Origin of the sequence: Halosegnis sp. (assembly GCF_042216475.1) — an archaeon.
GTDB lineage: Archaea > Halobacteriota > Halobacteria > Halobacteriales > Haloarculaceae > Halosegnis.
This window is the reverse complement of sequence record NZ_JBDGTV010000007.1, coordinates 1-52,595: the sequence shown is the minus strand read 5'-3', so window position 1 is coordinate 52,595 and position 52,595 is coordinate 1. Positions and strand designations below refer to the sequence as shown.

Below are 52,595 nucleotides of genomic sequence, written 5' to 3'. Positions count from 1 at the left end.
TGTCGTCGCCGTCCTGTTACTCCCCTACCTGCTCATCACGAGTGGGGTGACTGCCTACTACGACGCGGGGGCAATCACGCCACTTGCAGCCGGGCTGTTCGCGCTCGTGGGCGTCATCGTCTTCGCGGCAGGCCGCGAGGAGCGGACCGACCCGTCGCTGGCAGCGGGCGCTGGCCTCGTGTTCGGACTCTTTGCTGTCCTTGTCTGTGGCGTCTGGGCCGCCACCGTCCCCGCATCTGTCCCGCTCCAACTTGGCACCGCCGACACCATCTCGGCGACGCTGCTGGAGTTCCACCGCTTCATGCTCGTTGGTGCGGCGGCGCTTGTCGCCGTCGCCGGCGGCTGGTACGCAAAGACGCTACGGCTGGTGTAGCCGTGGGACGACGAGCGTATAGGTTGGCGGCAATTCCTCACGGTAGTGACACACGACACCCACCAGCCGTGGGAGGGCCGCACCGGCGAATTCTCGCCAACATACTACGCTTATAAGGGTGCGAACGGGACCAGTGAAACGCTCCGTGACTTGCTGGTCGCGCGGGTAGGTCGGGACGCGTCCGTCCTTGAGGTGGGCTGTAACGTGGGTCGCCACTTGGCGTACCTCCACGACGCCGGATTCACCGACCTCACGGGCGTTGACATCAATCCCGCGGCCGTCACGAAACTCCAGGAGACACACCCAAGCCTGGCGGCAGCCGGCCAGTTCCGGGTCGGCGATATTGCGGCCGTGGCTGGGCAGCTCCCCGCCGGAGCGTTCGATGTGGTTTACTCAGTCGAATCTCTCCAGCACGTCCCTGATGACGGTCGTGTGTTCGACGATGTTGCGCGGGCGGCCGGTGACCTGCTCGTGACCGTCGAGAACGAACGGGCTGCGCCTGCCAAGTCGACCGTCGAATCACCGGACGGCGATCTATCCATCTATCACCGTGACTGGCACGAGATATTCACGAGCCGCGGGCTAGGAGCAGTTGCCGTCGCAGATGAGGGCCGCGATATGCTACGCGCGTTCGCACCCGAGACAAGCCGTCGGCTCACAGGCTAAGAGCGGACGCCCGGCGTTGCCCGACCGTTCCAGCACGGGGAGTCCCGGTTGCCTCCTCCACCCCGCGACCCCACGGGCGACAGGTGTCCGCGGGTCCGCTGCTCACTTCCGTGCCTGACGGATTGCCCGCGGTCAACCGCGCCACAACCCCCCTGCAGGGGTCGGTACGCGGACCGCTGCCCTCGTGGGACGAGGTTTCGACGTTGGCTCCCGGGGCCCGTACTGGGCGGGCCAGACGCGACCGGGATTCGGTCCCCGCTAAAGACCATAGCGCGGGTTGCGAGCGGGGCCTAACCGCCCGACCTAGTCCACCTACCACTACCCTGGGTCGACTCAAGAGGCTTTCGGGTCCCTGCCGAACCGGAACGGACATGCCCCCGGCTCCACTGACGCTGGTATGGCCGCCTCAATCGCCGAAGCCCGCATCGAGCGGCTCCATGAGGCTGCCCGCGAGGCCGCCCGCGACGGCGAATACGACAGCGCACGCTCATACGTGCGCCGGGCTCGCCGTATCGCGGAGCGACACCGTCTGCGGCTTCCGACGCGATTCAAGCGATTCACCTGTGACGACTGCGATGTGTACCTGCTGCCCGGGCGAAACGCTCGTGTCCGAGTACGGAGCGGTCACGTGGTCGTGACCTGCGACTGCGGCACGCAGGCCCGGTATCCCTATGAGTGACAGGAGAGGGGGAGCGAGCGGTAAGGTTCAAACCGGGCGGCGCCGAACGGCTCTCTATGACCGAGAATCTCCGTGAACGCGCCCATGACGTCGATGCGACGCTTCGTGTCGGGAAAGCCGGTATCGAGGCCGTGACGGATGAACTGCAGGCACAGCTTGATGAGCGCGAGTTGGTGAAGGTGAAGTTCCTCCGGTCGGCGCGGGGCGGGACAACGACCGAAACGCTGGCTAATCAGTTGGCCAAGGCGGTTGACGCCGAGGTCATCGAGACGCGAGGCCACACGGCGGTGTTCCACTGATGGCCCTTCCGCTGCAGACCGGCGCGCCTGGCGCCGTTGCCCAATTCCTCCGCAGCCTTGGGCTTCCAGCTTCGCTCGCAGACCCCATCGCCGCGGCGGTCGTGTTCATCGTCGTCCTTGTGGTCGTCTATGTCGGCGGCCGGGCGCTGGTGCGGCCGCTGGCCAACCGCACGCTTGACCGACGCGACCTCGACGAGCATGCAAAACGGCCGCTCCGGCGTGTCATCGCCATCGCGGTCGGCTTCATCGCCGTCTCTGTCGCCTTCGGGCTTGCCGGGTTCGGCAACTTCCTTCAGTCGCTGGCGACCGTCGCTGCCGCCGCCACCCTCGCCATCGGCTTTGCGATGCAGGACGTGCTGAAGAACTTCGTGGCGGGCGTGTTCATCTACACTGACAAGCCGTTCCGTATCGGTGACTGGATTGAGTGGGACGGAAATGTCGGCATCGTCGAGGACATTTCGCTGCGCGTCTCTCGGGTCCGCACGTTCGATAACGAACTGCTCACGGTGCCGAACTCCCAGCTGACCGACGGTGTTATCAAGAACCCTGTCGCGAAGGATAAACTCCGGCTGAAATTCGTCTTCGGCATCGACTATGACGACGATATCGACGAAGCGAGCGAGATTATTGTCGAGGAGGCCGAGCGGCACGACGGCATCCTCGACGATCCGGCACCATCTGTCCGGCTGACGGAACTGGCCGACTCTTACGTCGGGCTCCAGTCGCGCATCTGGATTGCACAGCCTTCTCGGGCAGACTGGGTGAAGACACGCGCCGAGTACGTGAAGAACGTGAAACAGCGGTTTGACGACGCAGGTATCTCCATCCCGTTCCCGCAGCGCACGCTGTCGGGGCGGGCGGCAGCCGCCGACGCGGTCCAGACTCGCGAAATCGTCGAGAGCGAGGCGACTGCCGACGACTAGCGTTCCGGCAGGTTCAAGCCTGGCGGCGTCCCCGCCGAACCCATGGGTCTCCGCGTCAGCCACTACTTCGAGTGGGAGCGGTTCATCACCGGCGGTCAGGCCCAATCTGTGCGCAATCAGCGGACCGCGATGGACGACCACGATATCGCGTACACTACCCACCCAGACCGCTCGGCAGATATCCTCCACCTCAATAACATGGGTCCCCGCTCAGTCTACCACGCGCGACGGGCAGGCGACGCCCCCGTCGTCGTCCATACCCACCAGACAGCAGCCGACTTCGAGAACAGTTTCGCTTTCTCAAACGCGCTCGCGCGACCGATGCGCCCGTATCTTGAGTATGCTTATTCGCTTGCAGACCTTCTTATTTGTCCGTCTGAGCACAACCGCGATGTCGTCGAGGCGTACACGGACGTCCCAACGCGGGTCATCTCCAACGGCTTTGACCCGGCGAAGCTATCCGGCCACGACGACCCGGCTCTACGCACTCGGTACCTCGACCGCTACAATCTCGAACCACCGGTCGTATTCACCGTCGGACACGTCCTCGAGCGGAAGGGACTCTCGACGTTCGTCGAGACGGCACGCCGGATGCCCGAGACGGAGTTCGTCTGGTTCGGCTATCTCAATCCGACGGGTGGGCCGCTGGGCGAACTGCTTCAGAGCAGCGAGGCGGCACAGACCGTCGAGTCGGCGCCGGACAACTGCACATTCACTGGCTACATCGAGGATATCGCAGGGGCATACGCGGCCGGCGATGTGTTCTACTTCCCGAGCCACAATGAGAACGAGGGGATGGCGCTGCTGGAGGCGATGTCCTGTGGCCGCCCGCCGGTAGTCCGCTCTATCCCTACCTACGAGTGGCTCGTGGACGGTGAGACCTGCCGAAAGGCAGACTCGCCGGCTGGATTTGAATCGGCACTGCGGGCGTTGCTCAACGACGAGGCGGACCGCAAGCGGATCGGCGACAATGCGAGGAGGAAGAGCCAAGAGTTCACTCTTGAGCGGGTGGGCAACCAGCTGGTGGATGTCTACCGAGCGCTGGCGGAGGGAACCTCCGCCGAAGCCGTTGCGGACGCAAGCACAACCCATTAGACGGCCACCGGCGAACCCCGGGCAATGCTACCGGCCGTCGCCGCTTTCACCGACACTTACCTCCCGACAGTCAATGGGGTCACCTACACTGTCCAGTCGTGGCGCGACCGCTGGGAGGCGCGGGGCGGCCAGATGCACGTCGTGTACCCGGCGAGCAGCCACGAGCCGGCCGATGCCGAGCATCCGGTCAGGAGCCTCACGTTCCCCTTCTACCGCGAGTTTAACGCCGCTCTTCCCCAGATTCCAAGCGGACTAGACGGCGTCGAGGTGGTCCATGCTCACACGCCGTTCACGCTGGGGCTTGCCGCTCGCCGGCTCGCGGGACGCCAGAATCTCCCGCTGGTCGCCTCTTATCATACGCCGACTGCCGAATATGCTGATTACCTTGCTGGCGGTGTAATCTCACGAGCCATCGAGCGGGTCGCGGGCCGCTACGAGCAGTGGTTTCTGAACCGCGTCGATGCCGTCGTCGTTCCCTCGGAGCCGACTCGAGAACATCTCCGCGAACTGGGCGTCACTGCACCGGTTGAGATTGTCCCTAACGGCGTCGACACCGAGCGATTCCAGCCTGTCGGCCCGGATGAGCGGGCCGCCTTCCGCGAGCGTCACGACCTCCCGAAGGGGCCGCTCGTCGGCTACACAGGCCGGCATGGCTACGAGAAGGAACTCGACGCCATCCTAGAGGTGGCACCAGAAATCAACGCGACAGTCGTGTTCGCAGGAGATGGGCCGGCTCGCAGCGGACTTGAGGCCCGGGCCGAGAGAATCGACGCGGACGTGCGTTTCCTCGGCTTCCTCGATCGGGCGGAATTGCCTGCCTTTTACGCGACCCTCGACGCCTTCCTGTTCCCGAGTCCTGTCGAGACACAAGGACTCGTTGCGCTGGAGGCAAACGCCTGCGGCACGCCCGTCGTTGGCGTAAACGCCGGCGCGCTCGCGGACACGGTAGTCGACGGGGAAACCGGCTACCATTACGAGCGAGGAGATACCGACGGCTTTCGAGCGGGTATCGAACAGGCGCTCGCCGACGGCGACCGCCTCAGAGAACGGTGTCTCGCCCGCCGCGACGAGGTCGCAATGGAGCGGGCGGTCGACGCGCTAGCGGATGTCTACGAGCGCGTCCGGTAGCCTACTCGAGCGCCTCGGTGATGCGCTCGAGTTCGCGACGGATATCGTGGAGTTCGTCCCGCACCTTCCGCACCTCGCGAACTAGCTCCTCATCGGCCTTTGATCCAGACTCCTCGGGAGCGCCTGGGCCGGCACCGGCGCCCGGTCCACCCATGCCACCGCCGGGGCCGCCTCCACCCATCATTCCGCCCATCATCTGTGCGAACGGGTTACCACCCATGCCGCCGCCCGGGCCACCGCCGCCCATCATCTCTTCCATCTTCTCTTCGCGGGAGAGCCCCTCGCCCTCGCCGCCCTCGCCCTCGCGCTCTTCGGCGCGCTGCTGGCGAATCTCCTCGACGCGCTCGCGGAACGATTTCTCCTCGTCGCCGCTTTCCTCACCGGTCGCCTCGGTCTCCTCGTCGTCTGCCATACATCCGGCTTTGGCCCGCCGGGGAAAAGCGTGCTGGATGGCCGCTAGTCGACGCGCCGCAGCAGGACGGCGACGATAGCCAGCATCGCTAGCAGGACCGCGAGATTGAACCCTGCGGCGAATACCGGCTGAAATTCCCGAGCGACCCAGATATCGATGACCCGGCGCGTACTCGTGTAGAAGCCGACAGCGGCGACGAGCGCAAACAGTGCCGCGACGGCGAGACCGGCCGTCTCCAGCATCCGCTGGAAGTCGCGATCGGCGACGGATTCGGAGGAGTTCTCGGTTTCATCGGCGGTTGCGTCGGTGCTCACGCCGCCCACCTCCGTGCGAGCAGCCCAACGAGGCCCACTGCCACCACGGCGAGGGCAACACCAAGACCGGACTGTCCGCCTGACTCTGTCGGCGTCACCGAGGGCTCTTCTGGGCGGTCGTCTGCCACCTCTGTCTCGGTACCGGCTGCGAACTCGCCAGAGTCGAGATCAACCTCCGTCGTGTTCGGTCCCGTCTGTCTGCGTGGGTTCAGGTCCGCAACCTCTCGGGTTGAGCCAACGATGACGCCGTCCTTCCAAAGCACGGCGTCGAGATAATAGGTGTAGTTGTCAGGCACGGTTAGTTCGGCGGAGGGCGTGACGCTCCGCCCTGGCCGTATCTCGCCCACATCGACGCGAGTGCTGTCGGCGACGATGTTAGAGTCGGCCTGTCTCGCGACGAGCTGGACCTCAAGCCCGTCGACAGCCTTGTCACCGCCGTTTGTGAGATACGCTGTGACAGTCATCCGCGCACGGCCGTCGGAGACGGACTCGACGCCGTACTGGATGGCTGGAATCCCGCTGGCACCGGCGAATTGCGTGAACTCGACGGCCGACTCCGCGTAGGTGGGCACGAGGTTGCTGGTACCCCGAACCTCGCTGCGGGCCGTGTCGATACGCCGGCCGTCCTCGTAGAGGAACGTGTATAACCGGTAGTCGCCACTCCGCTCAACCGTGAGTGTCGTGTTCGATTCGACCTCGCGATCACCTTGCAGGGTGCCGAGCGAGCGGGTCGTACGGTCGGCGATAAGCCCGGTCTCGGCGTCAACCATCCGGTAGACAATGGTGACATTTGAGACGGAGCCGCCCCGATGTTCAAGCAGCGTTGTCACTGACAGGGTGACCGTCTCGCCGCCGACCTGCTCTGCGGCAAAGGCGGTGTCTCGGATGGCTGTGTGACTTGGCCGGACCTGGTTGTCGTCGGGGGCAGCGGCGATATTGGGCGCGAACGCGGCAGCGGCCGCGAGCGCGAGGACGACGGCACCGGCAGCGCCGGCGAGGAGGGCTTCGCGTCGCATACGAGCGGCTGGTGAGTGCACCAGTAAGTGTCTTCTGTGTGATTAGTCGAACGCTCCTAGCGACGACTGCCGCTGGCGGTCGTCGGTCTCCGATAGCAGTTCGTGACCGACGAGGTCACGCAGATCGACCGCATAGTAGGTGCTCCCTCGCTCAAGCAGCAGTACCCGCCCCTTGACTCCGACGACGGTCCCCGTCGCCATTGTTTCGGCCACCGGTCGATTGGACAGTGAGAGCCCGTAGGAGAGGTCGAACCGCGCGAGCGGGTCATAATCGGTGAGCAGTCGCTCCCAGGCCGATTTGTCCACCGGTCGGCCAAGCCCGTTGAGCTTCGTTTCGACCCGCACTCGCTGGGATAGATCCGTACTTAGCCGCTCCTCAGCGTCACGGGCGGCGTCACCGTCGGGGACAGTGAGGACGTGGGCGCCGCGGTCGGCTCCCTGCTCGCGGAGCCGAGTTTCCAGCCGATCGCGGCGAGTGATGCCCACCTTGAACGTCGCAGGCGCGAACGCCGCAAAGTAGACGGCGTGCTCACCGGTCCGCTCGCGAAGCTGTGACTCATCGAACCCCTGTTTGTGGGCGCGACAGTGAGGAGCCTGTGCCGACGTGCAGGGGACATGATGGTCGTTCTGGACTGTTCCGGCACAGCGTCGCTCGCCAAGCGCGTAGGTGAGTTCGACCCCTGGCTCAAGCGGATGCCGCTCAATAGGGCCGCCGTCCGCGAGTAGCAGCACCGGATTGGGCGACGGGCGATAGCCGACGACCTGCACGATTCTGGCTACGCACCGCTGGAGTTTAGTCTGCCGATTCCAGGGCCGAACGGTTTTGCGAGCGGAGTGTCAATTAGTGGCATGCTCGACGGCTCGCTCACCGTCACGGTTGGCGACGGGGTTGTCTTCAAGCTGACCGTGACGAACGCGGGGCCGGAGCCAGTGTCCATCACGTTCCGGGACGCGCTGCGCGCCGACTTCGCCGTCTACGCCGCCAAGGGTACAGAGGTGTGGCGCCATTCCGACGGCCGGCTGACCGCACAGGCACTTGCGGAGGCGACGTTCGCACCCGGCGAGACAGCGATATTTGCTGAGAGATGGCCGGCGCCTGAACCAGGCGACTACACCGCCGTTGGCGAATTGCGACTAACCGGCGACGACCGGGTTCGCGCCGAAACACCTTTTTCAGTGTAAGCTCCGGTCAGGCGTACTCAGGAGCGTGCTCAGGGAGGAGTTCGCGGGTCGCCCGGCGGACGGCGTCGTCGCTGGACTCGTCCGGCTCCCAGCCCAGCGCGGACAGTTTCTCGACAGAGAGGCGCATCCGTGGGACATCGCCAGTCCACCCGCGTTCACCGCCGGTGAACGAATAGGTCGGGTCCAGTCCCATCTCGTCGGCGACGATGTCGGCGATAGTCGTGACACTCGTCGTTGTGCGGGTGCCGAGATTGTACGTGTTGACCGGCTCTTCGCCATATTCAACGACGTGACACATTGCGTCCACGCAGTCGTCGATGTGCATGTACGACTTCTCTTGACGACCGTCTCCGAGTATCTCCAATTCTGCCGGGTCGGTTGCCAGTTTCTCAATAAAGTCAGGCACGACGGCACCTAACTGGAGACGGGGGCCGACGATGTTGGCGAAGCGGAAAATCCACGCGGTGAACCCGTGGCTGTGGGCGTAGACGGAGCAGAGCCCCTCTTCGCCGAGCTTCGAGGCACCATAAATAGAGATTGGCTCCAGCGGCGCGTAGTCCTCGGGGGTCGGCCGGGGCGCCTCCCCGTAGACAACGGACGAGGAGGTGAAGGCCACCTTGTCGACACCGACCTCGTCCATCCGGTCAACGACGTTTTCGGTGAGGGTATTATTCACCCGGTACTGATCGATATGATCGCGACCGGCATCCTTGTCGGCCGCGAGATGAAAGACAGCGTCAACGTCGGGCGTGATAGCCTCGGCGACTACTTCCGGGTCAGCGAGATCACCCTCGACGAGCGTCGCGGCGTCGGGTACCCATGCCCGGTGGCCGTTCCGCAGGTCGTCAGCGACAATCACCTCGTTGTCGGTGACGAGTCGTTCGGCGAGGTGCGAGCCGACGAATCCTGCACCCCCGGTGACGACGAGCCGCTTGTCGGTCAGTTCCATACGTCTGGTGGCGGACGGGGCGACGTAGGCGTTCCGAAAGCAGGAAACCCACGCTCCTCGGAGGGAATGTATGGAGGGACGCGAGCCGGTCGTCGTCTGTCGGCTGAGCCACCGGCCAGGTCGGGACGATCGGATGACGACCCATGTCGGGCTGACCGCCCGCGCGCTCGGCGCGAACCGGGTGGTCCTCCCTGACAACGCCACCGGTCCCGCCGAAACCATTGAGCAAGTTACCGACCGGTTCGGCGGCCCGTTCGCCGTGGAGCAATACGACTCACCGACGGCATTCGTTCGCGACTGGTCGGGGACTATTGCCCACCTGACGATGTATGGCCTCCCCGTGCAGGACGTTGAAGCGGACCTTCGGGCGGCGAGTGCGGAGTCGCCGCTGCTCATTGTCGTGGGTGGCGAGAAGGTGCCGTTCGAGGTGTACGAGCGGGCCGACTACAATATCGCGGTGACGAACCAGCCTCACTCGGAGGTGGCAGGACTGGCAGTGCTGCTCGACCGGCTCTTCGAGGGGGCGGAACTCGACCGTGAGTGGACGGACGCCGACCGGACAGTCATCCCCAAGGAGACGGGGAAGAAGGTGGTCGACCCAGACGAGCAGCCATAGGAGTGAGTGGCCTCCCGGAGGCTTTAAACGGCTTCCTCGCCGCGTATTCAGTAATGGCGTACGAGGAACTCCTGGAGGACCCCGTGATTCAGAAGTACCTCCACGAACTCGTCGGTCCGACAGGGATGCCGGTGGCGGCGGCCCCCCCGGACGGCGAGGTGACCGACGAGGAGCTAGCCGAGGAGCTCGGGCTTGAGCTGAATGACGTCCGCCGGGCGCTGTTCATCCTCTATGAGAACGATCTAGCGTCCTACCGGCGGCTCCGTGACGAGGACTCCGGCTGGCTCACCTATCTGTGGACCTTCCAGTATGACAACATCCCCGAGAAGCTGGAGGAGGAGATGCACCGGCTGCTGGACGCGCTGGAGGAGCGGCGGGAGTATGAACAGGACAACGAGTTTTATCTCTGCGAGCAGGACTCTATCCGCTTCGAGTTCGGCGAGGCGATGGAGTTCGGTTTCGAGTGTCCCAACTGCGGTGGCCAGCTCGTTGACATGGACAACGATCGGCTGGTCAACGCTATCGACGAGCGCATCGCCGAGTTGCGCGCGGAGCTGCACCGCGAGCCGGAGCAGGAACCCGAGGCCGAGGCCTGATGGTCGTCCTCGCGACGAAGTTGTACGTCGAGGGCGACGCCGCTAATCGGGCGCTGGACTCGCTGGACTCGCTGGTCGCCAACGCGCTTGAGGGGCTTGCTGCCGAGTGGACGACGGGTCTCCGCGACGACGACTTCCCGTCGGTAACCATCACCGGCGAGGATGCCGCGGTAGCACGCAACCTGCTCGCGGAGGAGTGGGGCGTCGTTACGCCTCACCGGGAGGTCGGCGAGACGTACGTCGGGACGCTTGAGTCGTGGGACGCTGACGGATTCGTGCTTGACGCCGGCGAGCCGGTGCGGATCCCCACAGCCGAGCTGGGTCTCGGACCGGGCGGGCCTTCGCAGATTCGTACGCGCTACGGGCTTGTTCAGCACACCCCCCTGCGGTTTGTCGCGGGCGAGACCGCCCAGCTAGCCGAGGCTGAGCGTGATCGGCTGTACGGGTGGACGCGGGCTGACACCGGCCGCGTGAATGTCAACTCCGCCACCCGGGCGGAGGTACGCGCAACGGTCAACCGGGCGGGCCACGCCGACGATATCGTCACGGTCGAGCGGCTGGGGCTGCTCGAGCAGAGCATCGTCTGTCGCGAGACGACCGACCCGCCGGGGCTGCTATCGGATATCGGACCACATCTCCCGGCAGAGATGCTCTGTGTCATCCCATGAACCGACGGCTAGCGTTCGGCCTCCTCGGGTTGGCCGTCCTGCTGGCGACGGCCGGCTGCTCGACGATACTCGGGCCAGGAGAGGCAGATCCCGCCGACCTTGCGGCCGACGCCTCCTACGATTGGAATGTCTCCGCGGACGCGTACCTCGAGGTAAATAAGGGGAACGTCACCGCCGTCTACCGGGTCGCCAACCGGACGACAGGCACCCGCGAGGCCGAGAACCCGACCATCGAGATATACACTCGCGACACGCTCGGAACCGAGCAGCCGGAGACCGTCCGGGCCGTCAAGTTCCGCTACCCGAACGGGACGCTCGTCGAATTCACCGAGACCAACGACGGAGCCGTTGCGACAGTTCAATACCCGAACGGGACGAGTCGGCAGGCGCCTGATCTGATGACCGTCGATCGGACCCGAAGCCGAACCGTGGTGGCGCTGCCGGCCAACCAGACCGGTCGGCTGGGTGTCACGGTCCCAAAGAATGGCAAGAGCGTGACGACGCCTGCCTACGTTGAAGGAAGCTACGAGGTCGTGCTGCCCGAACGCGCGGAGGTCGGGGTGCCGCTGCTCGCGAAGGTCCGGCCGAGCGCTGACCGCCGTGCAGAGGTCGACGACCGCGTCCACGTCTACTGGAATCAAGTGACTGCGCCAACGCTGTCGGTTCGCTACTACCTCGACCGCGACCTACTGTTGTTCGGCGGGCTGGCGGCCGGAGCGACCGCAATTGGGCTGGCAGGGGCAGGCTACTATCTGCTCCAGCTGCGGGAGACGCGCCGCAAGCGCGAAGAGGTTGGGCTCGATGTCGACATAGAGGACGACGACTCTCGGCGGCCGCCGCCGGGGATGGGCTGAACTGAAGTCCCCTGGCCGCGTAGCCGGAGGCATGCGCGTCGCGATACTCACCGTCGGCGACGAACTTCTCGTCGGCGACACGGTGAACACCAACGCTGCGTGGCTCGGCGAGCGGCTCACCGCGCGCGGCGCCGATGTTGAGCGGGCCACGACAGTCCCCGACCGCGTGGATGACATCGCCGAGGTCGTCGACGCGTACGCGGATCGCTACGATGCGCTGGTTGTCACGGGCGGGCTCGGGCCGACCCACGACGACGTGACGATGGCGGGGGTTGCGGCGGCATTCGACCGCGAGCTTCGGACCGACGAGCAGGCGCTGGCATGGCTTACTGACGAGGGAGACTACAGCCGCGACGATCTCGTCACCGGCACGGCCGACCTGCCGGCCGGGAGCGAGCCACTCCACAACGAGGTCGGTGTCGCCCCTGGCTGTGTGCTTGGCAACGTCTACGTCCTACCGGGGGTACCCGCGGAGATGAAGGCGATGTTCGAGTCGGTGGCTGCCCGCTTCACTGGGACGGTCAGGCACGTCGAGCGAGTCGCTGTCGACGAGCCGGAGAGTGCGCTCATTGAGCGGTTCGATGAACTGCGCGAGCGGTTCGGCGTGAAGGTTGGGTCGTACCCGGGCGAGGTCGTCAGCGTGAAGCTGGAGAGTGAGGATCCCGACGCGGTCGCGGCCGCCGCCTCGTGGCTTCGCGAGCACGCCGAGACGACCGTCAGTTCATAAGACGGTAGTACCAGCCGACGACGAGCGCCACACTCGCGAGCGCGACCAACCAGCCGGCCGCGTCGATTGCGGCCGCGTTCACGCCTTCCTGCAGCGGAACCAACATACCCCCGTCTGCGACCGCTGCTCTCTTAACCGGTTCGGAGTCGTACACAGGTTTTTGATGATCCTCCGACAAAATAGCGTATGCTACAGACAACACGGCGGCAGACACTGGGCATACTCGGGACGGCCGGCACGGCCGCGCTCGCCGGCTGTTCTGGGTCGGGTGGCGACAATCCAGCTCTCGTGGTCGAGGTAGGGCCCGCCGATGAACGTCGGTTCGCGCCCGCAGAGACGACCATCGCGGTCGGTGCAACAGTCCGCTGGGTGTGGCAGTCTAGCGGCCATACGGTCACCGTTGACTCGCAGCCGGACGGTGCGAGCTGGCAGGCGACCGGGACGACGACCCACGAAGAGGGGCACACGATAGAACACACCTTCGAGACGGTGGGGACGTACGACTATTACTGTCAGCCACACCGCGGCTCGGGCATGGTCGGGACACTCAACGTCGGGGAATCATCGGGCGCGGCCGGCGGTTCGACGCCAACCGAGGGAGGCGCCTACTGACAGCCCGCTCCCGAACCGTTATGCCCGCGTAGGCGAATCCCGAAGTATGGAGTTCGACCTCCCGAGCGAGCACCGGATGGTGCGCGACACGGTACGGGAGTTCTGCGAGACAGAAGTGGCCCCCATCGCTCAAGAGATCGAAGACGAGCACCGCTTCCCGCGAGAGGTGTTCGACCAGCTGGGCGAACTCGACTTGATGGGGGTACCCGCCCCCGAGGAGTACGGCGGTGCCGGTGGCGACTACCTGATGTATGCGCTTGTCGCCGAGGAACTCGGTCGGGTCTCTGGGGCTGTTGGACTGTCGTACGTCGCCCACACGTCGCTGGGGTTGATGCCAATTGTGGCATTCGGAACCGACGAGCAGAAGCGGAGGTGGGCGGCGCCGCTGGCCCGCGGCGAGGCCGTCGGCGCGTGGGCGCTCACAGAGCCGTCCTCGGGGTCGGACGCCAGCGACATGGACACCACTGCCCGCAAGGAGGGCGACGAGTACGTCATCTCGGGGACGAAGCAATTCATTACGAACGCCAACATCGCCGGCTCCGTGCTCGTGAAAGCAGTCACGGAGCCGGGAGCCGGCTACGATGGCATCTCGACGTTTATTCTCGACCCCGAGGACGATGGCTTCGAGGTGACAGAAGTGTGGGACAAGATGGGACTGAACGCCTCCCCCACGTGCGAACTTCGGCTCGAGAACGTGCGTGTTCCGGAGGAGCGGCTTCTCGGTGAAGAAGGCGACGGCTGGACACAGACCAAAAAGACGCTCGATGGCGGCCGCATCTCAATCGCAGCACTGTCGACGGGACTTGCGCAGGGTGCCTTCGAGGCAGCCCGTGAGTACGCGACGGAGCGCGAGCAGTTCGGCAAGCCCATCAGTAAGTTCGACGCCGTTCGCGATATGGTCGTCGCGATGAATCGCAAGATAGAGCGAGCGCGGCTGCTCACGCACAAGGCCGCCTGTCGGTACGATGAAGGGGCGGACGTCACCCGATTGTCGTCGCTGGCGAAGCTGGACGCCTCCGAGGCGGCCCGCGAAGTGGCCGAGGATGCCGTACAGGTCCACGGCGGCTACGGCTACACGACCGACTTCGCCCCACAGCGGTTTTACCGCGACGCCAAGCTGATGGAGATTGGCGAGGGGACGAGCGAAATTCAGCATCTCGTGCTCGGACGGGAACTCGGGCTTTGACTTCCTCCCACGGCTGAGACCGAGAAGTTTCGCCGCAAGCTACTGTAACATCAAGCGGCGCAGCTCACTTCCTGCTTGCTAGCAACTTCCGAATCCCGGCGACGAGGACTCGGTCTGCAGCGTGGGCCACTGCGAGGCTGCCGAGGACGAACGCGGCACCGAACGCGAGCGCCTCCACCGAAAACGCGCCCGGGTCGCCGGACCTCGCTACTCGCCGCACCACGAGCAGCGCGTTGTCGAGCCGTTCGAAGAACACCGACCGGGCGAACAGCGCAACGTAGCCGCCGGCGGCAAGTAGAAGCAGGTAGACGCCGAACCGCACGCGGGCGGGTACAAACGACTCGAGGTACTTCTGTCGCGCGGCCTTCAGCGTGAACGCCTGTCGCGTCCGCGTCTGGCGGTATGTCTCGACGGTCAGGACAGCGAGACCGACGGCGACGAGCGTCCAGAATAGGATGCCACCAGCCATCGCAGCGTCGACGCCGACGACAGTTGTCAGTGTCTCTCGGAAGGCGGCGTTGCCGCGTCGCACCACGAGCGCGAGCAGCCCGTAGAGGACGATCGCCCGGACGGTCCCGAACCGTGGCGTCCACGCGGCGTGACGGCGAGCCATATCACCGGTCAACTCCGGGCTATCGTGAACCTTGCGGCCAAGCAAAACCGCAGGGAACTAAACGACACGCTCCCCGGTAAATAGTATGGGCACGCCGCTGGACACGCGGGAGGCGCAGGCGGTCGAGGTGATCGACCGGCTCTATGAGGTGTATCCAGACCCGACCATCTCGCTGGATTTTTCAACGCGACTTGAGCTGCTAATGGCCGTGGTATTGTCGGCCCAGTGCACTGATGAGCGGGTAAATGGCGTCACCGAAGACCTATTCGCAGAGTACGAATCGGCCGCCGATTACGCGGCTGCGAGCGAGGAGGAACTCGCAGAGGCAATCTACGGTGTCACCTTCCACAACAGCAAGGCGGGCTACCTGAAGGGGATCGGCGAGCAGCTGGTCGACGAGCACGACGGCGAGGTGCCGGACACGATGTCGGCGCTGACGGCCCTGCCAGGTGTCGGCCGGAAGACAGCAAACGTGGTCCTCCAGCACGGCCATGACCTGACGGAAGGTATCGTCGTCGACACGCACGTCCAGCGCATTTCGCGGCGGCTCGGGCTCACCGAGGCAGAGTCACCGGACGCTATCGAGCAGGACCTGATGGGGGTTATCCCTGAAGCAGAGTGGAAGGAATTCACGCATCTTCTCATCGAACATGGCCGGGACATCTGCACGGCTCGGAATCCCGACTGCGAGGAATGCCGACTGGCCGACATCTGCCCCTCCGAGCGGGGCGAGTCAGCTGTCGACCTCGCATCCGGAGAAGACTGGTCATAGGTACCTAACCACGTACCGCGTGAGGCCAGTGAGCCACGCGAGTATCCAAAAGAACGTGTAGCCGAAGACGCCGACGCGAAGTCGCGAGCGCCAGTGGTCCATCCTGTCGCCGCCGATCTCGTCTAATAGTACATCCTCATCGTACTCGTGGTAGAGGTCGTGCTCGTACTTCGCGCGGAAGATACGGACAATGCCGGTGAAGCCGAATGCAAGGAACGCATAGGCAGTCAGCCCAGCGAATGCGTGGATGACGGCGTAGCCGCCGAACTGGGCCGAGTAACTGCCGAGCCCGAATAGCCGCGGCACCATCCACCCGACCAGCGGCACTGTCGTCAGCGTCAACCCGGCGAGAATGTATTTCAGGTGCCACGTCAATACGCCCCAGGTGACTGGGTCGTTATCAATCATAATCCACGCACCGTAGAGGAAACAGGGAAGGCTCACGGAGACACCAGCGGCGACAACTCCGGCGACGACCCCATCGGCGACCATCGCTCCCTGGTAGGCAGGCGTGTCGTTTAGGGGTGCCGTTCGCGGGTCCCACCCCGACAACTGTTTACCGGGCGCGGTCAAACCGACTTCCGATGGGAGACGCCCGCTCGGAGCCGGAGGACGCGGCGTCTGGCGACGCGACGACCGACACAGGAGGGGCTGAGACGGCGCCTGAATCGGACGTGGAGTCGAGATCCGACGGAGACCCCGAGCCGGACGCAGAATCGCTCTCGACCGAGGAGCTGCGCCGACAGGTTGAGGAGGAGTACGATTTCGATAGCTTCGGCCCCTCGGAGATGGCGTCGATGTCTGCCGAGGAGTGGGAGGCGGCGTTCGACCCAGAGACGTGGATAACCGGCGAGGAACTGCTCGATCGTATCGAGGCGGATGTAAAAGCCCGCGTGCTCCGCCGTGACGTGTTCGCCCGTGTAGAACGGTTGGCTCGACCGGACCGGGTCGTCGCCTACTCCGACGAGGGATACGCACTCGTCTACGGCGACGGAACCGTCGAGGGGATGGGAACCGTGCTGCGCGACGTAAAACCGTCAGTGGCGCTCTGCTCGATGGAGGAGTACGATGTCCCCGAGGCACCAGACGGCGACCTTCTGCCCCAACCGATGGAGGTGCCGGAGGGATCCGGAGAATTTGGCAACCTGATGGTGCAAGTCATCGCTGGCGCGCTCGTCCTGTCAGGGGTGGTTCTCGGTGGCGCAGCACTCGTCACTGGCGATATCGGCGTTATTGCGGGGACCGTCGGCCTGCTGTTCTTGGTGGCGGGTGGGCTGCTCTTTTTTACAGTGGCGAACGCCCGACTGTCCGACCGGTTCCGCGCGGAGGAGTACCGCAACCGGCTCCGCGCGGTCGGACCGGCGGACGGTGAGCGGCCTGACTTCCTGCCTGAGAGCGCGCGCGGAGAGCCCAAGCTCGAGGGCGAGCGCGGCGACGAAGAGACCGCCGAGCAGGGCGCGTGAGCCGGGCAGTTCTGCCGCCAGTACCACCGCTTTGCACGACCTTCGGAGAATTTATACGCAGACAGCTCCGACCATCGGACGTTCATGAATAGACGGGAATTCCTGCGTACTGCAGGTGGGGCCACGGCCGTCGCCGGCGCCGTGAGCGCCTCTGGGTCCGCAGCAGCCCAGCAGACAAAGGAGGTTGTCGTCGGTCCTGGTGGCAGTCTGGTCTTCGACCCTGAGACGGTGTATGTCAAGCCCGGCGACACCGTGAAATTCGTCTGGGAGTCCGACGGTCACAATATTGTCGTCGAGTCCCAGCCCGACGGCGCCAACTGGAAGGGGACCAAGGGCGGTGCCTCGAAGCTGTACGATACCGGCTACGAGTACACCCACACTTTCGAGACAAAGGGCAAGTATCAGTACTTCTGTGCCCCTCACAAGACGGCAGGGATGGTTGGTACGGTCGTGGTAAACGAGAGCGGGACCGCCCCGTCCTCGGGTGGCGGCGGCGAAGTCAACCCCGAGCACATGGGCGTCCCAATTCAAGCACACTTCGTCGGTATTGCCACAATCCTCGCCATTCTCGTGTCACTGATGTTCACGTTCTTCATGCTAAAGTACGGCGAGTCGCCACACGCTAGCGGAGGGAACGGATAATATGTCTTCAGGCAACAATACCTACGGCGATATTCACCGGTACGAACCGGCCCGCGAGTCGACGGCCGCGGCTATCGGCATTGTCCTACTGACAGTGCTTGAGGTCATCTTCATCGGCCTGTTCACATACGGGCTGGTCGCCGGCTGGGGCTTCTCGGAATTCGGGAATATGTTTCTCGGCGGCTTGCTCGCAGCCATCCTCATCGACCTCGCGTTTATTATGCTGCTCTACCGCAAGGAGTTCCTCCCGGACGTGATGATCGTCAAAAAGCGTCGGCGGAAGTGGGAGGATCTCTACGTCCGCGAGGAGGACATGGATGGGACGGAACTCGGCGGCGACGCATGGGAGACGGTGAAACGAGCGATTTACCCCTACTACAAAAAATAATGCCAGCAGACGAAGACAAGTATCCGACCGAATCTGGACGGCGTCGCTTCGTGAAGGGCGTTGTCGGCTCCGCGACGCTCGCGAGCGTCGGGACCGGTGCCGCGGCCGCGCTCGGTACCGCAACCTCGTCGAGCGGTGCAGGCGGCGGCATCACTCAGTACATGGCTATTAAGAATACCGACGGCCCCGCCCCCCGCGGGATGCCTATTATCCCGCTGACCATCGAGAACGGCAACGAGCTGAAGGGTGTCTGGCCGGAGGTGAAAGAGGTGACTGAGGGCGGTCGAACCGTCAAGGTCGCCGAGACAGAGTTGGGCGGCATCACCTACTCTTCCGAGTGGTTCCAGTACTGCGGCGTCCAGACGTATCCAGGCGTCCGCCCTGGCGAGGACCAAGACAACTTCTTCCGGGCTTCCTCGGGGGACACCTACGAGTGGATGTCCGATATCGAGACCGGCGAGAAGCTCACCGTCGACATGTTCGACGACTACGAGACCTGGGGCAATGGCATCGGCAAGAGCGGGTTGGGCAAGCCCGCGATGGCGACGTGGCGCTCACAGGATGTCGAGCCTCAGTCGACGATGCCGGTCCAAGTGCTCCGGTCACCTCGCATTGAGGAGCTGGCCAAAGAAAACGAGTTCTACGCGGCGGCCACACAGGACGGCTTCGTGGCATGGCTTGACAAGTGCACCCACTTCTGCTGTGTCCCCGGATTCAAGGCATACGAGGGATCGGCGAAATTCGGCGCTGAAGACCGCGTCTACTGCCAATGTCATCAGTCGGTATACAACCCATTCAGCCCGAAACAGGTGTCGTACGTCGCCCTGCCGCGACCGGAGGAATAAGAGGATGGAAGCCCACACAACAAGCAAGAGGGACGCCAGCACATGAGCCTCGAACGCAAGGACGACCACGATCATAAAGGGTGGATGAAGGAGCGTGACCTCACGCCCATCGAGACCACCTATCTAACGGTCCTGATGTGGCTAGACAAGCGGCTACGCATTGTTGACTACCTCGAGATTCTCGAGGACCTCTATTACAAGGTCAACATGCAGATGCCGAAGAGCCACACTGAACAGTACAACCTCGACAACAAGTTCTGGTACTGGTATCCGCTGTACGCGCTTGGCTCGTTCTCGACCATTGCGTACATCGTGGCGGCTATCTCCGGGGCGTTGCTCGGCTTTTATTACAGCCCTGCAACCACGGGTGATCCGAGCACCGCCTACAACTCCATCACGTTCATCATGACCGACCTTCGGTTCGGGTTCTTCCTCAGAAGCCTCCACCGATGGTCCGCGCAGGTGATGGTTGCCGCCGTCTTCCTCCACATGCTGCGGGTCTACTTCACGGGCGCGTACAAGGAACCACGCGAGCTGAACTGGATCATCGGCATCGTGCTCATTTCGCTGACGATGGTGTTTGGCTACACGGGCTATCTGCTGCCGTGGGACCAGCTCGCGTTCTGGGCCGGCCAAATCGGTGTCGAGATGAGCCTCTCGATTCCAATCGCCGGTGAGTGGGTCGCACAGCTTCTGTTCGGCGGGTTCACACTGAGTCAGGCCACGCTGCAGCGAATGTACATCCTGCACGTGTTCTTCCTGCCGTTCATCGCAACGACCATCATCGCCATCCACATCGGCATCGTGTGGATGCAGGGCATTGCAGAGCCACACTAACATGAGCAACACCACAGACACTGACGCGGGCGTCGACGAGGGGGAGGGCCCTACCGCCGACGGCAGCGGCATCGTCGCGCCGGACGACGAGACTCCGACGTGGAGCGAGCGCAAGCAGCGCACCGAGGGACTCGCCCGGCTGACGTATGAGTATTTCGAGCGGGCGCGCCGCGAGGACCAAGACCTCCGCGTAGAGTCTGACTATGTAGAGCGTGACGTGCTGGCGTTCCCCGCTTGGCCACACGAGATGGTGCGCAACCTTGCGTTGACCAGCTTTTTCGTCGGGATGACCGTGTTCCTGGCGGCGGCGATGCCGCCCCATATCGGCCCGCCGGCAAATCCCTCGAGCACGCCGGCAGTCATCCTGCCTGACTGGTATCTCTACTGGTCGTTCGGGCTACTGAAGCTGGGACCCCTCAACCCAGATCTCGCACTGCTGGGCGGCAAGAAGCTGATGGCCGACCGGACGTACGGCGTGCTGGCGAACCTGGTCGTCGTTGGCTTCATCGCCATCGTTCCCTTCCTCAACAAGGGAGCCGCCCGCCGGCCCGTCGAGCAGCCGTTCTGGGCCGCAGTCGGCGTCAGCGGCGTCGTCTACGCCGCGACCATCTCCGCGCTGTCGGTGAAGAACCTCATTCCGATGGACTCGCATCTGCTGTTCGACCTGACGTTCCTGCTCCCCATCGTGGCAGCTTGTATCAGCTACGCGGTCTTCAAATCGATGCGTGAGGGGTATATGTTCGAGCTGAATCGGCGGTACTACCGGCTGCGCCCGCCAAAATAGACTCGCAACTCCTCTCTTTTTCCCTCCATGGACGATGCCTCCGACGCGAGTTCCGCAAAGACGCCCGAGTCGGCGAACAACGGCCGCCGCGACGTGGAGGTACCGATGGAGGTGTACAAGGCTGTGACGGTGTTCTCGACGTTGTTTGCGGTCGTCGCAGTCGTCGTCGGATTCGTCTTGCTCGATGAGGCGACCCAGCGTGCGACGGCCGCGCCGGATGAGGTGAACATTTTGTTAGCTGCAGCCGGGTTGGGCGCTATCGCTGCCGGCGCAGCCACCTACGCGTTCTCGACACGGTTTCGCGCTCAGGGAATGGGAAACCCTAAAGACGACGCTGACTAAGACTCATTATGGCCGACGAATTCGCAAAAGGGTTCACTGTCCTCGTTACCGCCGGGCTTGCGTGGCTCACCCTCGCCGGCTGGTACAACACACCGTCATTTGAGGGAGCCCAGCTTACCGCCCCAGACCCGACCTCCGGACTAACGGTATACGACCAGGTGGCCATCGTCCTGAAGGACGCGCTGTTCTGGTTCGCGGTACTCGGGTTCGTCACCTTTGTTGTCATCATCCCTATGATCCGGAAGCTCCGCGAAGCCTACGAGGGGACGCCCGAGGTACCCGAGTAGCCGAAATCCCACGCCTTTTTCTCCCGGCGGGCAACGACCAGGCATGAACAGCCCGACGGTCGGCATCCTCGGCGACGAGACTGCCGAGGCCGCGGTGCGGGCGGCCGGCGGGCAACCGGTCGTCGGGCGGACGGCCGTCGCCGCGGCCGACCCAACGTACGTGGTGGCCATCGGCGAGTCAGCGCTGCTGGCAGCCATCGAGACGGTCGGTGAGGTGCCTGTTCTCCCCGTTGAGGCGGGCGTTGGCGTTCGGTCTGTGTCGTGTGAATCGCTCGTGACCGCCGTTGAGTCGCTCATCAAGGGAGCTCACGACACAGTGGCGTTACCTGTCATCGCCGCACAATCACCGGTGGGCGAGGCGCGCGCGCTGGCTGAAGTGATGCTCGTTGCGGCCGAACCAGCCCGCATCTCCGAGTACACAGTGACCAGCGATGGCGACCGAGTGGCAACGTTCCGGGCCGACGGCGTCGTGGTGGCGACGCCGGCCGGGTCGCGCGGTTATGCGCGGCGGGCCGATGGACCGCTGGTCGCTCCGGAGGTTGACGCGCTCGCGGTCGTCCCTGTTGCCCCATTCTCGACGAGTGAAGACGCTTGGGTAGTCCCGCCGACGGGGCTGGAACTGCGCGTCGAACGCGATGAGACGCCGGTCGAACTATTAGCCGACGACCGGACAGCCGGCACAGTGGGTCTAGGCGAGTCTGTCCAGGTCGATCGCGACGGCACGCTATCGATCGCGCTCGTCGACGGGAGCACAGGCCGGTTCGGGTAGGCCGGGATGCGATTGGAAAGCTATTAACACCGGCAGTTCCGACATTCGCGCATGGAGAATTTCGTGTCCCTCTTCGGACCGGTGGACGCGATCCTCGCCCGCGAGGTGCTCGCCGCACCGGTCATCGCCTACCTGCTTTTGGGGCTGCTGGTCGCCAACATGGTTGGCCGCATCGCAGAGTACAAGCAACTTGAGGCGCAGGCTGAGGAAGGATGGGAGGCGATGCAGCGCCACTCGCTGCGGGTTGCAACTGGATTCCTGCTCGTCGTCGGCTCCTTCTACTATATGACGGTTCACCACCACGGAGGATTAGTGTTCTCGACGCTCGTACTCGGGATGTTCATCACTGATCTCTTCGAGTTTGAATCCCGGCAGGTCGAGGCCCGTAACGACCGCGAGATAGATAAGCCGAAGGGCGCCATCGTCGCCTCATTCGTCGCGCTCCTCTACATCCTCTACCAGACGCTATTTTTCGTCATCGCGCCGGCCTGGAACGCTGTCGTATAATCAGTCGACGTTCTTGGCCAGCCAATCGGCTACCTCACCGGCGTGTTGGTCTGGCGGGAAGACGGGGTAAAAAGCGTGCTCGACGGTTCCATTTTTAACCACAAGCGTGAGCCGCTGGAGATAGCGGTTGCCGTCAACGGTGAAGGTGGGAAGCTCCAGCGCCTCGGCGAAGGCAAACTCGGCGTCGCTGAGTAGCTCGAAGGGAAGTTCGAGCCGGTCGCGTGCCTCCCGCTGGTAGTCACTTACCTGGACCGAGAGTCCAAAGACGGCGTTGGCGCCGACCGACTGGAGTTCGTCGTGGTGGTCGCGGAAACCACACGACTCGGGGGTGCAGCCGCGAGCACCCGGAATCTCGTCCCATCCATCGGGCACCACGTTTTGGTCCGGGCGGCCGGTCATAGGATAACAATAGACCACGGACCGGCCAGAACGGGCCGCTAGGTCGACCGTCGATCCATCCGTCGCCGGCAGGCGGACCGAGGGGAGGGCCATCCCAAGCAGGTGGTCAGCAGCGCCGTCATCCTCCGGTTCGGGCAAGTCGTCTGGGAGGGGGTACTCTGTATCGCTCATTGGCGAGAGGATGGGAGCCGCCGGCAAAACGATTTCCCGCGAGTTAGCCGTTGAATGGCCAGTCACCGGTTACTTTCATGCCCTCGGCGAGATCCTGCTCCTCAAGTTCCGCCGCGATTGCTTGTGGGTCGCGATGGGGTATTGTCGTCGTCTCGTCTGCTATCTCAACGACGAGTTCCGTAAGGACAACTGCCTGCTCGCGAAGGTCGCGGATGTCGAGTTTGTCAAGCGTGTCCGCGCGGGTGTGTCCCCAGCCGCGACCCTCGTCGTCCGTCTCCGAGTAGACGTGGTAGCCGGGGATTCCGTGCTCGACAAACGGCCAGTGGTCGCTGTGGGGACCGTGATGAGGGTTAGCAGTGAAGGAGTGCTTGAGGCGGTCAGATACCGCCTCGAGGGCGTCGTCAAGTGCATCAAAGCCGTGGGTGTACGCCGCAAGGTCGCGCCCGCGGACAACACCGTCGAAATTGACGACAGCCCGGACGGAGTCGGGATCGCGCTCGGCGGCGAGGTGGCTCGAGCCGACAAGTCCGACCTCCTCGCTGCCGAAAGCGACGAACTCAACGCGCGTCTCGAGGTCGTCTTCGCGGGCAGCCAGCGCCCGGGCCACCTCGATTACCATCGCGGTACCGGCACCGTTGTCCATCGCCCCCTCCGCGATGTCGTGGGCATCAACGTGGCTGGTGACGAGTACCCGCTCGTCCGTTTCAGGACCGAGTTCCGCGTGGACGTTCCGGCTGGTCGCATCTGGAGGGGCAGCCGCCAGTTCGACGTCGACAGTCACCTGCTCGCCCTCGTGTGCGCGGGCGAGCCGAGCGCCGGCCTCCTTGGAAATTCCCACAGCAGGGATGTCGCCGATTGGCCGGTCCTCCGTGCCGACGCTCCCGGTCGGCGCGAGACACCCCTCGATGTGGTTTCGGAAGACAAAGGCCGCAGCGCCCTCCTCGACGGCATAATAGTATTTTTCACGGCGATGAATAAACCGGTCGTACCAGGAGGGGACATTGGTGTCACAGACAACGATCTTCCCCTCGATATCAGTCTCCTCGAACGCCTCGGGGAGCCCGTGACCAAGGTCAACAAGCTCGCCAGTGGCCGTCTCACCGGGCGAGCGTGGTAAGGCAAGACACTCGAAAGCGGCGTCGGCGGCGCGCAAGTCGGCCTCTCCCCGCTCCCACCCCTGGACAGTGAATTCCTCTAGACGAGCGTCATGAGCATACTTGGCGAGCGCGTCGCGTGTCGCGCGGGCTCCGGCGAGTTCTCCGTCGGTGGCGGCCATCCGGTCACCGATCTCGACCAGCCGCTCAAGATGGCTCCAGCCAGCCTCCGATACGAAGGTATCGCCTATCCAGTTGGACATACTCGCCGTGAGTCCGGTCCGCCCAAAGCCGTTTCCCTCGGCGGCGACCGCCACGGCTTAACGCCTGGTCGCCCCAGTAGTAGTATGAACGGGACCGACCCGTCGTTCGACATAGACCTGCTCGCAGAGTTGACCGAAATCGGGGGCGTACCCGGCTACGAGGACCGCGTCCGCGAGGTGGTGCGCCGCGAACTCGAGCCAGAGGTCGACCGCCTGCGCACGGACGGGATGGGCAACGTCGTCGGAACCATTGAGGGGACCAGCGACGCATCGGTGGTTGTCGCAGGGCACATGGACGAAATCGGGTTTATAGTGAAACACGTTACTGACGACGGCTTTCTCCAGTTAGACCCGCTTGGCGGCTGGGATGCCCGCGTGCTGAAGGCTCAGCGAGTGACCGTCCACACTGAGGAGGGCGACCTGCCGGGCCTCATCGGGAGTCCACCGCCGCACACGATGGACGAGGAGGAACTCGAAGGGCGCGATGAGGTTGCTGACGTACGGGTCGACCTCGGGCTAGATGCCGACACGGTCGCGGAGCAGGTGTCAGTCGGCGATTTAGTGACAACCCGTCAGTCGCTGGAGTGGGTCGGCGACCACCTCACTGGGAAGGCCCTCGACAACCGAGTCTCGGTGTTCGCGCTCATAGAGGCAGCTCGACGGCTCAAGGCGCCGACTGCGACGGTCCATTTGGCCGCGACAGTGCAAGAGGAGGTAGGCCTGCGCGGGGCGAAAGCGCTCGGAGTCGATATTGACGCAGACCTCGCGCTCGGGCTGGATACCACCGTCGCCAACGATGTGCCCGGCTTCGAGGCAGGCGAACACGTGACCGAACTCGGCGGCGGTGCCGGAATCAAGCTGAAAGACTCCTCAGCCATCGCGAACCCAAAGGTCCACCGACGGATTCGTTCACTCGCCGAAGAGCGGTCGATTCCACACCAGACAGAGGTGCTGCCGGCCGGCGGCACAGACACGGCTGGACTCCAGTTCGCCGGCGGTGCGACGCCAGCCGGTGCAATCTCGTTCCCGACACGGTATCTCCACACCGTCACAGAGAGCGTCCACGTCGAGGATATCGCAGCGGGAATCGACCTGCTGGTGGCTGTCCTCGAGACGGAAGGAGGAGACGCTGACTACGCGCTGTAAGTTGGAAGCGGAACCTTCAGGGGGGGCTACTTCCAATTGCACTCTATGAGCAGCGACGAGCACACGGTGAGCCGGCGTGGCTTCCTCCGCACGGCGGCGGGGTCGGCAGCCGCGACCGGCGCCGTTGGGACAGCCACGGCTCAGGAGGACGGGGAGTCGAGCGGCGACTATCCCGGCTCTGGGCAGACCGAAGAGGTCGTTGTCGGACCGGGCGGCAGTCTCGTCTTCGAGCCGGCGGAACTGCAGATTCTCCAGGGGACAACGGTGAACTTCGTCTGGGAGTCGGACGGTCACAATATTGTCGTCGAATCTCAGCCGGATGGGGCCAACTGGGAGGGGACCAAGGGCGGCTCGAGCGCTCTCTACGACACCGGGCACAAGTACAGTCATACATTCACAACGCTGGGTACGTACGAGTACGTGTGTGCGCCCCACGCCTCGGCAGGGATGGTCGGCACCATCGAAGTGGTCGAGGAGATTAGTACGCCCGCACCGGCTTCGGGTCCGCCAGAGATTCCGGACTCTGCAAAGACACTCGGCATCGCCGGCATTATTGGGATGGGGTCGACGCTGGGACTGGCGTATTTCCTGCTTCGGTTCGGCGGCGACTACGAGCAGGGATAGCTTAGACGGAGTCAGGCCGAGCAGTTATCTCAAGGTCGACCATCCGGTCGCGACCCTCAAGATCACGCACCGCACGCCGGACGACTCGTTCCGCTTCCGACTGTATTTTCGGTTTCACCTTGTCGATGACCCAGTCCCACGAAACCAGCCGCGGCAGTGAGATAGCACCCGAGTTCGCCGACTCCGGGCGGAACTCCGCGCGGAAGCGAATCCGCGTGGCGACCGACTCGTCCGCAGGTGGGTCGACCGGTTCGACGGCCCAGTAGCCACCGGCATCAAGGTCCTTCGTCAGTCGCCAGTCGATGCGCTCGGGTCGGTCGACATCGGTTACTCGCGAACGGGCGGTGTACGAAAGCTTCCACCACGCGAACGTGAGTTCGTACTCGGTTCCCTCGCCGCCGTCGCCGAACCCCTCGACGGACTCAAGATGTTCCGAGTAGCGGGCATACCCCGGGAAGTCTAATAGGAACTCAAAGGCCTCCTCGGGAGAAACATAGACAATGGTGGTGACCTCGACTGCGTCCACGGAGGTATCTCGGGGGACCGCGTCCTAAGCGTTCCGGGCGTCTGGGTCATCGTCCGGTATCGGGTCGGACGCCTCCTCGTCCTGCGTCGCCTCGACGGAGGGGTGCATCGTTGGTGGCGCCGCAGCCGGGTCGGCGAAGGCCGCGCGCATCCGCTCGGCCGCGGCACGCTCGCGTTCGCGACGCTCTGGTTCAGCTATCTCCTCGCAGCCGGGCAGCACCTCGCGCCCACGGCCCGTGAAGTAGCCCTCGGGCGCGACCCAGTCGTGGTAGTGGGGGCGATCACTGTCCGTGATAACCGCGAGGCTGACCTCGGCGCCGTGGCCGGCACAGACGACTGGCTGATGTGGCTTCTCCGCGATTCGCCCGGCCGCGTACAGCCCGTCGACGCCCGTCCGGCCATACTCGTCAACGTCGACGTACGTCTTCGAGCCGCGGGCCGTCAGTCCGAGGCCGTCGACATCGGTCAGATACGAGACATCAATCCAAGAGGCGGCCACGAGCCGGCGGGTCATCCAGGCATCACCGTCGGCCGTCACGATTCGGAAGCCACCATCGGTCGCGGCGGTGTCCGTGACGGGGGCATCTCGTAGGCGCGCGCCGGCCTCGGTGGCCCCCTCCCGGCACAACTCAAGGAAGGTGGGGGCGTTGACACCAAGCGGGAAGGCTGGCATATTCTCGAGATGGGCGTTGCGCGCGAGTATCGATTCGCCGTCGCTCACAACAGCTGTCTTGAGGCCAGCGGGGGCGGTGAACGTCGCGGCGGTCAGCCCCGCGGGGCCGCCGCCGCCGACTGTGACCTCGGCGTCCATATCGTTGAGTGCGCGCCGGCGAGCCTGAATCGTTCGTTCAGCCCGCGCCGACGCCGAAGGCTCATTACCCGCCGCGTCCCCACCGTCCGTATGAGCCTGCTCGCGGACACGAACGTCGTCCTCGGGGTTGCCGGCTCCATCGCGGCGGTAAAAACGGTCGAGTTGGCCCACGAGCTCAGACGCGAGGGTGCGGCAGTTCGGGCAGTCATCACTGATAGCGCCCGGGGTATCGTCCACCCATGGGCGCTGGAGTTCGCCACCGGTAACGACGTCGTGACGGAGATCACCGGCGCCGTCGAGCACGTCGAGCTGTTCGGCGAGGATGGCTGGGCGGACGTGCTCCTCGTTGCGCCAGCGACGGCCAACACCGTCGGCAAGGTCGCCGCCGCCGTCGACGACACCCCGGTGACGACGTGCGCGACGGTGGCGCTCGGCCAGGGGGTACCGGTGGTCGTTGCACCAGCGATGCACGAGCCGATGTACGACCACCCAGGCGTGCTCGACGCTATCAATCGGCTGGAGTCGTGGGGCGTCGAGTTCGTTGACCCGCGCGTTGAAGAGGGAAAGGCGAAGATAGCTACGGAGGAGGCCATCGTAACCAAGACAGCCAGGGCGGCGACGCCGTCGCCACTCGCCGACCTGACGGTAGTGGTGACGAGCGGCGCGACCAGCGAACGCATCGACCCCGTGCGGGTGCTAACGAACCGCTCGTCGGGGCGAACCGGGCGGGCGGTGGCACGGGCCTGTTACGCAGACGGTGCCGACGTGCGGCTGCTCCACGACGGCCCTACGGTCCCATACGCGAGCGTCGAGCAGGTAGAATCAGCCGCCGAGATGACGGCAGCGGCTGTCGACGCGGCCGCCGACGCGGACGCATTGGTGTCGGCCGCAGCCATTGGCGACTACACTGTTGACCCGGCAGACGAAAAGATACGCTCGGGTGGATCGCTCACACTGGAACTGGAGCCGACACCAAAGCTGCTTGACAGCGTTCGCGGCGCGCACCCGGATGTGACGCTTGTCGGGTTTAAATTGGAGACGGAGGGCGACGACGACGCGCTGGTGGCGAAGGCACGCGATCGGCTGGAGCGGGCCGGATTAGCGTTTGTTGTTGCTAACCGATCCGAGGCGCTCGGTGGCGCAGAGACGCGGGCGTTAGTCGTCCGGCCAGAGTCAGTCGCGGAGTACGCCGGGTCGAAAGCGGGGTTAGGCGAGCGCGTGGCAGCCGAGCTGGCGGCAGAACTCGGCGGCAAGACCTAATTACCTCCGTCCGGCATCGGAGGTATGGACGACCGGCGGCCGGCCGTCGGCTGGTGGCTCATCGGGCCGGCGCTCGGCGTCTGGCTGGTGGGTACCTACCTGGCGGCGGCATCGATAGCCCGCGGGCCGCTCATGGGCGCGGCGCCGGTCGTGTTCATCGAAATCTTGATTCTGGTCGGTGTCGCAGTCGTGTTGACCGCTGGCGGGCTGCTCGTCCGCTCGGACACGGCGCCGCGGGCGGCCCGCGAGGCCGGCGTCGGCGCGCTTGTCGGCGCGGCGCTGGTCGCGCTCATCGGTGTTGTACTCGTTGTCGGCGACGGCATCGACACCGTGCTCGATGCGGTCCACAATGTGCTCGTGGCGACGGGCGTCGGCGGCGTTGCAGGGCTGTTCGTCGGGCGCTTCCGCGGGCAGACAGCCGCGGCGACGGCGGGGCTAGCGGCCCAGCGTGATGCGTTCGTCTTTCTCAACCGGATGTTGCGGCACCACGTGCTCAACGGCGCGAATGTCATCAGCGGCCACGCGGAGCTGCTGGCCGAGGAACTCGACGCCGAGGTGGGGTGTGACCGGGCAGAGCTCATCAGACAGCGCGGCGAGAGCATCGGTCGGCTGGTCGATGAGACGCGCCGAGTCGGCGAAACCCTCGCCGACGAGCGAGCACCCACGCCTGTCGACGTAGTGGCGCTGCTCAACCGCGAGGTGGCGTCGTTGCGGGAAGCGTACCCAGCCGCGCGGGTACGCGTCGAGACGCCCGAGACGGCGACCGTCTACGGCGGGGAGTTCCTCGCCGTCGCGTTCGAGCATTTGCTGACGAACGCCGTTGTCCACAACGACACCGACGAGCCACGAGTATGGGTGTCGGTCCGCGAGCAGGGCGACGAGACAGAGGTAGTCGTCCGTGATAACGGCCCCGGGCTGGAGACGGACACGCCATTCGAGCCGTCGGGGGGAGACGACTGCGGTTTCGGGCTCTACCTTGTGAACACGCTGGTGACCGCAGCTGGCGGTGAGGTGACCGCCGACGGAGACGACGGGACGGCGTTTACTGTCCGGCTCCGGCGCGTTTAGCGTTCCGTTGGGTCGTCGACATCCTCGCTGTCACCGCCGGGCCACCGAGCGCCAGCCGCGAAGTCGACGCCCATTCGCTGGGCGCTCCGGCTTATCATATGCGAGCCAGTCGGCGCCGTGACGAATAGGAAAACGACGGCGACGAGCGACACCAGCCCAGCCCCCTGCGGACCGAAGTGGACGAACCCTCCGAGCAGGATGCTCGCGGCGCCGAGTGTCGTTGCCTTTGAGGTGGCGTGCATGCGGTTGTATACGTCGGGCAAGCGGAGCAGGCCGACCGTCCCTACGAGAAGGAAGAAGGCCCCGACGGCGATGAACGCGACCGTGAGCAGCGCACGAAGGTCGGTCATTCGATGATATCACCCTCTGTCACGTAGCGTGCGACAGCAATGGTACTAATAAAGCCGATAATAGCGAGCACGAGTGCCACGTCGACGAACAGTCCCCGGTCCTGCCCAATTGCATACAGGACGGCGACGGCGACGACGTTCGTGGCGATGGTGTCGAGTCCAACTACCCGGTCCGGCGTTGTTGGGCCCGCGACGACCCGGTAGCCCGCGAGCAGCGTGACGCCGACGGCCACAAGCAGGCCGCCCGTGACGGCCGCATCCACGAGTGGACTACTCACCACCCTCACCTCCACGGCGAGCGGCGCGGGCCGGTGGCGCTGGGTCCGACGGCGCCGCGTCCTCCTCGAACACCCGGATGGCGTAGTCTTCCCACCGGCGAATAGGCTCAACAATCTCTTCAGTGTCGCCGGCGACCGCATGGACATACAGCGTGTTGGTCGCCTCATCGTGATCCATCGTGAGCGTGCCAGGCGTGAGCGTGATAGAGTTGGCAATGGTGGTGACGGCGGCGTCCGACTCAACGCGCAGCGGGATGGCGACGACACTCGGCTCGATAGGCAACGACGGCGCGAGCACACGGTATGCGACGTCGACGTTCGCAGTCACCAGCTCCCACAGGAAGACAGCGACGTAGCTGGCAGCGTACGGGACTGTCCTCAGTCGCGCGGCAACGGCGAGCTCGTCGGCGTAGAAGCGCCGCAGCCTGTACGCCAGCGGGAGCCCGACCGCCAGCCCGATAACCGCCTCGCCGAGTACGTCGGCCGTCGTGACGCCGCGGACGAACAGCCACAGCGCCGCCAGCCCGACACCGATGACCGGCCACTTGCGGCTCACGCTTCCACCCCCAGCACTGCGTCGATGTAGCCACTTCGGTCGACGGCTGCCCGCGCAGCCGCCTCCGCCGCGGCCGCCACTGGCTCGAAGCCGATGCCGACAACCACCAGCCCGACTGCGAGGATGGCCACGACCGTGACGAGGCGTGGCTGCGGGTCGTACTCGACGGGCTCGCCCCAGAAGGTGCGGTTCCACGCCCGCGAGAAGTAGGCGATGGTGAAGACGGCGCCGACAAGCGCGACGGTGAGCACAGGCGTCGAGCCGGCGCGAACGCCGGCATCGAGGACGAGGAACTTGCCGAAGAAGCCAGACAGTGGCGGGATACCGACGAGCGCGAGCGCGCCGAGAAAGAAGGCGCCAGCGAAGGCGGGGTCCCGCTCGGAGAGGCCACCGAGGTCGGCGAAGTCGTCGGAGCCGACGCCACGCCGAAGCACCCCCACCGACAGGAACAGCACCCCCTTTGCGAGGCCGTGGTTGAGCGAGTACACCAGCGCGGCGACCAGCCCTAGTCGCATCAGCGGGCTCCCGAAGGGCGCGGCCGCGGCGACGGCTAGCGGCAAGACGATGAACCCAACCTGTCCGATAGAAGAGTACGCGAGCAGGCCGTCCATGTCTGGCTGGTTGACGGCGCCGACGCCGCCCAGTAGGATGCTCCCGACAGCCATCACGAACATAACGGGGCCAAAGAACCCCAGTACGGAGTCGCCGGCGACGAGTGGGAGGTCGACGCCGACGGTCGCCCCCGAGAGGATGGTGAAGTAGACGCGAACGATGGCGTAGATGCCCACCTTCTTGACGACGCCCGCGAGCACGGCGGTGACAGGAGCAGGCGCGGCCCGGTAGGCGCCGGGCACCCAGAACTGGAACGGGACGATGCCGGCCTTCAGCGCGAAGACAGCGAACAGTAGCGCCGACAGCCCCACGACCGGTGCAGGGTCGACGCTCCCGGCTGCCAGCCGCGCGGCCATGTCTGCCATGTTGAGTGTGCCAGTAACGGCGTACAGGCCGCCGACGGCAAGCAGCATCACGGCGCTCCCCAGCAGGTTCAACACAGTATAGTGGAGCGCCGCGCGGGTGTGTTCGGGTCCGGAGTAGTAGACGACGAGCACGTAACTTGCCATCAGCATCACCTCGAACCAGACGAAGAGGTTGAACAGATCACCAGTGAGGAAGGCGCCGGTGATGCCGACGAGCATGAAGTGAAACAGCGAGTGGTACGAGAGACTCGCCGTCTCGGCATCGAGATATCCAGTCGAGAAGACTACCGCAGCGAGTCCGACGATGGCCGCGAGCACGAGGAAGAACGCCGAGAGCGCGTCGGCGACGAGTACGATACCGAACGGCGCGTCCCACGCCGCCAGCGCGTAGACGAGGTAGCCGTCGGCGTCCGCCGAGAGCGCGGCCACCAGCCCCCCGACTGCGACGGCGTAGCCGACGCCTCCCAAACCGCTCACCGCCCGCACCATACGGGGGTAGGGCCGCGCGACGAGTGTGACGACGGCGGTGACGAGTGCGACCAGCAGCGGCGCGACAATAACGTGCGGGGGCGTCACTGCGTCTCACCTCCCTCGACATCGACATCGGCGTCGGGCTCCTCGTGGCCCAGCGCCGCGAGGTCGATGGTACCGTGTTCCTCGTACACCCGGTAGGTCAACACGAGCGCGAACGCCGTTGTCCCGAAGCCGATGACGATGGCGGTGAGCACGAGCGCCTGCACGAGCGGATCCTGCACGGCGCCCTCGCCGCCGTGTCCGTGGCCGGCGAGCACGGGGACGCTCCCCGCAAAGCCTCCCATCGTGACGAGGTAGGTGTTCGTCGCCTGCGAGATGATGGTGATTCCCCAGACGACACGCACGACGTCTCGGCGCAGCAGGAGGAACGTGCCAAACGCGAACAGCAGGCCCAGCACCGCGGCCATGACGAAAGAGGCGGTCATTCGCGACCCACCACCGAAACCACCGTGAGGAGTCCCCCAACGACGACGAGATAGACACCGACGTCGAAGACGAACGCGCTCGCCAGTTCGAGCGTGCCAATACCAGGCAGTTCTGTCACCGCATGGACTGCGGGAACGTCACTCAGGTACAGCACGGCCTGTGTGAGGAACGGGTAGCCAAGCGCCATCGCGACAAGTCCACCCCCGAGCGCGACACCGAGGCCGACGGCGAACAGCCGCGCGTACGTCCCCGGGAGCCCCGCGAGGACGCCGTCGGCCTCGGCGGCGCCCCCGACCAGCGTCCGCAGCGACTCGCGGCCGTAGATGATGTAGACGAGTGCGAACGCGGTACACGTGAGCACGCCAGCGATGAAGCCGCCGCCGGGGAGGTTGTGCCCTTGGAAGAGCAACGCCAGCGCTGTCAGCAGGATGAACGGGACAACGACTCGGGTGACGGTGCGGGCAATGACCGTTGTCTCGCGATCAGTCACGGCCGGTCACCTCCGTCGGACACGGTCCCGGATCCGGAGTCGAAGTCAGGCTCCTGTGGGCCGTCGGCGACAGCCTCCGTCTCCGGTTCCTGGCCGCTCGCCGCGGCAGCGGCCGACTCCTCGCCGCTCCCGCGGAGGCCGACGAGCGTCAGCACGGAGAGGGCGGCCATCGCGACGACACTTATCTCTCCGAGAGTGTCGAACGCCCGAAAGTCGACGAGAATGACGTTGACGATATTGTTGCCCCCACCGTGGTCAAGTATCCACAGCCCATGTTCGGCGGGGACGGGCGCGCGCTCGACGAAGAAGTCAGCGATGGGATCTGGCGGCGTCGCCGCCGTCGTCACTAACACCGTCACGAAGACGGTGACGCCGACGGTCCCCGCGAGCAGGGCATCCGCGGCCGCCCGTCGCTCCGCGAGGTCACCGTACCACGAGGGGAGCTTGTCGAGCACAAGCAGGAACAGGACGAGCACAAGCGTCTCGATGACAAGCTGGGTAAGCGCGAGGTCCGGCGCGTCCCCGAGGACGAAGAACAGCGCCATCATGAACCCGAGGATGGACAGCGTGAGGACACCGGCGACGTGGGAAGGGGCCCGCAGCACTGCCACGGCGCCGAGAACCGCGGTGAGGAGGACGACCGCAAGCGGCGCCGAGACGGCGAACCCCTCGAACCCGGGGAGGCTGACGGCCGCGGCAACGTAGCCGCCCAGCGCGAGCGCACAGACGCCCGCCAGCACGGTGTAGGCGTACCGGCGGAACACGCCGTTGTGGACGAGCCGGTCGGTTGCCGTCGAGAGCCCGTTTGCCGCCGACAGTCCTGCGTCATAGTACCAGTTGGGGCTGGTCGGCGGCACCGCCCGCGCGCGTCGAATACCGCGGTGGAGTTGGCCGTAGAAGGGATATGCAATCGTCCCGAGCCCGATGGTGAGCAGGCTCATCAGGAAGTACGGCGGGAACGATGTCGGCATCTTGTATACGAACGGCCCCTCAAGCGCATGGAGCCCGCTGCTGTTGACGACGGCCGCGAGAAAGCCGCCGACGATGGGCAGTTTCAGGCCAAACGTCGCCGTGAGTCCGCCGACGCCGACGTAGACGGCGATGGCTGCGAGCGTCAGCGGGGGTACAAGCATCGCCAGCGGCGGTCGGTGGGCATGGAGTCCCTCCGGCCGCTCGCCGAAGAACAACATCAGGAACCGAATTGAGTAGAGGAACGTGAATACGCTTCCAAAGACGGCAACAGCAGGGAACAGCCAGAACAGCCCACCCTCGACGTGGGCGATTTCATAGGTGGCCTCGAACAGTAGTTCCTTCGAGTAGAAGCCATTGAACGGCGGGACACCGGCCATTCCGAGGGCAGCTACTGCGGTGATGCCAGCAGTCACCGGCAAATCGCGGCGTAATCCGCCGATGTCGGGGATATAGCGAGTACCGGCCTCGTGCGCGATAATGCCTGCGACCATGAATAGTGCCGCCTTGAAGACGGCGTGGTTGAGGATGTGGAAGGCACCCGTCTCGGCACCAAACTCGTTGGCCAGTCCGTAGCCGGCGATGATGAGCCCGAGATGGGAGGCCGTCGAATACGCGAGCAATTCCTTGATATCGGTTGCGCCGACGGCGAGCATCGCAGTGATACTCATCGAGATGAGTCCGATCGTCGCGAGCACGAGTGTCCACGCGGGGACGGCCGTCTCAGGCAGCAAGAGCGGGCGAGTCCGGCCAACCAGGTAGACGCCGGCCTTCACCATCGTTGCGCTGTGGAGAAACGCCGAGACGGGGGTCGGCGCCTCCATCGCATTGGGAAGCCAGATGTGGAGCGGTACCTGCGCGGACTTGGCCATCGCGCCGATAGCCACGAGGGCGATGACGGGAACGAGCAGCCCACGCTCGGCCAGCACAGTCTGGACCGTCTCAGCGTTGGCAATCAGCGAATCGGATGTTCCAACTAAGACGAACGTGCGGGCGAGTTCAGGCGACTGGCCAGAGACAAACGCGAGCACGAGAAAGCCGACAAGCATGAACAACCCGCCAGAGACGGTGATAAGCATCGACTTGCGGGCACCGTAGCCGCTGGCCTCCGTCCGCTGATAGTGGCCGATAAGGATGAACGAAGTGACGGAGGTGAGTTCCCAAAAGACGAATAATGCGACGAGGTCGGCCGCGAGTGCGACGCCGACCATTGACCCCATGAACGCGAGCAGGGTAGCATAGTACTTCGCCTGACCTGGTTCACCGTGCATGTAGCCGCCAGAGTAAGTGAACACAAGGACGCCAACACCGGAAGCGAGGAAGCCAACCAGCAGCGCCAACCCGTCCAAGTAGAGTGTGAACGAGATGCCGAGTGTCGGCACCCACTGGTAAGTGAGCCCGGAGACCGCGGGATCGGCGGCGACCGCAGCACCGTATTCCCCGGCTAACAACAAGAACGTGACTGCTGCGACGCCGGCCGCAAAGTACGCGGTCCGCTCGCCGACAACCCGGTAGACCAGCGGCGCTACCGCCGCACCCACGAACGGGAGCGCGAGCGCGGCCAGCAGGGCGACAGGGCTCGGTTGCACGTTCGACTCGCGTGGCCGCGAGGGTTTAATCGTTCTCAAACGGGGGAGTCGTCAGGTTTTATTCCCCAGTCGCCGCAACGGCGACATGGACCAGTTGGCGCAGTCGCTGCGGGACGCACCCATTATTAAAAAGGACGATTACCACTACTTCGTCCACCCCATCTCCGACGGCGTGCCGATGCTGGAGCCGTCGCTGCTGCGCGAGATTGTTATCAAAATTATCCGAAAGGCAGAACTCGAGGATGTCGACAAGATAGTGACGCCAGCGGCGATGGGCATACACATCTCGACGGCCGTCTCGCTGATGACTGACATCCCGTTAGTCGTCATCCGCAAGCGAGAGTACGGGCTCGAAGGAGAAACCCCGCTGTTCCAGCAGACGGGCTATTCGGAGTCGCAGATGTACATCAACGACGTGGAGGCGGGCGATCGGGTGCTCGTGCTTGACGACGTGCTCTCGACTGGCGGCACGCTCGCGGCGGTGTGCGGCGCGCTCGACGACATCGGTGCCGAAGTACGCGATATCGTTGCGGTCATCAAGAAGGTGGGAGGCGAGAACGCGCTGAACGATTCGGCCTACAGCGCAAAGACGCTCATTAACGTTGACGTGGTCGATGGTGAGGTAGTTGTCGTCGATCCCCGTGGCGACGACTGAAGGCGGTTACGCAGGCCGACGGACGATGAGCATATCGTACCGGTCATCTGTCGTCACCGACGAGGCAGCGCTTCCCAGTCCGTCGACGACGCGGCCGGCATTGTCACTCCCAACGGCGACGACATCTGGGTCGACCTCGGCGGCCAGTTTCCGGAGTTCTGTCCCGATGGTTCCCGGCGGCGCGTGCTTGCCGACCGTTTCCATCTCGAGCCGCGCCTCTGGGAGCGTCTTGTGAACTGCCCGCTCAATGGCAACTCGCACGCGCTCAAGATCGAATGATTCGTCGGGGCCGAGCCAGTCTCGTTTGCGGGCCCATGACCCGTTCTGCTGTGGAACGATTGTAATAGCCGTGACTGCGGCCGGCGCGTCTGCTAATTCACCTGCCCGCTTGAGTGCGGCCTCGCTCAGCGGTGTCCCATCATAAGCGACGACGAACTCCATCGGTCAATCTTTAGCGTCGCGGAGGCAAAGCCGTACTGGCGGTCGCCAGGAATCTTGGTCAAGTCAGAAAGTAGTGAGAGATCGACCTGAATTATCGCCATTCTGCTCGACGTGTTCATCCTACCTACTGACTCAAATCGGCCTTGAACGTTTTCGTCGCTCGCAGTATAAGTGACAGTCCATAGCGGGAGGTAGATTTGAACTACCGATCTCCGGGTTATGAGCCCGGCGGAATCTCCTGGCTATCCCATCCCGCTACCACCTCGTATCAGAGGCGACCGGATAAGGGTTGCCATTCGACCGCCGGGTGTGGATTACTCCCGCGCGACGCGCCACGTGAGCAGGCTCTCGGCGACGTAATTGAGCGTCATGCCGACTCCAATACCGATAGCGTTGGCGACGGTCGGCCAGACATCTGCGCCGAACACCACCAGCCGGATGGGCGTCAGTGAGGTGAGCGCGTACAGCGTAATGAAGGCGATTGATAACCCCGCGAGTCTGACGATGTGTGACTTCAGATAGCGGCGCAGCCCTGACCAGAGACCTGTGGCCCCTTCGCTGGCGAAAGTCCAGCGGTCGTTGAGTAGGAACATTAGAGTAATAGATGCCTCCGCGCCGACGGCTTTCGCCGGCAGCGGGCCGACCGTCAGCAAACCGGTGAGCACGAACACAACGGCCGTCTCCAAGGTCGCGCCCGCGACGCCAACGGAGACGAATTGGCCGACACGATCGGCTCGCGCCAGCGCGCGCAGGCGGTCACGGAGCAGGTCACCCACGCTCATTCTCCTCTGTCTACGAGGGCGACCGGATCGGCCTCGCTCGCGAGCACACCGTGGAGCCGGCTGTTTTGGAGCCGCTTCGCGCGGTGGCGGGCGACGAACAGCGCCCGCCCCATGTCGAGGCTCGTCCGGACGGGGTCGACCGTCGACCCGGGGGCGTCCTCCCACTCGATGGGCACCTCGCGGAGCCGGTAGCCGAGCGCCGCGGCCACGGCGACGAACTCCACGTCCCACGCGAAGCCGGGCTCGTAGAGGTGGTCCCTGACGCCGGCCCACGCCTCCGCGGTGAGCGCCTTCGCGCCACACTGGTAGTCGTACAGCTGTGCGTCCAACAGTCGGCGGGCGACCCACGCGAACCCGTCGCCGAGCAGCCGGCGGGCGACCGTCTGGTGGCCGGCGACCCGCGCGTCGGGGTGGCGCCGCGACCCGACGGCCACGTCCGCCTCGGCGAGCGCGTCGACGACGGCCGCCGCCGACGCCGGCGGCGTCGAGCCGTCGGCATCGAGGAAACACAGCAGCTCTGTCTCGAGCGCCTCGAAGCCGGCGGTGACGGCCGCGCCCTTGCCGCGGCGGTACGGGACGGCGTTCACCGCCGCCGGGAGCGCCCGGACCGCCTCGAGGGTGGCCTCGTCGGGCGCGTCGAGTTCCACCCTGACGGCCGCGGGGTCGAGTCGGTCGCGTAGCGCGTCGAGGTAGGCGGCGAGCCGCGGCACGTCCGGCTCGTAGGCAGGGACCACGACGCCGAGCGACCGGTCCATGTCACCGACTCTTCCCCGGCCTGCAAAAGCCGTTCGATGCGGCTGCTCCACAAGACGTATCTCGCGGGCCGTCCGTGTGCCGGGTGATGGAGTACGGCTACGTCGTCGTCTGGCTCGTGGCCTACCTCGCACTCGGCGCGGCCGCCCTCCCCGTCGCAGGCTGGCTGTTCGCCGACTTCCACGACCGGGGGGCTGCCTTCGCTGTCCCGCTGGCGCTCGCGACGCTCGGGCTGGTCGGCTACCTCGTCGGGCAGGTGCCCGGTGCATTCGGCTACCCAGCGCTCGTAGCGGGGCTGGTCGTCCTCGGCGGCGCCGCCTACCGGGCCGGCGAGTCGGTCGACCTCCGGCGGGCGGCCGTCCCCGCGGGCGTGTTCGCGCTCGCCTTCCTCTTCGTCGTCGGCATCCGGGCGCTGGACCCGGCGGTGACGCCGCTCGGCGGCGAGAAGTTCATCGACTTCGGGCTGCTCAAGTCGCTGCTACGGGCCGACACCCTGCCGCCAGAGGACATGTGGTTCGCCGGCGAGCCGGTGCGCTACTACTACGGCGGCCACCTACTCGCGTCGCTGCTCGCTCGCCTGACGGTGACGCCCGCCCGCCTTGCGTACAACCTCGCGCTGGCCGGCTTCTACGCTGCCGTCGTCACGGCCGCCTACGGGCTCGCCGCGACGGTCGCCGCGAGCCAAGACGCCCCGCCGCGGGTCGCCGGCGCGCTCGGCGCCTTCCTCTTCGGGGTCGCGGGCAACCTGTTCACCGCCGGCCGGGTCGCCGGCTGGCTGCTGCCCGACGCCGTCGTGGGGCCCGTCGCCGGCCTGCTCGGACTGGCGGATGCCAACCTCGGGTGGACGCCCGCGGACTTCTACTACTGGGACGCCACCCGGGTCATCGAGGGGACCATCAACGAGTTCCCGCTGTTCGCCTACCTCAACGGCGACCTCCACGCGCACATGATGAGTACGAACTTCCTCCTGCTGGGGGCAGCGCTGCTGTACGCCTACTGGCAGACGCCCGAGTCAGCGAGGGGCCGGCGGCTACTCCTGCTCGGGCTGGTGGCGCCGCTCGCGGGCTACGTCGGCGTCGTCAACACGTGGTCGTTCCCCAGCGCGGCGCTCGGGCTCCCGTTCCTCGCCGTCGCGTTCGCGCCCGCCCGGCCGTGGACATTGCTGCCGGCGCGGGTACAGGAGCGGCTCCCGACGCCAGCGGCCGCGGAGCCGGACGGCGGCACCCTGTCAGCGGCCGGCTTCGTCCGCACGGAACTCGCGCGGTCGGGGACCGCGCTCGGGTTCGCGGTCGCCCTCGTCGTCCTCGCCGTCGCGTGGACGCTCCCCTTCTGGACGGGCACCGCCTCCGGCCGACCGCTGGGCGTCCTCCCGCCGGGGGCGTCGCTCGGCGGGCTGGCCGTCGTCCACGGGGCGTTCCTCGCGGCGTTCTTCCCGTACCTGGCGGCAGCGAGTGCGGGCGCGGCCCGGTCCGTCCGGCGTGTCGCGGTTGCTGGGTCGCTGCTGCTCGTTGTCGCCGGGCTTGCGCTGGAGGCGTACGCCGTCGCGCTCGTCGGGCCGGTGCTGCTCGTCGGCTGGCTGCTGCTCCGGTCGCGGGCGGACGTCGGCTTCGAGACGGTGCTGGTCGTCGGCGGCGCTGGCATCGTCATCCTCGTTGAGTACGTCTACGTCGCGGAGCCGACGTACGCGGGGACAAAGTTCGCGCGGCTCAACACCGTTTTCAAGACGTACGCGCAGGTGTGGGCGCTGTGGGCGCCGGCCGCCGCCGTCGCCCTGACCCGGCTGGCCGGCGCCGCGCCGTCCGTGCCCGCTGTGGAGGAGCGTCACCTCGCGCTGGCCGGCCGCGGGCTTCTCGCGCTGCTCGTCGTCTCGACGGGGCTGTACGCCGTCCACGCGGTGCCGGCACACGTCGACCGGACGAGTCCGACGGCGAACGAACTCGGGCCGACGCTGGATGCGACGGCGTTCGTCGACGTCACCCACCCTGGCGAGGCGCCGGCCATCGACTACGTCGACTCGCTGTCCGGCCGGCCGACCATTGTGACGGCCGCGCCGGCGGGCTACCGCTGGCGCCCGAGCGAGGGGGAGGGGGCGAGCGCGCCCGCCAGCCTCACAGGCGTCCCCACCGTCGCCGGCTGGTTCCACGAGGCGCAGTACCGCTCGGACGCGGCCTACGAGGCCCGCGTCAACGACGTGGCGCGAATCTACACCGGCACGCCGGCCGAGCAGCGCCGGCTCATCCGGAAGTACGACGTCGAGTACGTCTACGTCGGGCCGGCCGAGCGGGCCCGCTATGGCGAGATCACCGTCGGCCAACTCGACGGCGTCCGGGCCGTCGAGCGGGGAGACGTGGTCATCTACGTCGTGGAGGACGGGGAGTGACCGTCACCCAGCGAGCGACCGCAGGGAGCGAGCGGTAGCGCACGCGGACTCAAGGCGCGCGAAGCGCGCCGGAAGGAGCACGCGCGCATTGTTCCCCACGTTTTTGCCCGACCGAGCGGCGCGATGCACCGTGAGGAAGGTTCAAAAAGTGGAAATTCAGACGGCGAGCTCGCCCTTCGCCTTGATGACGGTGACCTCGTCGGCGTCGACGTCCTCCGTCTCTAGGTGCATCGGGATGAACTCCCGGCGGGCGAACGTCTCCGCCTCCTCTTCGGTGCCGACCGTACACCACAGCTGGACCTCGTCGGGGCCGTGCCAGTCGCCCTGTCGCTTCACGGAGAAACAGTGGAGCTCCTCGCCGTCGAGCTCGATGACGGCGTCCTTCCGGATGCCAGGGTCACCGTGGATGATGAGCTGCCTCATGACTCGGCGTTGTGGCGAGCCGTAGTAAGGACTTCGAAGCGACCCCCGCGGGGCCGACGGAACCGTGCGTCTTTTACCGGGGGCCGCGCTACCGCCGACAAGACCATGCAGATGCCGCGCCGGTTCAACACGTACTGTCCGCACTGTCACACCCACCACGAACACGAGGTGGAGAAGGTCCGGACCGGCCGCACCTCCGGGATGACCCACGAGCAGCGGAAGACCCGACGGGGTCGCTCGGTCATCGGCAACGCCGGTCGCTTCTCGAAGGTGCCCGGCGGCGACAAGCCGACGAAGAAGACGGACCTGAAGTACCGCTGCTCGGAGTGTGGCAAGGCCCACCTCCGCGAGGGATGGCGCGCCGGCCGTCTGGAGTTCCAAGAGTAATGGCGGGGAGCTTCCTCACCGTCGCCTGTCCGGACTGCGAGAACGAGCAGATCATCTTCGAGAAGGCCTCTAGCGAGGTGGCGTGTGCAGTCTGCGGACACGTCCTCGCGCGACCCACCGGCGGTATCGCCGACGTCGAGGGCGAAGTCGTCGACGTCGTCGAGGACCGCTCAGGCGACGCGCTGGCGTAGACGGGTCTCTTCTTCCAATTCCTCGGTCGTCCCCGGACGCGGGGACGCGTTTATCCGCCGGCCAACCGAATCAGCGGTATGGCGCATGTCGAGTTACACGCCGAACTCACGGCTGACGAGCCGACGCTGGTGGAGGGGCTCCCTGGCGCGGGGCTGGTCGGGAAGATAGCCGCGGACCACCTCGTCGAGACGTTCGACATGGAGTGGGTGGGTTCCTGTTTCTGTGACGGCCTGCCGAAGGTGGCCGTCTACCGGCCGGACGACACGACGACGATGCCGCCCGTCCGCCTGTACGAGGACGCTGACCGCGACCTACTGGTGCTCCAGTCGGACGTGCCCGTCTCGCCGTCGCAGGCGTCGGCGTTCACGGAGTGTCTCGTCGGCTGGCTGGAGCGCGAGGCGGTGTTCCCGCTGTTCCTCTCGGGGCTCCCCGAGGAGAAAAGCGACGTGCCGGGCGTCTACGGCATCGCCACCGGCGGCGCGGCAGACCGGCTTGCGGCGACGGACGTCACCCCGCCGCGGGAGGCGGGGCTCATCTCCGGGCCGACCGGCGCGCTGGTCCACGAGGCGGGCGCGCGTGACCTCGCGGCGGTGGCGCTCATCGCCGAGACGGAGGCGCGGTTCCCAGACCCCGAGGCGGCCCGCGCCGTGCTCGTGGACGGCATCGCGCCGCTGGCCGGCATCGAGGTGGAGACGGACGCGCTCGTCGAGCGGGCCGAGGAGATACGCGAGGCCCGCCAGCGGCTCGCCAAGCAGATGGAGGAGGCCGGCGACGAGTCAACCGAGGCGACGCCGATCCGGGGGTTCCAGTGACCGACGACGACGACGCGGACCTCGAGGCAGCCGTCGAGGAGTTCCTCGCGGACGCCGAGCGGGCCTACGACGAGTACGAGCAGGGGTACGCCGACGCCGACGCGACGCTGCGGCTGCTGCGGAGCCACCTCGACCGGCTCCGCTCGGAGGTGGATTGACGGCGACCCGGCCCCTCGTTCCGGCGTGTCCCACCGCACCGTCTTCCACGTCCCACACGAGCAGCGCGACGCCCGCGCGGCCGCGCTCGGCAACGCCGCCAACCTCCTCGCGGACGACACCGTCGACGTCGAGGTAGCCGTCGTCTTCAACGCCGGCGGCATCGCCGCGGCGCTGGCCGGGTCGCCACACGCGGAGCGGGTGGGCCAGCTCGCCGGCGCGGGCGTCAAACTGCTCCTGTGTGGCAACACGCTCGCGGCGAGCGGCTACGACGAGCGCTCGCTGGCGCCGGGAATCGAGGTGGTCTCCTCGGCGATAGCGGAGCTGACCCGCCGGCAGGCCGACGGCTACGCGTACGTCCGCCCCTAGTCGCGGATGAGCGAGAGTACCCGCTCCTGGTACTCCGCGAAGGCGGGGTCGGTGCGGTCGCGGGGCCGCGGGAGGTCGACGTCGACCACCTCACGGACGGTGCCCGGGGCGGGCGACATGACGACGATGCGGTCGGCCAGCTTCACCGCCTCCTCGACGTCGTGGGTGACGAACAGCACCGTCTTGCCCGTCTCCGCCCAGACGTCGAGCAGTTCGCCGTGGAGCCTGGCGCGGGTCTGGGCGTCGACGCTGCCGAACGGCTCATCCATCAGGAGCAGTTCGGGGTCGACCGCCAGCGCCCGCGCGAGGGCGACCCGCTGTTTCATGCCGCCGGAAAGCCGCGACGGGTAGGTGTCGCCGGACCCCTCAAGGCCGACGAGTTCAAGCATCTCGTCGACCCGCTCGCGCCGCCGTTCGCGGTCGAGTCCCGCCTGCTCGAGGCCGAAGCCGACGTTGCCGCGGACGGTCCGCCACGGGAACAGGTGGTACTCTTGGAAGACGATGCCGAGGTCCGGAGAGGGACCGGTCACCGGCTCGCCGGACAGCAGCACCTCGCCGCCGGTCGCCCGCTCAAGACCGCCGATGATGCGGAACAGCGTTGTCTTCCCGCAGCCGGAGGGGCCGACGATGCAGACGAACTCGCCGTCGTGGACGTCAAAGGCAACGTCGGCCAGCGCGCGGACGGGTCCCTCGTCGCCGTCGTACGTCTTCGAGACGCCGGCGACCGTCACCCGCGGGGCATCGTCCGTCATCGCCACGCCAACACCCGGTCTTGGACCGCCTCGACGCCGGTGTCGAGCACGAGGTAGACGAGGCTCATCAGCAGGATGTACGCGATGACGACGTCGACGGCGAGGTTGTTCGAGGCAGTGAGTATCCGCTGGCCAATGCCGGGGACGCCGAATATCTCTGCGGCGACGATGAGCATCCAGCAGCGGCCGATGCCGGTGCGGATACCCGTCAGTATCTCTGGGGAGGCAGCCGGCAACACGACCCGCCGAATCAGCGCGACGTCGGAGGTGACGCCCAGCGACCGACCGACGTCGAGGAACTCCTCGGGGACGGAGTCGACGCCGCCGTAGGCGGCGTAGTAGTTGATCCAGAACGCGCCCGCGGCGATGATGAACGCGGCGCCGCCGTCGTTGATGCCAATCCACGCGATTGCGAAGCCGATGAGCGCGAGCGGCGGCACGGGCCGGAGCACCCGCACCAGCGGCGCGGCGGCGTCGTCGGCGACGTCGCTCCAAGCCAGCGTCACGCCCAGCGCGATGCCCAGCGTCGTCCCGACGAGCGTCCCCGGCAGCCAGTGGGTGACGCTCTGGACGAGCGCCGTCGCCATCGCACCCGACCGCAATTCGCCTAAGAACGTGCGGGCGACGACGTCCGGCGCGGGGAGGACGTACGCGGGGTTGAACAGCGCCGCCACCCACCAGACGGCCAGGAAGCCGACGACGCCGAGCGCGCCGAGGACGACCCGCCGGAGGCTCCGGTCGCCGGTCAGTCCCGTGCCGAGTTCCGTCTCGACGTCCGTGCTCATTCCAGCCCGTCGTAGATGGAGTAGTCGAACACCTGCTCTGTCGTCAGCCGGGCGTCCGTTTTGCCGAGCCGGTGGGCGTACTCCGCGAATATCTCCGTGCCGTCCTCGATCTCGTGGGGGTCGGTAATGAAGTTCGACAGCGGGGAGTCCATCGCCTTTCGGGCCGTCTCGACGGGCAGCGACTGCTCGCCGATGACGGCGCTGGCGTGGCGGGCCGCGGCGTCGCGGTTCGCGTTGACGAACGTCGTCGCGCGGCGGTGCTGGCGGACGAACTCCGTGGCCGCCTCCGTCTCGCGGACGGCGTCGTTCATCAGCGTCACCGCTGCCGGCTGGCCGGGCATGAACTCCACAGCCGTGGCGATGAACTCATAGGGGAGATCGTTGGCGGCCACCTTCGTCGGCACCGGCTCCATGATCGAGGTGCCGTCGAACTCGCGGTTGGCGAGCCCCTGGAAGACGGCGTTGGCGCCGCCAGCGCCGATGATTCGGGCTGCCTCCCCGGGTTCGAGGTCGTGCTCGCTGATGAGCCAGTAGCGCAGCAGGATATCCGGCACCGACCCCTCGGGGAAGGTGCCGAACCGGAACGGACGCCCCTTCTCCGCTCGCCACTGCTCGAACGAGCCCGCGGCGTCCTCGGGGTCCCACATCGCGGCGAATTCCTCGTGGGCGAGGATACCCATCGGCTCCTTAATGTTGGCCGCGACCACCTTCGCGGGGATTCCCCGGTCGATGACGATCATCGCAGGGACGATGCCAAACATCGCGACGTCGATATCGCCGGAGGCGTACGCCTTCACGATGCTCGGCCCGTCGGAGAACTGCGTGCCGTTCACGTCGACGCTCATCTCGTCGAAGTACCCCTCCTCCTGCATCACGAAGTACTGCATGTCGGGGTAGATGGGCATATACGCGACGGTTATCGACTCCGTTCCACCGCCGGAGATGCCCGAACAGCCGGCCAGCGCGGCCGTGCCGACCGCCCCCGCGCCGGCGAGGTACGCGCGCCGAGAGACGTTCGTCTGGTCCATGCGGGCGCTACCGGACGGCGACTTGTACCTCGGTGGGTCACGGTGAGTCTCGCCCTGACCGGCGACGGCTCGCTCGGGGGGATTCGGGGCCGCTCGCGGCTGTTCGCGGTGGCGGGGCCGTCTCATTACCCGCACCTCCGTCGCGACAACACGTAAGTTTTGCAGGCTTCTGGCAGGCGAGGGCGGGGCTGTCGGGCAACGACAACGGTTAACGGAGTTCGGTCACAGCCTCGGGGTATGTCACGCTTCTCAGCGCGCGTCGAGGCCATCTCCATCTCGGGTATCCGCGAGGTGTTCGAGGCGGCCGGCGAGGACGCAATCAACCTCGGACTGGGCCAGCCGGACTTTCCGACGCCCGACCATGCACGCCGGGCCGCCGTCGACGCCATCGAGGCCGGCGAGGTGGACGCCTACACGTCGAACAAGGGAACCCGCGAACTTCGGGAGGCCATCGCCGCCAAGCACGCGCGCGACGGCCAGTCGGTCGACCCGGAGGACGTCATCGCGACGGCCGGCGGCAGCGAGGCGCTCCACCTCGCGATGGAGGCGCACGTGGAACCCGGCGACGAGGTGCTCATCCCTGACCCGGGGTTCGTCGCCTACGACGCGCTGACGAAGCTGGCGGGCGGCACGCCCGTCCCCGTGGAACTGCGCGAGGACCTGACGCTGGACCCGGCGGCGGTAGAGGCGGCCATCACCGACGAGACGGCGGCGTTCGTCGTCTGCTCGCCGGCGAACCCGACCGGCGCCGTCCAGTCGCCGGCCGACATGCGCGAGTTCGCCCGCATCGCCGACGAGCACGACGTGCTGTGTCTCTCCGACGAGGTGTACGAGCAGATCGTCTTCGACGGGGAGCACCGGTCGCCGATGGAGTTCGGCGAGAACGTTGCCGTCGTGAACGCCTGCTCGAAGACGTACTCGATGACCGGCTGGCGACTGGGGTGGGTAACCTCAACGACGGACCGCATCGAGCGGATGTTGCGCGTCCACCAGTACGTGCAGGCGTGCGCCTCGGCACCGGCCCAGTACGCGGCGGAGGCGGCTCTCTCGGGGCCCCAGGACGTTATCGACGAGATGGTCGGGGCGTTCGCCGAGCGCCGTGACGTGCTGCTGGACGGGCTGGCCGACATGGGTCTGGAGACGCCGACCCCGTCAGGGGCCTTCTACGCGATGCCGCGGGTGCCGGAGGGGTGGGTCGACGCCGTCATCGACCGCGGGGTGGTGGTCGTCCCCGGCGAGGCGTTCGGGGCCAACGGCGCCGGCCACGCCCGCATCTCGTATGCGGTGAGCGTGGAGACGTTGAAGGAGGCGCTCGAGGCAATGCGGGCGGCGACGCGGGCGACCCGATAGGCGCCGAACGCTTTTGTCTGCGGTGGTCCACGCTAGCACATGGCGTTCGCACGCCGCGGGGCGGGCGCGCGGGCCGACTTCGCAGCGCTGGCCTCGCAGGTCCACCCCGTGTTCATGCTGCCGCCGCTGGCCGCGAGCGTCTTCGGCGCGGTACTCGCGGGCCGGTTCGCGCTGGCGCCGCTCGCGCTTCACGCGCTGGCGGCGTTCTTCGCCGTCTACACCGCCCACGTCAAGGACGGCTACGTCGACTTCTACGCTCGCGGCGAGGACGATGACCACCCGATGACGGCCGCGGGCTGTCGGCGGGCGCTCGCGGGCGCGACGCTCGGATTCGTCGCCGTCGCGGGGGCGCTGGGCGTCGTCGCCTCGCCGGCGACGGCCGCGCTCGCCGTGCCGATGTGGCTGCTCGGCTTCCTGCACGCCCCGCAGTTCGACACCAACCCCGTGACGACGACGCTCGGCTACCCGCTCGGCATCGCCGTCGCCATCGTCGGCGGCCACCACGCGCAGACAGGGTCGCTCGCCGCCGAGCCGCTGGCGTTCGGGCTCGTCTTCTGTGTCACGCTGGCGGGCGTGAAGGTCATCGACGACTCGACGGACTACGAGTACGACCGCTCCATCGGGAAGCAGACTGTCGCCGTCGCGCTCGGGCGGGAAGGGGCGCGCCGTCTCGCGTACGCGCTGGTGTATACCGGCTTCGCGCTGGTCGTCGTCCTCGCCGTCGACGGGCTGGCGCCCGCGTCGGCGCCAGCGGCCGCGCTCGCGTTCGGCGTCGTGGCGACGTACGCGGCCCGCGCCGAGGCGGAACTCGCGACGATGCTGCTCATCCGCGGGGCGTACGTTTTCCTCGCGCTGCTGGTCGTCGCCGTCTGGTTCCGGCCGCTGGCGGGCGTCCCGCTGCCCGACATCGGCGTGCTCGGGCCGTACACCTACCTCGCGACGGAACTCGCCTTCGGCGCGCTCGCGGCCGGCCTGCTCGTCCGCGCGGGCGCCGTCTGGCGGGCGCTCCGGACCGTACTCGTCCTCTACCCGCTCGCGTTCGTCTGGGACTGGTACACGCTGGAAGTGGGCGTGTTCGCGATACCGCTGCGGACGGGCGCTGAACTCGCCGGAATTCCCATCGAGGAGCACCTGTTCATGCTCGTTGTGCCGGCGCTCGTCGTCGGAATCCACGAGACGCTCGAGAGTGTGTGAACGACACCCACATTCTTTGCCGGCCGCCGCGTAGCACGAACTCATGGCGGGAAGCGACGCGGACGCGGCCGGGGCGAACAGCGCTGCGATAGACGCGGGCGTCGTCGAGACGGTCGCCACAGACCACGAGGTCGAGGCCGGCGAACTGGCCGCAGTGGTGACCGTCGTGGGCGCCGACCTGACCGACTCTCACCACGAGTACGAACTCACGTACGACCACGCGACGGTCGACGACACCCGGGTGTATGCTGTCACCGACGAGGAGTGGGAGCGAGTCATCGAGCGCAACGACGCGGCAGACCTCGCGGAGCCGCTCCGGTCGGCCCACCGCGAGCAGGCCGACCGACTCCTCGCGGAGCCGCCGGCGACGCCGCTGGTCGCGGGTATCGACACGGCCGAGGAACCGGACGAGGTGCCGCGGCAGTACGGACGGCTGAGACGGCTACGAGGCCGTCGAGACAATCTTCACCACGTCCCCCTCGGAGAGCTCGTGGTCCTCGCCGACGCGCCGGCCCGCGCGGGCGTCGACCGCGTGGAGGTAGCCGTCGCCGATATCCGAGTGGACGGCGTACGCGAGGTCCCTCGGCGTCGACCCGCGGGGAAGCAGGAACGCGTCGGGGAGCATATTCCCCTGGCCGTCCGTCCAGTGGGTTTCGTTCTCGACAGGGTATGCAGTCACGTAGTCAAGCAGGTCGTAGACGGCGGCGTTAATGGCCCGCTGAACGCCAGTCCCGCCGAAATCCGCCATCACTTCGCGCACCTGCTCGAGTCCCTCCGCCTGTGCGTCCGAGAGGTCACCAACCACTTCGAAGTCGGGGTCGCCAGGGTTGTATTCGACGACACCAGCGGCGGCGGCGTTTCGGAGCGCCAGCTCCCCCTCAGCCGTACAGGGAACGACTGGTCCGTCGACGGCCTTGCGGAGCCGGTCAACGTTCCCCTCAGGGGCAATATCAGCTTTGTTAGCGACGACGACGATAGGTTTCGTTTCGGCACGGAAGGCGGTCGCCAATCGCTCGCGATCGTCGTCCTCCCACGCTTGGGGCGCCTCTGGGTAGTCGACTTGTCGGAGAACGCGGGCCACGTCTGCGGCCGTTCCGCCGACTCCGGTCAGGACGTCAGTCAATGCGTCGTCGATGTCGAACTCCGGCGAGCGCGACTGACGAGTGACGGTCTCCCAGTTGCGGTCAAGGATGTCTGCGAGCCAGAGATCCATCTCCTGCTCGATAAATTCGACATCTTGGACGGGGTCATACGAGCCGGTCTCGACGGGTTCGCCCTCGGCGTTCGTCCCCCCAGAAGCATCGACGACATTGAGCACGACATTCGCGTTGGAGAGCGCGTCGAGGAACTGATTCCCGAGTCCCTTCCCCTCGTGGGCGCCAGGGACGAGACCAGCGACGTCAAGCAGTTCCACCGGGACGTAGCGGGTGCCATCCTGACAGTTCTCATCGCCGCACCGTTCCGTCCGGTCGAGACATGGACACTCAGTGCGCGCATGGCTGACGCCGCGGTTCGCGTCGATGGTGGTGAACGGGTAGTTGCCAACCTCGACATCCGCCATCGTCGCCGCCTTGTAGAAAGTGGACTTGCCGGCGTTGGGTTTACCGGCGAGCGCGACCGAGAGCATACGTCTGGTACCACGCCACCGGGCAAGGGCCTACCGCTTCTCTGCCTCTGCAAGCGCGCCTGCCAGCCCATCGACATCCTGTTCATCGGTCGTCGCCATCTCTTCAGCGTCAGGGATATTGACGCCCGTGTCGTCGCTCGGAGCCTCGGTGTCGTCTTGTTCAACCGGGCGAACGGCCTGCTCGACGCGTACAATCGCTGGCTCTGGCTCCTCCGATTGCTCGTCGACTGGAACGATGGCCGGGATTGGTTCTGGTTCCGGTTCCTGTTCCACCGTGTCAGTCGGCGGGGAACCGACCACCTGCACCTCGCCACGAGCGCGGATAGTCCCATCAACCTCAGCCTCGTCGTCGAGCGCCAGATCCTCGCAGGCGACATCGCCGCGGATGTGAGCGTCACCCTCAATGCGGACCGTCCCACTCCGTGAGGTGACATCACCGTGGACAACCGTTTCCCGGCCGATAGTCACATCGGATTTCGCGCGAAGGCTGCCAAACAGCTCCGTCTGTTCGCCGACGGTGAGTTCGGTCGCGCGGATATTTCCGTGTAGCCGGCAACTGTCGCCGATAGTCGCCGGCGTTGAGACGCGCCAACTGTCGTCCGAGACCCGTGAGGAGCGGGGGATCAGGACAGGTTCCTGCTCGCGGTCGGTCGCCAATTCGTCGAATAACTCCTCGGCCGCCTCCTCTTCGCCGAGTCGGAGGAGCTGTGTCAGATAGATAAACAGAAACACAACCGTCGGGACAGGGTTGCGGATGACAATCCAGCCGTTCGCCTCAAATCCCTCCTCAATGTCGACATCATCGCCGATGTCAAGATCGCCCGAGACCATCAGCTGGCCCGCGATATGTACCCGCTCGCCGAGGTACGCATCCTCGCCGACGAGAACGTTGCCAGCCACGTCACACCACATATCGAGCCGGCAATCGCCGTCAGCCTCGATATCACCGCCGAACCGAACGCGCTCACCGGCGACGACATTCTGGCCGCGGACACCGAACTCAATGGTGCTCTGCCCGCCGACGATGACGTCGCCTGCGGCCACGAGATCGTGTTCCTCAACATGGGTGCCGTCGGGAATCCGGAGGCGGTCCAGCGGGTCGGACCGGAGAGGCATATCTGGGAGTGACCGCCACAGCACATAATCCCTCCGGGGCGTCTGACGCGCGTACGACACGGAACGTGCGGCTTTTGAGCGTCGCCCGGGTACGAAAGGTATGACTGTCCTCTCGTTCGACGAGCACGGGGTCGATGTGGTGTACGAGGGCACTGAGTTCCGTTTAGAGCAGTCGCTCATTGAAGACGCCACCGGGAAATCCTATCCCGACGTGACCGACCACGAGGTGCTGAAGCTCGTTGAGGAGAGTCCAGCCCTCTCAGGAGAGCCGCGCCGAGTGGCCGACATCCTCGGTTAGCGGAAGGAGCCGGAACCGCTAAGAGGCCGCCGCCAAACAAATGACCCGTGTTTGATTCGGGCAATCCGTCATGGGAGACGGCCGTGAGTACCGTCGCCAGTTACGGGCTTATTCTCGGAGTCATGACGCTGCTGCTGTTTGCAGTGCCGTTCGCGCTGTTCCTCTTCTTCGGCTGATGAATCGCCTCGGCCGGTCGGCGACGATGTACCGTACGACCGTCTCAGTTTATCGCTGGGAGGTTCACAGCGGATACAGCGCGGAAGCCCACCCCTTCAGGGGTGGGAGGAAGCGCGTAAGCTCCATGCAATAATCCACCGACTACAGCATTGCCGACTCCTCAACAGTATATAAAAATATAAAAGGAGTAGATGTTGCTGTGACGTACATGGCGTGGGAGGTGACTCGAACGGTTCGCGTCCGTCTCGACGTGCCCGACAACCGCAAGAGTGACCTCCACGCCACCAACACCAAGTTCCGGTACTGCGCGAACCGCACCGCAGACTGGGCGTGGCGCTACCCACACAAGCATTGTGTGACCAGCAAGAGTGAAGCCGAAAGCGCTCTGTAGGACGAGCTTCGTAAAGAAACAGACTACCTACACGCTAATCTTGTCCAGAAGGCCATCAAACGCGCCACCGACGACATCGACAACTGCGTCGACAGGCTTGCTGACGGTGAGAACACCAGCAAGCCACAGTACGATACGTTCAGCATCGTCTACGACAAGCGAGCCGCTACTTACCATCGAGACAAGGTGAGTCTCGCCACCGTCAACGGGAGAGTCGAATGCGAATACGACCTCCCCGACGAGGCTGACGGGACACCACACGACGAGTACCTGCTGAACAAGGACTACTCTTTCTCGACCAGTACTGTCCATTACGACAGCGAAGCCGACGAGTTCTACCTGCACGCAGTGATGGAACGGGAACTCGACGTGAGCAGGCCTGAGAAAGCCGAGCATTCGGCCTTGTTGAAACCCTCAATCGGTGATAGGTTTCAGCAGTCTTGCTGAATACAC

70 protein-coding genes, 1 tRNA gene and 1 other RNA gene (1 of these 72 running past the window's edge) are annotated in these 52,595 nt (G+C 65.8%); 42 read left to right on the top strand and 30 right to left on the bottom strand.

Annotated features, from left to right (window positions below; genetic code table 11):
• A protein-coding gene (locus tag ABEJ63_RS03630) for a hypothetical protein (RefSeq protein ID WP_375794989.1) crosses the window boundary here: on the top strand, positions 1-373 show its 3' portion. Its footprint begins 50 nt before the window's first position; only the last 373 of its 423 coding nucleotides appear in the window; its start codon lies beyond the left edge, outside the window; it ends in the stop codon at positions 371-373.
• 45 nt (positions 374-418) lie between these two features.
• Positions 419-1,039 (top strand): class I SAM-dependent methyltransferase, encoded by a 621-nt coding sequence (locus tag ABEJ63_RS03625; protein ID WP_375794988.1) that lies wholly within the window; start codon positions 419-421, stop codon positions 1,037-1,039.
• Here the strand turns inward: ABEJ63_RS03625 and ffs are convergent.
• Positions 1,040-1,353: signal recognition particle sRNA (gene ffs / locus ABEJ63_RS03620), an RNA gene on the bottom strand.
• An 83-nt stretch (positions 1,354-1,436) separates the two neighbouring features.
• Here ffs and ABEJ63_RS03615 point away from each other — a divergent pair.
• The 5 genes from ABEJ63_RS03615 to ABEJ63_RS03595 are packed head-to-tail and all read left to right on the top strand — an operon-like array spanning position 1,437 to position 5,163.
• On the top strand, positions 1,437-1,718 hold the full coding sequence (locus ABEJ63_RS03615) for a ribonuclease P protein component 4 (protein ID WP_375794987.1): 282 nt from the start codon (positions 1,437-1,439) through the stop codon (positions 1,716-1,718).
• Between the two features lie 56 nt (positions 1,719-1,774).
• Entirely contained in the window at positions 1,775-2,017 is a 243-nt protein-coding gene (locus ABEJ63_RS03610; RefSeq protein WP_375794986.1) for a YhbY family RNA-binding protein, read from the top strand.
• Entirely contained in the window at positions 2,017-2,940 is a 924-nt protein-coding gene (locus ABEJ63_RS03605; RefSeq protein ID WP_375794985.1) for a mechanosensitive ion channel family protein, read from the top strand. The genes ABEJ63_RS03610 and ABEJ63_RS03605 overlap by 1 nt, the downstream gene beginning before the upstream one ends.
• A 42-nt stretch (positions 2,941-2,982) precedes the next feature.
• A complete protein-coding gene (locus tag ABEJ63_RS03600) occupies positions 2,983-4,035 on the top strand; it encodes a glycosyltransferase family 4 protein (RefSeq protein WP_375794984.1) in 1,053 nt (350 codons plus the stop codon).
• A gap of 24 nt (positions 4,036-4,059) precedes the next feature.
• Positions 4,060-5,163: a glycosyltransferase gene (locus ABEJ63_RS03595; RefSeq protein ID WP_375794983.1), complete on the top strand. Its 1,104-nt coding sequence runs from the start codon at positions 4,060-4,062 to the stop codon at positions 5,161-5,163.
• A gap of 1 nt (position 5,164) precedes the next feature.
• Here ABEJ63_RS03595 and ABEJ63_RS03590 read toward each other — a convergent pair whose 3' ends face one another.
• Genes ABEJ63_RS03590 through ABEJ63_RS03575 form a run of 4 tightly spaced genes read right to left on the bottom strand, consistent with a single transcriptional unit; the run spans position 5,165 to position 7,673 of the window.
• Positions 5,165-5,575 (bottom strand): hypothetical protein, encoded by a 411-nt coding sequence (locus ABEJ63_RS03590; protein WP_375794982.1) that lies wholly within the window; start codon positions 5,573-5,575, stop codon positions 5,165-5,167.
• A gap of 44 nt (positions 5,576-5,619) precedes the next feature.
• Positions 5,620-5,889, bottom strand: coding sequence for a hypothetical protein (locus ABEJ63_RS03585; protein ID WP_375794981.1), 270 nt, complete (start codon positions 5,887-5,889; stop codon positions 5,620-5,622).
• Positions 5,886-6,905, bottom strand: coding sequence for a PGF-CTERM sorting domain-containing protein (locus ABEJ63_RS03580; RefSeq protein WP_375794980.1), 1,020 nt, complete (start codon positions 6,903-6,905; stop codon positions 5,886-5,888). The genes ABEJ63_RS03585 and ABEJ63_RS03580 overlap by 4 nt, the downstream gene beginning before the upstream one ends.
• Before the next feature lie 42 nt (positions 6,906-6,947).
• Positions 6,948-7,673, bottom strand: a complete 726-nt coding sequence (locus tag ABEJ63_RS03575) for a DUF2797 domain-containing protein (protein ID WP_375794979.1) — start codon at positions 7,671-7,673, stop codon at positions 6,948-6,950.
• Positions 7,674-7,754: 81 nt separating this feature from the next.
• On the opposite strand from ABEJ63_RS03575, the gene ABEJ63_RS03570 reads away from it, so the two are divergent.
• Entirely contained in the window at positions 7,755-8,087 is a 333-nt protein-coding gene (locus ABEJ63_RS03570; protein ID WP_375794978.1) for a BsuPI-related putative proteinase inhibitor, read from the top strand.
• 7 nt (positions 8,088-8,094) lie between these two features.
• Here the strand turns inward: ABEJ63_RS03570 and ABEJ63_RS03565 are convergent, their stop codons facing one another.
• Entirely contained in the window at positions 8,095-9,036 is a 942-nt protein-coding gene (locus ABEJ63_RS03565; RefSeq protein WP_375794977.1) for an NAD-dependent epimerase/dehydratase family protein, read from the bottom strand.
• A gap of 70 nt (positions 9,037-9,106) precedes the next feature.
• Here ABEJ63_RS03565 and ABEJ63_RS03560 point away from each other — a divergent pair, with 70 nt between their 5' ends.
• The 7 genes from ABEJ63_RS03560 (at position 9,107) to ABEJ63_RS03530 (ending at position 14,295) form a co-directional block, all read left to right on the top strand.
• Positions 9,107-9,652 (top strand): tRNA (cytidine(56)-2'-O)-methyltransferase, encoded by a 546-nt coding sequence (locus ABEJ63_RS03560; protein ID WP_375794976.1) that lies wholly within the window; start codon positions 9,107-9,109, stop codon positions 9,650-9,652.
• A 53-nt stretch (positions 9,653-9,705) separates the two neighbouring features.
• Positions 9,706-10,248: a transcription factor gene (locus ABEJ63_RS03555; protein WP_375794975.1), complete on the top strand. Its 543-nt coding sequence runs from the start codon at positions 9,706-9,708 to the stop codon at positions 10,246-10,248.
• Entirely contained in the window at positions 10,248-10,916 is a 669-nt protein-coding gene (locus ABEJ63_RS03550; RefSeq protein WP_375794974.1) for a DUF2110 family protein, read from the top strand. The genes ABEJ63_RS03555 and ABEJ63_RS03550 overlap by 1 nt, the downstream gene beginning before the upstream one ends.
• Entirely contained in the window at positions 10,913-11,770 is an 858-nt protein-coding gene (locus tag ABEJ63_RS03545; protein WP_375794973.1) for a DUF5803 family protein, read from the top strand. The genes ABEJ63_RS03550 and ABEJ63_RS03545 overlap by 4 nt, the downstream gene beginning before the upstream one ends.
• 31 nt (positions 11,771-11,801) lie before the next feature.
• Complete coding sequence (locus tag ABEJ63_RS03540) at positions 11,802-12,497, top strand: competence/damage-inducible protein A (protein WP_375794972.1); 696 nt, start codon at positions 11,802-11,804, stop codon at positions 12,495-12,497.
• A gap of 186 nt (positions 12,498-12,683) precedes the next feature.
• Positions 12,684-13,109: a plastocyanin/azurin family copper-binding protein gene (locus ABEJ63_RS03535; protein ID WP_375794971.1), complete on the top strand. Its 426-nt coding sequence runs from the start codon at positions 12,684-12,686 to the stop codon at positions 13,107-13,109.
• Between the two features lie 46 nt (positions 13,110-13,155).
• The gene (locus ABEJ63_RS03530) at positions 13,156-14,295 is read left to right on the top strand and encodes an acyl-CoA dehydrogenase family protein (RefSeq protein WP_375794970.1); all 1,140 of its coding nucleotides are present in this window, start codon (positions 13,156-13,158) and stop codon (positions 14,293-14,295) included.
• Positions 14,296-14,359: 64 nt separating this feature from the next.
• On the opposite strand, the gene ABEJ63_RS03525 is transcribed toward ABEJ63_RS03530, so the two are convergent.
• The gene (locus ABEJ63_RS03525) at positions 14,360-14,908 is read right to left on the bottom strand and encodes a hypothetical protein (protein WP_375794969.1); all 549 of its coding nucleotides are present in this window, start codon (positions 14,906-14,908) and stop codon (positions 14,360-14,362) included.
• 85 nt (positions 14,909-14,993) lie between these two features.
• Here ABEJ63_RS03525 and nth point away from each other — a divergent pair, with 85 nt between their 5' ends.
• On the top strand, positions 14,994-15,680 hold the full coding sequence (gene nth / locus ABEJ63_RS03520; RefSeq protein WP_375794968.1) for an endonuclease III: 687 nt from the start codon (positions 14,994-14,996) through the stop codon (positions 15,678-15,680).
• Here the strand turns inward: nth and ABEJ63_RS03515 are convergent.
• Positions 15,675-16,172: a hypothetical protein gene (locus tag ABEJ63_RS03515; protein ID WP_375794967.1), complete on the bottom strand. Its 498-nt coding sequence runs from the start codon at positions 16,170-16,172 to the stop codon at positions 15,675-15,677. The two genes, nth and ABEJ63_RS03515, sit on opposite strands and share 6 nt — an antisense overlap.
• 92 nt (positions 16,173-16,264) lie before the next feature.
• Here ABEJ63_RS03515 and ABEJ63_RS03510 point away from each other — a divergent pair, with 92 nt between their 5' ends.
• The 10 genes from ABEJ63_RS03510 (at position 16,265) to ABEJ63_RS03465 (ending at position 22,544) form a co-directional block, all read left to right on the top strand.
• Positions 16,265-17,143, top strand: a complete 879-nt coding sequence (locus tag ABEJ63_RS03510) for a hypothetical protein (protein WP_375794966.1) — start codon at positions 16,265-16,267, stop codon at positions 17,141-17,143.
• Between the two features lie 84 nt (positions 17,144-17,227).
• On the top strand, positions 17,228-17,785 hold the full coding sequence (locus ABEJ63_RS03505) for a plastocyanin/azurin family copper-binding protein (protein ID WP_375794965.1): 558 nt from the start codon (positions 17,228-17,230) through the stop codon (positions 17,783-17,785).
• A 1-nt stretch (position 17,786) separates the two neighbouring features.
• A complete protein-coding gene (locus ABEJ63_RS03500) occupies positions 17,787-18,173 on the top strand; it encodes a hypothetical protein (RefSeq protein WP_375794964.1) in 387 nt (128 codons plus the stop codon).
• The gene (locus ABEJ63_RS03495) at positions 18,173-19,018 is read left to right on the top strand and encodes a ubiquinol-cytochrome c reductase iron-sulfur subunit (protein WP_375794963.1); all 846 of its coding nucleotides are present in this window, start codon (positions 18,173-18,175) and stop codon (positions 19,016-19,018) included. The genes ABEJ63_RS03500 and ABEJ63_RS03495 overlap by 1 nt, the downstream gene beginning before the upstream one ends.
• 42 nt (positions 19,019-19,060) lie before the next feature.
• On the top strand, positions 19,061-19,855 hold the full coding sequence (locus ABEJ63_RS03490) for a cytochrome bc complex cytochrome b subunit (protein WP_375794962.1): 795 nt from the start codon (positions 19,061-19,063) through the stop codon (positions 19,853-19,855).
• A 1-nt stretch (position 19,856) separates the two neighbouring features.
• Positions 19,857-20,639 (top strand): cytochrome bc complex cytochrome b subunit, encoded by a 783-nt coding sequence (locus tag ABEJ63_RS03485; protein ID WP_375794961.1) that lies wholly within the window; start codon positions 19,857-19,859, stop codon positions 20,637-20,639.
• A gap of 27 nt (positions 20,640-20,666) precedes the next feature.
• Positions 20,667-20,981, top strand: coding sequence for a hypothetical protein (locus ABEJ63_RS03480; RefSeq protein ID WP_375794960.1), 315 nt, complete (start codon positions 20,667-20,669; stop codon positions 20,979-20,981).
• A gap of 8 nt (positions 20,982-20,989) precedes the next feature.
• Positions 20,990-21,268, top strand: coding sequence for a hypothetical protein (locus tag ABEJ63_RS03475; protein WP_375794959.1), 279 nt, complete (start codon positions 20,990-20,992; stop codon positions 21,266-21,268).
• A gap of 43 nt (positions 21,269-21,311) precedes the next feature.
• Complete coding sequence (locus ABEJ63_RS03470; RefSeq protein WP_375794958.1) at positions 21,312-22,037, top strand: ATP-NAD kinase; 726 nt, start codon at positions 21,312-21,314, stop codon at positions 22,035-22,037.
• 51 nt (positions 22,038-22,088) lie between these two features.
• Positions 22,089-22,544 carry a hypothetical protein gene (locus ABEJ63_RS03465; protein WP_375794957.1) on the top strand — a complete coding sequence of 152 codons (456 nt, stop codon included), beginning with the start codon at positions 22,089-22,091 and terminating at the stop codon, positions 22,542-22,544.
• Here the strand turns inward: ABEJ63_RS03465 and ABEJ63_RS03460 are convergent, their stop codons facing one another.
• Both ABEJ63_RS03460 and ABEJ63_RS03455 read right to left on the bottom strand, forming a co-directional pair.
• Positions 22,545-23,114 (bottom strand): peroxiredoxin, encoded by a 570-nt coding sequence (locus ABEJ63_RS03460; protein WP_375794956.1) that lies wholly within the window; start codon positions 23,112-23,114, stop codon positions 22,545-22,547.
• Between the two features lie 43 nt (positions 23,115-23,157).
• Entirely contained in the window at positions 23,158-24,471 is a 1,314-nt protein-coding gene (locus ABEJ63_RS03455) for a M28 family peptidase (protein ID WP_375794955.1), read from the bottom strand.
• Between the two features lie 84 nt (positions 24,472-24,555).
• On the opposite strand from ABEJ63_RS03455, the gene ABEJ63_RS03450 reads away from it, so the two are divergent.
• The gene (locus ABEJ63_RS03450) at positions 24,556-25,617 is read left to right on the top strand and encodes a M42 family metallopeptidase (protein WP_375794954.1); all 1,062 of its coding nucleotides are present in this window, start codon (positions 24,556-24,558) and stop codon (positions 25,615-25,617) included.
• Between the two features lie 45 nt (positions 25,618-25,662).
• On the top strand, positions 25,663-26,241 hold the full coding sequence (locus tag ABEJ63_RS03445; protein ID WP_375794953.1) for a plastocyanin/azurin family copper-binding protein: 579 nt from the start codon (positions 25,663-25,665) through the stop codon (positions 26,239-26,241).
• A 1-nt stretch (position 26,242) separates the two neighbouring features.
• Here ABEJ63_RS03445 and ABEJ63_RS03440 read toward each other — a convergent pair whose 3' ends face one another.
• Positions 26,243-26,767 (bottom strand): SRPBCC family protein, encoded by a 525-nt coding sequence (locus tag ABEJ63_RS03440; RefSeq protein ID WP_375794952.1) that lies wholly within the window; start codon positions 26,765-26,767, stop codon positions 26,243-26,245.
• 24 nt (positions 26,768-26,791) lie between these two features.
• Positions 26,792-27,577, bottom strand: a complete 786-nt coding sequence (locus tag ABEJ63_RS03435; RefSeq protein WP_375794951.1) for a thioredoxin reductase — start codon at positions 27,575-27,577, stop codon at positions 26,792-26,794.
• Positions 27,578-27,673: 96 nt separating this feature from the next.
• Here ABEJ63_RS03435 and coaBC point away from each other — a divergent pair, with 96 nt between their 5' ends.
• On the top strand, positions 27,674-28,837 hold the full coding sequence (gene coaBC, locus ABEJ63_RS03430) for a bifunctional phosphopantothenoylcysteine decarboxylase/phosphopantothenate--cysteine ligase CoaBC (protein ID WP_375795087.1): 1,164 nt from the start codon (positions 27,674-27,676) through the stop codon (positions 28,835-28,837).
• A gap of 24 nt (positions 28,838-28,861) precedes the next feature.
• Positions 28,862-29,905, top strand: coding sequence for a sensor histidine kinase (locus ABEJ63_RS03425; RefSeq protein ID WP_375794950.1), 1,044 nt, complete (start codon positions 28,862-28,864; stop codon positions 29,903-29,905).
• On the opposite strand, the gene mnhG is transcribed toward ABEJ63_RS03425, so the two are convergent.
• From mnhG to mbhE, 7 genes are read right to left on the bottom strand one after another with little or no spacing between them, the layout of a single operon-like run.
• Complete coding sequence (gene mnhG, locus ABEJ63_RS03420; RefSeq protein WP_375794949.1) at positions 29,902-30,255, bottom strand: monovalent cation/H(+) antiporter subunit G; 354 nt, start codon at positions 30,253-30,255, stop codon at positions 29,902-29,904. The two genes, ABEJ63_RS03425 and mnhG, sit on opposite strands and share 4 nt — an antisense overlap.
• Entirely contained in the window at positions 30,252-30,533 is a 282-nt protein-coding gene (locus tag ABEJ63_RS03415; RefSeq protein WP_375794948.1) for a monovalent cation/H+ antiporter complex subunit F, read from the bottom strand. The genes mnhG and ABEJ63_RS03415 overlap by 4 nt, the downstream gene beginning before the upstream one ends.
• A complete protein-coding gene (locus ABEJ63_RS03410) occupies positions 30,526-31,089 on the bottom strand; it encodes a Na+/H+ antiporter subunit E (protein ID WP_375794947.1) in 564 nt (187 codons plus the stop codon). The genes ABEJ63_RS03415 and ABEJ63_RS03410 overlap by 8 nt, the downstream gene beginning before the upstream one ends.
• Entirely contained in the window at positions 31,086-32,642 is a 1,557-nt protein-coding gene (locus tag ABEJ63_RS03405) for a complex I subunit 5 family protein (protein ID WP_375794946.1), read from the bottom strand. Before ABEJ63_RS03405 ends, ABEJ63_RS03410 begins: the two co-directional genes overlap by 4 nt.
• Positions 32,639-33,025 (bottom strand): sodium:proton antiporter, encoded by a 387-nt coding sequence (locus ABEJ63_RS03400; RefSeq protein ID WP_375794945.1) that lies wholly within the window; start codon positions 33,023-33,025, stop codon positions 32,639-32,641. The genes ABEJ63_RS03405 and ABEJ63_RS03400 overlap by 4 nt, the downstream gene beginning before the upstream one ends.
• The gene (locus tag ABEJ63_RS03395; RefSeq protein ID WP_375794944.1) at positions 33,022-33,516 is read right to left on the bottom strand and encodes an MnhB domain-containing protein; all 495 of its coding nucleotides are present in this window, start codon (positions 33,514-33,516) and stop codon (positions 33,022-33,024) included. Before ABEJ63_RS03395 ends, ABEJ63_RS03400 begins: the two co-directional genes overlap by 4 nt.
• A complete protein-coding gene (gene mbhE, locus ABEJ63_RS03390; protein WP_375794943.1) occupies positions 33,513-36,074 on the bottom strand; it encodes a hydrogen gas-evolving membrane-bound hydrogenase subunit E in 2,562 nt (853 codons plus the stop codon). The genes ABEJ63_RS03395 and mbhE overlap by 4 nt, the downstream gene beginning before the upstream one ends.
• An 85-nt stretch (positions 36,075-36,159) precedes the next feature.
• Between mbhE and hpt the strand changes: the two genes are divergently transcribed.
• Positions 36,160-36,729 carry a hypoxanthine/guanine phosphoribosyltransferase gene (gene hpt / locus ABEJ63_RS03385; protein ID WP_375794942.1) on the top strand — a complete coding sequence of 190 codons (570 nt, stop codon included), beginning with the start codon at positions 36,160-36,162 and terminating at the stop codon, positions 36,727-36,729.
• A 6-nt stretch (positions 36,730-36,735) separates the two neighbouring features.
• Here hpt and ABEJ63_RS03380 read toward each other — a convergent pair whose 3' ends face one another.
• From ABEJ63_RS03380 to ABEJ63_RS03365, 4 genes are all read right to left on the bottom strand, one after another.
• Positions 36,736-37,170 (bottom strand): universal stress protein, encoded by a 435-nt coding sequence (locus ABEJ63_RS03380; protein WP_375794941.1) that lies wholly within the window; start codon positions 37,168-37,170, stop codon positions 36,736-36,738.
• Between the two features lie 182 nt (positions 37,171-37,352).
• Positions 37,353-37,427, bottom strand: a tRNA-Met gene (locus ABEJ63_RS03375).
• Between the two features lie 57 nt (positions 37,428-37,484).
• The gene (locus ABEJ63_RS03370; RefSeq protein WP_375794940.1) at positions 37,485-37,952 is read right to left on the bottom strand and encodes a GtrA family protein; all 468 of its coding nucleotides are present in this window, start codon (positions 37,950-37,952) and stop codon (positions 37,485-37,487) included.
• The gene (locus ABEJ63_RS03365) at positions 37,949-38,707 is read right to left on the bottom strand and encodes a glycosyltransferase (protein ID WP_375794939.1); all 759 of its coding nucleotides are present in this window, start codon (positions 38,705-38,707) and stop codon (positions 37,949-37,951) included. Before ABEJ63_RS03365 ends, ABEJ63_RS03370 begins: the two co-directional genes overlap by 4 nt.
• Positions 38,708-38,793: 86 nt before the next feature.
• Here ABEJ63_RS03365 and ABEJ63_RS03360 point away from each other — a divergent pair, with 86 nt between their 5' ends.
• Positions 38,794-41,085 (top strand): DUF2298 domain-containing protein, encoded by a 2,292-nt coding sequence (locus tag ABEJ63_RS03360; protein WP_375794938.1) that lies wholly within the window; start codon positions 38,794-38,796, stop codon positions 41,083-41,085.
• Positions 41,086-41,241: 156 nt separating this feature from the next.
• On the opposite strand, the gene ABEJ63_RS03355 is transcribed toward ABEJ63_RS03360, so the two are convergent.
• Positions 41,242-41,508 (bottom strand): HAH_0734 family protein, encoded by a 267-nt coding sequence (locus ABEJ63_RS03355; RefSeq protein WP_375794937.1) that lies wholly within the window; start codon positions 41,506-41,508, stop codon positions 41,242-41,244.
• Positions 41,509-41,613: 105 nt separating this feature from the next.
• Here ABEJ63_RS03355 and ABEJ63_RS03350 point away from each other — a divergent pair, with 105 nt between their 5' ends.
• The 5 genes from ABEJ63_RS03350 to ABEJ63_RS03330 all read left to right on the top strand — a co-directional run bounded on the left by ABEJ63_RS03350 (position 41,614) and on the right by ABEJ63_RS03330 (position 43,424).
• Positions 41,614-41,895, top strand: a complete 282-nt coding sequence (locus ABEJ63_RS03350) for a 50S ribosomal protein L44e (RefSeq protein ID WP_375794936.1) — start codon at positions 41,614-41,616, stop codon at positions 41,893-41,895.
• Complete coding sequence (locus ABEJ63_RS03345; RefSeq protein WP_375794935.1) at positions 41,895-42,086, top strand: 30S ribosomal protein S27e; 192 nt, start codon at positions 41,895-41,897, stop codon at positions 42,084-42,086. Before ABEJ63_RS03350 ends, ABEJ63_RS03345 begins: the two co-directional genes overlap by 1 nt.
• 78 nt (positions 42,087-42,164) lie before the next feature.
• Complete coding sequence (locus ABEJ63_RS03340) at positions 42,165-42,899, top strand: proteasome assembly chaperone family protein (RefSeq protein ID WP_375794934.1); 735 nt, start codon at positions 42,165-42,167, stop codon at positions 42,897-42,899.
• Entirely contained in the window at positions 42,896-43,057 is a 162-nt protein-coding gene (locus ABEJ63_RS03335; RefSeq protein ID WP_375794933.1) for a hypothetical protein, read from the top strand. The genes ABEJ63_RS03340 and ABEJ63_RS03335 overlap by 4 nt, the downstream gene beginning before the upstream one ends.
• Positions 43,058-43,082: 25 nt before the next feature.
• Positions 43,083-43,424, top strand: a complete 342-nt coding sequence (locus ABEJ63_RS03330; RefSeq protein ID WP_375794932.1) for a DsrE family protein — start codon at positions 43,083-43,085, stop codon at positions 43,422-43,424.
• Here the strand turns inward: ABEJ63_RS03330 and ABEJ63_RS03325 are convergent.
• The 3 genes from ABEJ63_RS03325 to ABEJ63_RS03315 are packed head-to-tail and all read right to left on the bottom strand — an operon-like array spanning position 43,421 to position 45,989.
• Positions 43,421-44,176, bottom strand: coding sequence for an ABC transporter ATP-binding protein (locus ABEJ63_RS03325; RefSeq protein WP_375794931.1), 756 nt, complete (start codon positions 44,174-44,176; stop codon positions 43,421-43,423). The genes ABEJ63_RS03330 and ABEJ63_RS03325 overlap by 4 nt on opposite strands.
• Positions 44,173-44,961, bottom strand: a complete 789-nt coding sequence (locus tag ABEJ63_RS03320; protein ID WP_375794930.1) for an ABC transporter permease — start codon at positions 44,959-44,961, stop codon at positions 44,173-44,175. The genes ABEJ63_RS03325 and ABEJ63_RS03320 overlap by 4 nt, the downstream gene beginning before the upstream one ends.
• Positions 44,958-45,989 carry an ABC transporter substrate-binding protein gene (locus tag ABEJ63_RS03315; RefSeq protein WP_375794929.1) on the bottom strand — a complete coding sequence of 344 codons (1,032 nt, stop codon included), beginning with the start codon at positions 45,987-45,989 and terminating at the stop codon, positions 44,958-44,960. The genes ABEJ63_RS03320 and ABEJ63_RS03315 overlap by 4 nt, the downstream gene beginning before the upstream one ends.
• Before the next feature lie 237 nt (positions 45,990-46,226).
• Between ABEJ63_RS03315 and ABEJ63_RS03310 the strand changes: the two genes are divergently transcribed.
• Both ABEJ63_RS03310 and ABEJ63_RS03305 read left to right on the top strand, forming a co-directional pair.
• A complete protein-coding gene (locus tag ABEJ63_RS03310; RefSeq protein WP_375794928.1) occupies positions 46,227-47,339 on the top strand; it encodes a pyridoxal phosphate-dependent aminotransferase in 1,113 nt (370 codons plus the stop codon).
• A 39-nt stretch (positions 47,340-47,378) separates the two neighbouring features.
• Complete coding sequence (locus ABEJ63_RS03305) at positions 47,379-48,533, top strand: lycopene cyclase domain-containing protein (protein ID WP_375794927.1); 1,155 nt, start codon at positions 47,379-47,381, stop codon at positions 48,531-48,533.
• Between the two features lie 442 nt (positions 48,534-48,975).
• Here ABEJ63_RS03305 and ABEJ63_RS03300 read toward each other — a convergent pair whose 3' ends face one another.
• Both ABEJ63_RS03300 and ABEJ63_RS03295 read right to left on the bottom strand, forming a co-directional pair.
• Entirely contained in the window at positions 48,976-50,160 is a 1,185-nt protein-coding gene (locus ABEJ63_RS03300) for a redox-regulated ATPase YchF (RefSeq protein WP_375794926.1), read from the bottom strand.
• A gap of 30 nt (positions 50,161-50,190) precedes the next feature.
• Entirely contained in the window at positions 50,191-51,276 is a 1,086-nt protein-coding gene (locus ABEJ63_RS03295) for a polymer-forming cytoskeletal protein (RefSeq protein ID WP_375794925.1), read from the bottom strand.
• Between the two features lie 100 nt (positions 51,277-51,376).
• On the opposite strand from ABEJ63_RS03295, the gene ABEJ63_RS03290 reads away from it, so the two are divergent.
• A complete protein-coding gene (locus ABEJ63_RS03290) occupies positions 51,377-51,574 on the top strand; it encodes a DUF5800 family protein (RefSeq protein ID WP_375794924.1) in 198 nt (65 codons plus the stop codon).
• A 47-nt stretch (positions 51,575-51,621) separates the two neighbouring features.
• Positions 51,622-51,750 (top strand): hypothetical protein, encoded by a 129-nt coding sequence (locus ABEJ63_RS03285; RefSeq protein ID WP_375794923.1) that lies wholly within the window; start codon positions 51,622-51,624, stop codon positions 51,748-51,750.
• 419 nt (positions 51,751-52,169) lie between these two features.
• Here ABEJ63_RS03285 and ABEJ63_RS03280 read toward each other — a convergent pair whose 3' ends face one another.
• Entirely contained in the window at positions 52,170-52,319 is a 150-nt protein-coding gene (locus tag ABEJ63_RS03280) for a hypothetical protein (RefSeq protein WP_375794922.1), read from the bottom strand.
• Between the two features lie 9 nt (positions 52,320-52,328).
• Between ABEJ63_RS03280 and ABEJ63_RS03275 the strand changes: the two genes are divergently transcribed.
• Entirely contained in the window at positions 52,329-52,589 is a 261-nt protein-coding gene (locus ABEJ63_RS03275; RefSeq protein WP_375794921.1) for a hypothetical protein, read from the top strand.
• Positions 52,590-52,595 lie beyond the last annotated feature (6 nt).

Coding starts and splice junctions, on each gene's coding strand:
- ABEJ63_RS03615 (WP_375794987.1), top strand. CDS start 1,437: ATGGCCGCCTCAATCGCCGAAGCCCGCATCGAGCGGCTCCATGAGGCT.
- ABEJ63_RS03610 (WP_375794986.1), top strand. CDS start 1,775: ATGACCGAGAATCTCCGTGAACGCGCCCATGACGTCGATGCGACGCTT.
- ABEJ63_RS03605 (WP_375794985.1), top strand. CDS start 2,017: ATGGCCCTTCCGCTGCAGACCGGCGCGCCTGGCGCCGTTGCCCAATTC.
- ABEJ63_RS03600 (WP_375794984.1), top strand. CDS start 2,983: ATGGGTCTCCGCGTCAGCCACTACTTCGAGTGGGAGCGGTTCATCACC.
- ABEJ63_RS03595 (WP_375794983.1), top strand. CDS start 4,060: ATGCTACCGGCCGTCGCCGCTTTCACCGACACTTACCTCCCGACAGTC.
- ABEJ63_RS03590 (WP_375794982.1), bottom strand. CDS start 5,575: ATGGCAGACGACGAGGAGACCGAGGCGACCGGTGAGGAAAGCGGCGAC.
- ABEJ63_RS03580 (WP_375794980.1), bottom strand. CDS start 6,905: ATGCGACGCGAAGCCCTCCTCGCCGGCGCTGCCGGTGCCGTCGTCCTC.
- ABEJ63_RS03570 (WP_375794978.1), top strand. CDS start 7,755: ATGCTCGACGGCTCGCTCACCGTCACGGTTGGCGACGGGGTTGTCTTC.
- ABEJ63_RS03565 (WP_375794977.1), bottom strand. CDS start 9,036: ATGGAACTGACCGACAAGCGGCTCGTCGTCACCGGGGGTGCAGGATTC.
- ABEJ63_RS03560 (WP_375794976.1), top strand. CDS start 9,107: ATGGAGGGACGCGAGCCGGTCGTCGTCTGTCGGCTGAGCCACCGGCCA.
- ABEJ63_RS03555 (WP_375794975.1), top strand. CDS start 9,706: ATGGCGTACGAGGAACTCCTGGAGGACCCCGTGATTCAGAAGTACCTC.
- ABEJ63_RS03550 (WP_375794974.1), top strand. CDS start 10,248: ATGGTCGTCCTCGCGACGAAGTTGTACGTCGAGGGCGACGCCGCTAAT.
- ABEJ63_RS03545 (WP_375794973.1), top strand. CDS start 10,913: ATGAACCGACGGCTAGCGTTCGGCCTCCTCGGGTTGGCCGTCCTGCTG.
- ABEJ63_RS03540 (WP_375794972.1), top strand. CDS start 11,802: ATGCGCGTCGCGATACTCACCGTCGGCGACGAACTTCTCGTCGGCGAC.
- ABEJ63_RS03535 (WP_375794971.1), top strand. CDS start 12,684: ATGCTACAGACAACACGGCGGCAGACACTGGGCATACTCGGGACGGCC.
- ABEJ63_RS03530 (WP_375794970.1), top strand. CDS start 13,156: ATGGAGTTCGACCTCCCGAGCGAGCACCGGATGGTGCGCGACACGGTA.
- ABEJ63_RS03525 (WP_375794969.1), bottom strand. CDS start 14,908: ATGGCTCGCCGTCACGCCGCGTGGACGCCACGGTTCGGGACCGTCCGG.
- nth (WP_375794968.1), top strand. CDS start 14,994: ATGGGCACGCCGCTGGACACGCGGGAGGCGCAGGCGGTCGAGGTGATC.
- ABEJ63_RS03515 (WP_375794967.1), bottom strand. CDS start 16,172: ATGGTCGCCGATGGGGTCGTCGCCGGAGTTGTCGCCGCTGGTGTCTCC.
- ABEJ63_RS03510 (WP_375794966.1), top strand. CDS start 16,265: ATGGGAGACGCCCGCTCGGAGCCGGAGGACGCGGCGTCTGGCGACGCG.
- ABEJ63_RS03505 (WP_375794965.1), top strand. CDS start 17,228: ATGAATAGACGGGAATTCCTGCGTACTGCAGGTGGGGCCACGGCCGTC.
- ABEJ63_RS03500 (WP_375794964.1), top strand. CDS start 17,787: ATGTCTTCAGGCAACAATACCTACGGCGATATTCACCGGTACGAACCG.
- ABEJ63_RS03495 (WP_375794963.1), top strand. CDS start 18,173: ATGCCAGCAGACGAAGACAAGTATCCGACCGAATCTGGACGGCGTCGC.
- ABEJ63_RS03490 (WP_375794962.1), top strand. CDS start 19,061: ATGAGCCTCGAACGCAAGGACGACCACGATCATAAAGGGTGGATGAAG.
- ABEJ63_RS03485 (WP_375794961.1), top strand. CDS start 19,857: ATGAGCAACACCACAGACACTGACGCGGGCGTCGACGAGGGGGAGGGC.
- ABEJ63_RS03480 (WP_375794960.1), top strand. CDS start 20,667: ATGGACGATGCCTCCGACGCGAGTTCCGCAAAGACGCCCGAGTCGGCG.
- ABEJ63_RS03475 (WP_375794959.1), top strand. CDS start 20,990: ATGGCCGACGAATTCGCAAAAGGGTTCACTGTCCTCGTTACCGCCGGG.
- ABEJ63_RS03470 (WP_375794958.1), top strand. CDS start 21,312: ATGAACAGCCCGACGGTCGGCATCCTCGGCGACGAGACTGCCGAGGCC.
- ABEJ63_RS03465 (WP_375794957.1), top strand. CDS start 22,089: ATGGAGAATTTCGTGTCCCTCTTCGGACCGGTGGACGCGATCCTCGCC.
- ABEJ63_RS03460 (WP_375794956.1), bottom strand. CDS start 23,114: ATGAGCGATACAGAGTACCCCCTCCCAGACGACTTGCCCGAACCGGAG.
- ABEJ63_RS03455 (WP_375794955.1), bottom strand. CDS start 24,471: ATGTCCAACTGGATAGGCGATACCTTCGTATCGGAGGCTGGCTGGAGC.
- ABEJ63_RS03450 (WP_375794954.1), top strand. CDS start 24,556: ATGAACGGGACCGACCCGTCGTTCGACATAGACCTGCTCGCAGAGTTG.
- ABEJ63_RS03445 (WP_375794953.1), top strand. CDS start 25,663: ATGAGCAGCGACGAGCACACGGTGAGCCGGCGTGGCTTCCTCCGCACG.
- ABEJ63_RS03435 (WP_375794951.1), bottom strand. CDS start 27,577: ATGGACGCCGAGGTCACAGTCGGCGGCGGCGGCCCCGCGGGGCTGACC.
- ABEJ63_RS03425 (WP_375794950.1), top strand. CDS start 28,862: ATGGACGACCGGCGGCCGGCCGTCGGCTGGTGGCTCATCGGGCCGGCG.
- mnhG (WP_375794949.1), bottom strand. CDS start 30,255: ATGACCGACCTTCGTGCGCTGCTCACGGTCGCGTTCATCGCCGTCGGG.
- ABEJ63_RS03400 (WP_375794945.1), bottom strand. CDS start 33,025: ATGACCGCCTCTTTCGTCATGGCCGCGGTGCTGGGCCTGCTGTTCGCG.
- hpt (WP_375794942.1), top strand. CDS start 36,160: ATGGACCAGTTGGCGCAGTCGCTGCGGGACGCACCCATTATTAAAAAG.
- ABEJ63_RS03380 (WP_375794941.1), bottom strand. CDS start 37,170: ATGGAGTTCGTCGTCGCTTATGATGGGACACCGCTGAGCGAGGCCGCA.
- ABEJ63_RS03370 (WP_375794940.1), bottom strand. CDS start 37,952: ATGAGCGTGGGTGACCTGCTCCGTGACCGCCTGCGCGCGCTGGCGCGA.
- ABEJ63_RS03365 (WP_375794939.1), bottom strand. CDS start 38,707: ATGGACCGGTCGCTCGGCGTCGTGGTCCCTGCCTACGAGCCGGACGTG.
- ABEJ63_RS03360 (WP_375794938.1), top strand. CDS start 38,794: ATGGAGTACGGCTACGTCGTCGTCTGGCTCGTGGCCTACCTCGCACTC.
- ABEJ63_RS03355 (WP_375794937.1), bottom strand. CDS start 41,508: ATGAGGCAGCTCATCATCCACGGTGACCCTGGCATCCGGAAGGACGCC.
- ABEJ63_RS03350 (WP_375794936.1), top strand. CDS start 41,614: ATGCAGATGCCGCGCCGGTTCAACACGTACTGTCCGCACTGTCACACC.
- ABEJ63_RS03345 (WP_375794935.1), top strand. CDS start 41,895: ATGGCGGGGAGCTTCCTCACCGTCGCCTGTCCGGACTGCGAGAACGAG.
- ABEJ63_RS03340 (WP_375794934.1), top strand. CDS start 42,165: ATGGCGCATGTCGAGTTACACGCCGAACTCACGGCTGACGAGCCGACG.
- ABEJ63_RS03325 (WP_375794931.1), bottom strand. CDS start 44,176: ATGACGGACGATGCCCCGCGGGTGACGGTCGCCGGCGTCTCGAAGACG.
- ABEJ63_RS03320 (WP_375794930.1), bottom strand. CDS start 44,961: ATGAGCACGGACGTCGAGACGGAACTCGGCACGGGACTGACCGGCGAC.
- ABEJ63_RS03315 (WP_375794929.1), bottom strand. CDS start 45,989: ATGGACCAGACGAACGTCTCTCGGCGCGCGTACCTCGCCGGCGCGGGG.
- ABEJ63_RS03310 (WP_375794928.1), top strand. CDS start 46,227: ATGTCACGCTTCTCAGCGCGCGTCGAGGCCATCTCCATCTCGGGTATC.
- ABEJ63_RS03305 (WP_375794927.1), top strand. CDS start 47,379: ATGGCGTTCGCACGCCGCGGGGCGGGCGCGCGGGCCGACTTCGCAGCG.
- ABEJ63_RS03300 (WP_375794926.1), bottom strand. CDS start 50,160: ATGCTCTCGGTCGCGCTCGCCGGTAAACCCAACGCCGGCAAGTCCACT.
- ABEJ63_RS03295 (WP_375794925.1), bottom strand. CDS start 51,276: ATGCCTCTCCGGTCCGACCCGCTGGACCGCCTCCGGATTCCCGACGGC.
- ABEJ63_RS03290 (WP_375794924.1), top strand. CDS start 51,377: ATGACTGTCCTCTCGTTCGACGAGCACGGGGTCGATGTGGTGTACGAG.
- ABEJ63_RS03280 (WP_375794922.1), bottom strand. CDS start 52,319: ATGGTAAGTAGCGGCTCGCTTGTCGTAGACGATGCTGAACGTATCGTA.